45 protein-coding genes and 3 pseudogenes (1 of these 48 running past the window's edge) are annotated in these 57671 nt (G+C 71.1%); 20 read left to right on the top strand and 28 right to left on the bottom strand.

The genetic code is table 11. The features are described from left to right. From AB0M76_RS38130 to AB0M76_RS38110, 5 genes are all read right to left on the bottom strand, one after another. Window positions 1-1517 carry the 5' portion of a zinc ribbon domain-containing protein gene (locus AB0M76_RS38130; protein WP_365957322.1) on the bottom strand. Its footprint begins 439 nt before the window's first position, so only the first 1517 of its 1956 coding nucleotides appear in the window; it begins with the start codon at window positions 1515-1517; the stop codon falls past the left edge of the window. Further along, window positions 1514-2134 (bottom strand): IS607 family transposase, encoded by a 621-nt coding sequence (locus AB0M76_RS38125; protein ID WP_365957321.1) that lies wholly within the window; start codon window positions 2132-2134, stop codon window positions 1514-1516. Before AB0M76_RS38125 ends, AB0M76_RS38130 begins: the two co-directional genes overlap by 4 nt. 173 nt (window positions 2135-2307) lie before the next feature. Then, window positions 2308-2763, bottom strand: coding sequence for a hypothetical protein (locus AB0M76_RS38120; RefSeq protein WP_365957320.1), 456 nt, complete (start codon window positions 2761-2763; stop codon window positions 2308-2310). Between the two features lie 296 nt (window positions 2764-3059). Next, entirely contained in the window at window positions 3060-4532 is a 1473-nt protein-coding gene (locus AB0M76_RS38115) for a neuraminidase (sialidase) (protein WP_365957319.1), read from the bottom strand. Window positions 4533-4965: 433 nt separating this feature from the next. Continuing rightward, window positions 4966-5625 (bottom strand): TetR/AcrR family transcriptional regulator, encoded by a 660-nt coding sequence (locus AB0M76_RS38110; protein WP_365957318.1) that lies wholly within the window; start codon window positions 5623-5625, stop codon window positions 4966-4968. Between the two features lie 183 nt (window positions 5626-5808). On the opposite strand from AB0M76_RS38110, the gene AB0M76_RS38105 reads away from it, so the two are divergent. From AB0M76_RS38105 to AB0M76_RS38090, 4 genes are all read left to right on the top strand, one after another. Beyond that, a complete protein-coding gene (locus AB0M76_RS38105; RefSeq protein WP_365957317.1) occupies window positions 5809-6927 on the top strand; it encodes a serine hydrolase domain-containing protein in 1119 nt (372 codons plus the stop codon). 202 nt (window positions 6928-7129) lie between these two features. Continuing rightward, on the top strand, window positions 7130-7621 hold the full coding sequence (locus tag AB0M76_RS38100) for a DUF2975 domain-containing protein (protein ID WP_365957316.1): 492 nt from the start codon (window positions 7130-7132) through the stop codon (window positions 7619-7621). Next, on the top strand, window positions 7621-7842 hold the full coding sequence (locus AB0M76_RS38095) for a helix-turn-helix transcriptional regulator (protein ID WP_266999265.1): 222 nt from the start codon (window positions 7621-7623) through the stop codon (window positions 7840-7842). Before AB0M76_RS38100 ends, AB0M76_RS38095 begins: the two co-directional genes overlap by 1 nt. Window positions 7843-8167: 325 nt before the next feature. Then, entirely contained in the window at window positions 8168-8392 is a 225-nt protein-coding gene (locus AB0M76_RS38090) for a hypothetical protein (RefSeq protein ID WP_365957315.1), read from the top strand. 376 nt (window positions 8393-8768) lie between these two features. Here the strand turns inward: AB0M76_RS38090 and AB0M76_RS38085 are convergent, their stop codons facing one another. The 9 genes and pseudogenes from AB0M76_RS38085 to AB0M76_RS38045 all read right to left on the bottom strand — a co-directional run. Beyond that, entirely contained in the window at window positions 8769-10373 is a 1605-nt protein-coding gene (locus AB0M76_RS38085) for an FAD-dependent oxidoreductase (RefSeq protein ID WP_365957314.1), read from the bottom strand. A gap of 161 nt (window positions 10374-10534) precedes the next feature. Continuing rightward, window positions 10535-11137 carry an EF-hand domain-containing protein gene (locus tag AB0M76_RS38080; RefSeq protein WP_365957313.1) on the bottom strand — a complete coding sequence of 201 codons (603 nt, stop codon included), beginning with the start codon at window positions 11135-11137 and terminating at the stop codon, window positions 10535-10537. Window positions 11138-11338: 201 nt separating this feature from the next. Then, window positions 11339-12031: a formyltransferase family protein gene (locus AB0M76_RS38075; RefSeq protein ID WP_365957312.1), complete on the bottom strand. Its 693-nt coding sequence runs from the start codon at window positions 12029-12031 to the stop codon at window positions 11339-11341. Then, window positions 12028-15288 carry an amino acid adenylation domain-containing protein gene (locus AB0M76_RS38070; RefSeq protein ID WP_365957311.1) on the bottom strand — a complete coding sequence of 1087 codons (3261 nt, stop codon included), beginning with the start codon at window positions 15286-15288 and terminating at the stop codon, window positions 12028-12030. The genes AB0M76_RS38075 and AB0M76_RS38070 overlap by 4 nt, the downstream gene beginning before the upstream one ends. Next, window positions 15285-16358 (bottom strand): NAD-dependent epimerase/dehydratase family protein, encoded by a 1074-nt coding sequence (locus tag AB0M76_RS38065; RefSeq protein WP_365957310.1) that lies wholly within the window; start codon window positions 16356-16358, stop codon window positions 15285-15287. Before AB0M76_RS38065 ends, AB0M76_RS38070 begins: the two co-directional genes overlap by 4 nt. Further along, window positions 16355-18313, bottom strand: a complete 1959-nt coding sequence (locus AB0M76_RS38060; protein WP_365957309.1) for a fatty acid CoA ligase family protein — start codon at window positions 18311-18313, stop codon at window positions 16355-16357. The genes AB0M76_RS38065 and AB0M76_RS38060 overlap by 4 nt, the downstream gene beginning before the upstream one ends. Window positions 18314-18322: 9 nt before the next feature. Beyond that, window positions 18323-19207 carry a hypothetical protein gene (locus AB0M76_RS38055; protein WP_365957308.1) on the bottom strand — a complete coding sequence of 295 codons (885 nt, stop codon included), beginning with the start codon at window positions 19205-19207 and terminating at the stop codon, window positions 18323-18325. Between the two features lie 3 nt (window positions 19208-19210). Further along, window positions 19211-20278, bottom strand: coding sequence for a 3-oxoacyl-[acyl-carrier-protein] synthase III C-terminal domain-containing protein (locus AB0M76_RS38050; protein WP_365957307.1), 1068 nt, complete (start codon window positions 20276-20278; stop codon window positions 19211-19213). A 295-nt stretch (window positions 20279-20573) separates the two neighbouring features. Continuing rightward, window positions 20574-20674: pseudogene (locus tag AB0M76_RS38045) on the bottom strand (VOC family protein); the annotation flags it as partial. Window positions 20675-20870: 196 nt separating this feature from the next. Between AB0M76_RS38045 and AB0M76_RS38040 the strand changes: the two are divergent. Next, complete coding sequence (locus AB0M76_RS38040; protein WP_365957306.1) at window positions 20871-21965, top strand: alpha/beta hydrolase-fold protein; 1095 nt, start codon at window positions 20871-20873, stop codon at window positions 21963-21965. A 350-nt stretch (window positions 21966-22315) separates the two neighbouring features. Then, window positions 22316-22663, top strand: a complete 348-nt coding sequence (locus AB0M76_RS38035) for a lysine transporter LysE (protein WP_365957305.1) — start codon at window positions 22316-22318, stop codon at window positions 22661-22663. 51 nt (window positions 22664-22714) lie between these two features. Here AB0M76_RS38035 and AB0M76_RS38030 read toward each other — a convergent pair whose 3' ends face one another. The 3 genes and pseudogenes from AB0M76_RS38030 to AB0M76_RS38020 form a co-directional block, all read right to left on the bottom strand. Further along, entirely contained in the window at window positions 22715-23530 is an 816-nt protein-coding gene (locus AB0M76_RS38030; RefSeq protein ID WP_365957304.1) for an alpha/beta hydrolase, read from the bottom strand. Then, window positions 23527-24535 (bottom strand): annotated as a pseudogene (locus AB0M76_RS38025) (transposase). Before AB0M76_RS38025 ends, AB0M76_RS38030 begins: the two are co-directional and overlap by 4 nt. A 20-nt stretch (window positions 24536-24555) precedes the next feature. Next, window positions 24556-25179 (bottom strand): hypothetical protein, encoded by a 624-nt coding sequence (locus AB0M76_RS38020; protein ID WP_365957303.1) that lies wholly within the window; start codon window positions 25177-25179, stop codon window positions 24556-24558. A 62-nt stretch (window positions 25180-25241) separates the two neighbouring features. On the opposite strand from AB0M76_RS38020, the pseudogene AB0M76_RS38015 reads away from it, so the two are divergent. The 3 genes and pseudogenes from AB0M76_RS38015 to AB0M76_RS38005 form a co-directional block, all read left to right on the top strand. Then, window positions 25242-26044: pseudogene (locus AB0M76_RS38015) on the top strand (barstar family protein); the annotation flags it as partial. Between the two features lie 258 nt (window positions 26045-26302). Then, entirely contained in the window at window positions 26303-26839 is a 537-nt protein-coding gene (locus tag AB0M76_RS38010) for a hypothetical protein (RefSeq protein ID WP_365957302.1), read from the top strand. Between the two features lie 265 nt (window positions 26840-27104). Next, on the top strand, window positions 27105-28337 hold the full coding sequence (locus AB0M76_RS38005; RefSeq protein ID WP_365957301.1) for a GNAT family N-acetyltransferase: 1233 nt from the start codon (window positions 27105-27107) through the stop codon (window positions 28335-28337). A 116-nt stretch (window positions 28338-28453) separates the two neighbouring features. Here AB0M76_RS38005 and AB0M76_RS38000 read toward each other — a convergent pair whose 3' ends face one another. Next, on the bottom strand, window positions 28454-30097 hold the full coding sequence (locus AB0M76_RS38000; protein ID WP_365957300.1) for an FAD-binding oxidoreductase: 1644 nt from the start codon (window positions 30095-30097) through the stop codon (window positions 28454-28456). 61 nt (window positions 30098-30158) lie between these two features. Here AB0M76_RS38000 and AB0M76_RS37995 point away from each other — a divergent pair, with 61 nt between their 5' ends. After that, window positions 30159-30839 (top strand): TetR/AcrR family transcriptional regulator, encoded by a 681-nt coding sequence (locus AB0M76_RS37995; RefSeq protein WP_365957299.1) that lies wholly within the window; start codon window positions 30159-30161, stop codon window positions 30837-30839. Between the two features lie 63 nt (window positions 30840-30902). On the opposite strand, the gene AB0M76_RS37990 is transcribed toward AB0M76_RS37995, so the two are convergent. Next, entirely contained in the window at window positions 30903-31736 is an 834-nt protein-coding gene (locus AB0M76_RS37990) for a class I SAM-dependent methyltransferase (RefSeq protein ID WP_365957298.1), read from the bottom strand. Between the two features lie 301 nt (window positions 31737-32037). On the opposite strand from AB0M76_RS37990, the gene AB0M76_RS37985 reads away from it, so the two are divergent. Continuing rightward, window positions 32038-32646, top strand: a complete 609-nt coding sequence (locus AB0M76_RS37985; protein ID WP_365957297.1) for a response regulator transcription factor — start codon at window positions 32038-32040, stop codon at window positions 32644-32646. A 37-nt stretch (window positions 32647-32683) separates the two neighbouring features. Here AB0M76_RS37985 and AB0M76_RS37980 read toward each other — a convergent pair whose 3' ends face one another. The 4 genes from AB0M76_RS37980 to lanKC form a co-directional block, all read right to left on the bottom strand. Beyond that, on the bottom strand, window positions 32684-34483 hold the full coding sequence (locus tag AB0M76_RS37980) for an ABC transporter ATP-binding protein (RefSeq protein ID WP_365957296.1): 1800 nt from the start codon (window positions 34481-34483) through the stop codon (window positions 32684-32686). Next, window positions 34480-36279, bottom strand: a complete 1800-nt coding sequence (locus AB0M76_RS37975; protein WP_365957295.1) for an ABC transporter ATP-binding protein — start codon at window positions 36277-36279, stop codon at window positions 34480-34482. The genes AB0M76_RS37980 and AB0M76_RS37975 overlap by 4 nt, the downstream gene beginning before the upstream one ends. A 68-nt stretch (window positions 36280-36347) precedes the next feature. Beyond that, window positions 36348-36494: a SapB/AmfS family lanthipeptide gene (locus tag AB0M76_RS37970; protein WP_266659907.1), complete on the bottom strand. Its 147-nt coding sequence runs from the start codon at window positions 36492-36494 to the stop codon at window positions 36348-36350. After that, window positions 36491-39124, bottom strand: coding sequence for a class III lanthionine synthetase LanKC (gene lanKC, locus AB0M76_RS37965; protein ID WP_365957294.1), 2634 nt, complete (start codon window positions 39122-39124; stop codon window positions 36491-36493). The genes AB0M76_RS37970 and lanKC overlap by 4 nt, the downstream gene beginning before the upstream one ends. 404 nt (window positions 39125-39528) lie before the next feature. Here lanKC and AB0M76_RS37960 point away from each other — a divergent pair, with 404 nt between their 5' ends. Beyond that, window positions 39529-40518, top strand: a complete 990-nt coding sequence (locus AB0M76_RS37960; RefSeq protein ID WP_365957293.1) for a glycerophosphodiester phosphodiesterase family protein — start codon at window positions 39529-39531, stop codon at window positions 40516-40518. Window positions 40519-40688: 170 nt separating this feature from the next. On the opposite strand, the gene AB0M76_RS37955 is transcribed toward AB0M76_RS37960, so the two are convergent. Beyond that, window positions 40689-41555: an alpha/beta fold hydrolase gene (locus AB0M76_RS37955; RefSeq protein WP_365957292.1), complete on the bottom strand. Its 867-nt coding sequence runs from the start codon at window positions 41553-41555 to the stop codon at window positions 40689-40691. Window positions 41556-42130: 575 nt separating this feature from the next. Here AB0M76_RS37955 and AB0M76_RS37950 point away from each other — a divergent pair. The 3 genes from AB0M76_RS37950 to AB0M76_RS37940 all read left to right on the top strand — a co-directional run bounded on the left by AB0M76_RS37950 (window position 42131) and on the right by AB0M76_RS37940 (window position 44971). Next, entirely contained in the window at window positions 42131-42631 is a 501-nt protein-coding gene (locus AB0M76_RS37950; RefSeq protein WP_365957291.1) for a VOC family protein, read from the top strand. Window positions 42632-43434: 803 nt separating this feature from the next. After that, entirely contained in the window at window positions 43435-44649 is a 1215-nt protein-coding gene (locus tag AB0M76_RS37945) for a M4 family metallopeptidase (RefSeq protein WP_365957290.1), read from the top strand. 16 nt (window positions 44650-44665) lie between these two features. After that, window positions 44666-44971, top strand: a complete 306-nt coding sequence (locus tag AB0M76_RS37940; protein WP_365957289.1) for a protealysin inhibitor emfourin — start codon at window positions 44666-44668, stop codon at window positions 44969-44971. 84 nt (window positions 44972-45055) lie between these two features. On the opposite strand, the gene AB0M76_RS37935 is transcribed toward AB0M76_RS37940, so the two are convergent. Next, the gene (locus tag AB0M76_RS37935) at window positions 45056-45700 is read right to left on the bottom strand and encodes a PadR family transcriptional regulator (RefSeq protein WP_365957288.1); all 645 of its coding nucleotides are present in this window, start codon (window positions 45698-45700) and stop codon (window positions 45056-45058) included. A 59-nt stretch (window positions 45701-45759) separates the two neighbouring features. Here AB0M76_RS37935 and AB0M76_RS37930 point away from each other — a divergent pair, with 59 nt between their 5' ends. Then, window positions 45760-46611 carry a methyltransferase domain-containing protein gene (locus AB0M76_RS37930; RefSeq protein WP_365957287.1) on the top strand — a complete coding sequence of 284 codons (852 nt, stop codon included), beginning with the start codon at window positions 45760-45762 and terminating at the stop codon, window positions 46609-46611. Between the two features lie 97 nt (window positions 46612-46708). On the opposite strand, the gene AB0M76_RS37925 is transcribed toward AB0M76_RS37930, so the two are convergent. After that, complete coding sequence (locus tag AB0M76_RS37925) at window positions 46709-48058, bottom strand: lipase family protein (protein ID WP_365957286.1); 1350 nt, start codon at window positions 48056-48058, stop codon at window positions 46709-46711. Window positions 48059-48282: 224 nt separating this feature from the next. Between AB0M76_RS37925 and AB0M76_RS37920 the strand changes: the two genes are divergently transcribed. From AB0M76_RS37920 to AB0M76_RS37910, 3 genes are all read left to right on the top strand, one after another. After that, a complete protein-coding gene (locus AB0M76_RS37920; protein WP_365957285.1) occupies window positions 48283-48807 on the top strand; it encodes a CAP domain-containing protein in 525 nt (174 codons plus the stop codon). Window positions 48808-49212: 405 nt separating this feature from the next. Continuing rightward, window positions 49213-52572: a S8 family serine peptidase gene (locus AB0M76_RS37915; protein ID WP_365957284.1), complete on the top strand. Its 3360-nt coding sequence runs from the start codon at window positions 49213-49215 to the stop codon at window positions 52570-52572. A gap of 196 nt (window positions 52573-52768) precedes the next feature. Continuing rightward, window positions 52769-54244, top strand: a complete 1476-nt coding sequence (locus tag AB0M76_RS37910) for an RNB domain-containing ribonuclease (protein ID WP_365957283.1) — start codon at window positions 52769-52771, stop codon at window positions 54242-54244. Between the two features lie 508 nt (window positions 54245-54752). Here the strand turns inward: AB0M76_RS37910 and AB0M76_RS37905 are convergent. Next, window positions 54753-55298 carry a hypothetical protein gene (locus AB0M76_RS37905; protein ID WP_365957282.1) on the bottom strand — a complete coding sequence of 182 codons (546 nt, stop codon included), beginning with the start codon at window positions 55296-55298 and terminating at the stop codon, window positions 54753-54755. A 354-nt stretch (window positions 55299-55652) separates the two neighbouring features. Continuing rightward, a complete protein-coding gene (locus AB0M76_RS37900; RefSeq protein WP_365957281.1) occupies window positions 55653-56030 on the bottom strand; it encodes a hypothetical protein in 378 nt (125 codons plus the stop codon). Window positions 56031-56254: 224 nt separating this feature from the next. Here AB0M76_RS37900 and AB0M76_RS37895 point away from each other — a divergent pair, with 224 nt between their 5' ends. Then, the gene (locus tag AB0M76_RS37895) at window positions 56255-57619 is read left to right on the top strand and encodes a serine/threonine-protein kinase (protein ID WP_365957280.1); all 1365 of its coding nucleotides are present in this window, start codon (window positions 56255-56257) and stop codon (window positions 57617-57619) included. Window positions 57620-57671: the final 52 nt, after the last annotated feature.

Raw genomic sequence — 57671 nt, 5'->3', positions numbered from 1 at the left:
CCGCGGGCGGCGATTCGTCGCCAGGCTCCTTGGTCGCGGTCGCCCTGCCAGCCACAGCCGGGGCAGATGGCCCACTTCCATCCCGGCACGGTGGGCCGGTCGGGGGCCTTGCGGTGTCGCAGCGGGGTGAGGCAGCAGGGGCAGTGCCTGGAGGTGTTGCGCGGTGGGACGGTGACGACGGCGATACCGGTCTCGGCGGCGAGGTGCCGCATGCGGTCGGCGATCTGACCGCGCACGGTCTGGGACATGCGGGTGTTGTGGGTGCGGCCCATGCCGCCGGCTTCCATCGACCGGAGGTCTTCGAGGTAGATGACCGTGGCCTCGGCCGCGGCGGCCTGGTCCACGGCCCAGCGAGCGCCAGCCCAGGCGAGGGCGTCGTTGAGGTTCGAGCGGCGCTCGCAGACACGGCGGATCTCCTGCGCCAGCGTGGCGGCCTTGCCGTCCAGGGCGGAGTCGGCAAGGCGGGCGTACCGGTCGGCCTTGGCGTGCAGGCGCTCGGAGATCTTCCGTAGCCGGTGCTGCTTGGCGAGTATCCCGGCGGCACGGAACTGACCGCCGGCGCCGAGGGCGGTGATCTTCCCGTCGGGGTGGAGTCGGCCCGCGCCCGCGCCGAGGAGGGTGTTCAGGCCCCAGTCCACACCCAACGCCACCGTGTGCCCGGTGCGCCGGGTCTTCGGCACGGCGTGGGTGTAGGCGAGGTCGGCACGGACTTTCCCGCCCGTGATGCGCAGGGTGGGCAGGTGGATGACCGCGTTCGCCGGGACCGTTGGCGGCAGCGTGATCGCGCACTCCACCCAGGTCCAGTCGCGGTATACCTGCGGGTCCGGGCGGGTGGGCAGCTGCAAGCGCAGCAGGGCCTTCGTCGGCTCCGTGGCGGACCGCTCGATGCCGGCCTGCTGTCCGTCACACGCGGCGAGGAGCAGCATGTGCGGCACACGCGGCGTCGACTCCAGCTCGAACAGGTCGGCCGGAAGCCGCCCGTTGCTCCGCTCGAACGAGACGATCTGGCGGGTTCTGGACCGGATGACGGTGGACGGCAGGTGCTCGCCGCCCGGTATCGCGGCACGTACCGAGTCCCACTCTTCGGCAGTGCGCCTGGCCGGGTCCTGGGGCCAGGTGGTCAGGACTCCGGCGGACAGGTCGGCGCGCCACTTGGCCGACCTGAGCGCGCGCCCGGCCTGTTCCTGGGCCATGCGCACGATCCGGTCGTTGACCTTGGCCTCGGGGGCGGCGGTCCAGCCGAGGCGGCGCAGTGCCATCCAGGCGTTCGACGGCAGCTTCCTGCCGCCCGCATCCTCGCCGGAGGCGAGCGTGTCGAGGTCGGTGGTGTTCCAGTGCTCGCCCAGCAGGCTGGCGGTCATGCCGGCCACCAGATCGGTGCACCAGCTCACGCGTTCGGTCAGGGCCGTGGTGGTGAGGACCTCGCCGGTCCTCTCGTCCACTCCCGACCGGATCAGGGCGCGGGCGCACGCGGTGCGGGAGGTCTCGCCGCCGGCGAGCGGCAGTTTCCGGCTCACGCGGCCTTCTCCTCGTCGCCGAACTGCCCGGACTCGGCCATAAGCCGACGGCGGTTCTCCGCACTCCGCATCCCGTACAGGCGGCCTGCGAACGTCGTCACCAGGGAGACGAAGTCTTCGAGGAGTTCGTCGCGACCGCCGAGCTTCTTCGGGTGCAGCACTTCCACGGCGACCCCGTACACGGCGAACAGCCGCTTCAGCCAGCCCACCCCGAAACGCGCCAGCCGATCCTCGTGCGTCACGCGAACCACGGTCACCGAGCCGTCCGACACCATCGCCAACACCCGGTTCAGTCCCGGCCGGTTCTCCTTCAGGCCCGAGGCACGGTCGCGGAGAACCTTAACGATCTCACCGGTCGAGGTGGCCCGCAGTTCCTGCTCCTGGGCTTCAAGCAAAGACTCCTGCCCGGACGAGCCGGACACGCGCACGTACAGAAGCTCCAGCCGCGGACGGGAGGAATCACCGCCGCGCTTCATGTTCTCCACGTCAACCGAGGAGAACCGGCGCTCACGCCCGACCCACGTAAACGGGATCTTGCCGTCGAGAGCCCACTGACGAAGCGTCATCGGGTGTATCCCGAGACGCTTCGCAGCCTTGGACAAACGCAGCAACTCCATGCCCGCGATCATACATGCGCAACACTAGGGATAACTAATGAAGTTGATGAGCTGGCAGGTACGCAGCGGAAGCGGGGTCCGCGTGAGCCCTTCCGGGTCGGCATGCCGTCACAGCACTCGTTGCGCGGCCGGCCCGGAACCCCATGGGTTCCGGGCCGGCACGGCGGGCGGCGTCAGCCCACGGCGGAGAAGACCCTGTCGAAGATGTCTTCCTGCTCGTCCGCGTCGCTGCCGGGCCTCACTGCCCCGTCGCCGTGCTCGGCCTGCTCGGCCTGCTCGGCCTGCTCGGCCTGCTCGGCGCGCTCGAAGGCCACGGCGACAGCTGTGATGTCGCCGGCCTTCTCACCGGGGCCGGCAGCGACAACCGGTTCACCGTTGCACGTGGCGTTGTCGAAGAGCAGGGCGACCATGTCGGTGTCGTTGGCGATCTCCTGGACGGCGCCGTCAGTGACCTCCAGCTTGTGGCACTTGCCCTCGGTCACTTCGCTGATCTGCGCGAGCTGGCGCTCTCCGTCCTTGAGGAAGACATAGTTGAAGGCCTGCCCGTCGTCGGCGAACGCCTGAGCGCCGGCGGGGAGGGTGAGCGCGAGGGCTCCGGCGAGGGCGACGGCTGTGGTGCGAAGACGCATGGGGGATTCCATTCTTCCGCGTAGTGGGTGCCGGTCGGCTGGCACCCATGCCGAGCGTAGAAGTACGCCTCACCCGAGAACGTGACCTGGCGATGGCGCGGTCGGAGATTCACCCGAGTTGCCCTGCCACATCCAACCCGCCGCCTCGATACCGAGCCGCTCCCACGGCTTCCCGCCCCACACCGGGCGGGCCGGGGACCGGCGCAGCGCGGTACTGCGGAAAGCGGGCACGGGCACGGGCACGGGCAGCAGGCGGCCAGAGCCGTTCTCCTCACAGGGGTCATTGGCTGGGGCGGTCACCGGGTGCGGAGGCTGCCGCTGTACACGTCCGTGCGGTTCTGTGGTGCGCCGGAGTGGGTCTCGGTCAGCACCGCCCGTACTCCCTTGCCGTCTGCCACCAGGCCTTGGTAGTCGCCGAGGAAGTAGCCCCCGGCGAACGGGGCCTGCAGCCAGTCGAAGACCCGCGAGATCCGTCGCTCGGTCAGAAGCTTCGGGTCTCCGTGCGGCAGAGTGGCCAGCTGGTAGGCGGTGGGCAGGGTGGTGGTGTTGCCCGGCTTGAGGAAGCGCAGGTCGTAGTAGGTGAGCGCGACCGTGCCCCGCTCGTCGACCGCGATCGACGGGGAGAAGGCCGGCACGCTCTCCGGGCTGATCAGCTCCGGGGGCCCCCAGGTGCGTCCGCCGTCGGTGGAGCGCACCAGCTGGACGGAGTCGAACTTGCCGCCGGAGAAGTCCGAGCCCTCGTAGGCCATGTACAGCGTGCCTGTCTTCGGGTCGACGGCCGGGCTGGGCAGGGTGGCCGCGGCGCGCAGCAGCTTGGTGGGGTCGTTCGGGTCGACCTCCGGTACGGAGGTGTCCCGGGCCACGGTGACCGGGGCGCTCCAGGTCTCTCCGGCGTCGGTCGAGGTGACCATCGCGTAGTGGGCTTCGGCAACGGTGCTCAGGTCGTCGGAGTAGGTGATCCGGTCGAAGAAGTCGTACAGGGTGCCGGTGCGGCGGTCGACGACGATCAGATGGCCGATGGTCTGAGTGTTGCGCACGATGCTGGTGTCGACGAACGGCCGGGCTTCGCTCCAGGTGCGGCCGCCGTCGCGGGTGAGGGAGATGTAGCCCGGACCGTCGAGGGAGCTGCGGCCGGGTGGGTCGTTGTCGAGGCGGTTCCAGACCTGGTAGGCGGTGCCCTTGCGGATCGGGTCGGCGGTGAGTGAGGGCTTGTCGTTGAAGAACGGCTGCTCGTCGACGTGCGTGGTGGTGAGGTTCTGCCAGGTGCGGCCGCCGTCGCGGGAGGTGACGGTCAGGAGGGCGCTGCGCGTGCTCCTCGTGAAGTCGACGCCCTCCCCGCCGGCGTAGACGGTGCCGTCCGGTCCGGTGCTCACCCAGGGGTCGGAGGCCCGTTCGAAGTCCGCGCCGCCCGGGGCACACAGGCTGAACGGCAGCGTGCTCCGGTGGAAGGTGCGGCCGTCCGTGGTCCAGCCGGCCACCAGGCCTCGGGCGCCGCCGTCGTTCCAGCGGTCCTGCTGGAACACGGTGACCACGTGCTTCGAGTCGCGCGGATCGACGGACAGGTACGGCTCGACCTCAGTGCCCGGATAGACGACGCTGTCAGGAGAAATCGCGCCGATGGTGCAGTGCGCGTACGGGTCGCCGTGGGACACCTCGACCAGCGGTGCGCCGTCGGGGCTCGGGCCTGCCGCGGCGGGATTCGCGACGGTGACCGTGGTGAGCAGGAGCGCGGCGGTGGCGACAGCGGTCAAGGGCAGGACGACGCGCATGCGGGATCTCCTCCGGGCCTCGGCGGCCGGGGTGCGGGACCGCCGTCATCAGGGCAGCGTGGGGCGCGGAGGCATACCGCAACGCGAGGGTGGGACGGCTCCGCTTGATCCTTGTTCGGCGTCGTGGCCGGTGCCCTTGATGAGCCGGACGGCTGAGTCCTCCCCTGCGTCGCCGAGGAGCACGGCGGGGCCGACCGGCGCCGGGCCTTCCGGCCCGGGACCATGTCCAAAAAGCGGGCGGCCGAGCCGGCAGGGCTCGGGATCGTGCGGGACACCGCAGACGCCGCGTTCGCGGAGAACCTCGCGGCCGCGCGGGCCTACCAGGCCCTCGACGGCACCCTCGCAGCTCCGCGGGGAGCCGCGATCCTCGACGTCGCGATCGGGCAGTACCTCACCAACGTCCGCAGCCCGGGCGGACCTGGCCCGGGCGGACCTAGCTCGGGCGGACTGCGGACTCGATGTGGGCGAGCTGGGCGGCGAGGATCTCTTCGAACGCGGCGCGGCGGTCTGCCCCGAGGGGGCGGACGTCGCGCGCGAAGTGGGCCAGGGCAGGGAAGCGTTCGGGGTTGGCGCCCAGTACCGCGACACGGAACAGCTCCATGCCCTGTTCGTACTCTTCGGCGGTGATGGTGCTGACCCCGGCCTCGGAGGCGATCAGCGAGGCGATGAGGACCGCGATCCGGTGGTAGCGCGCCGGGATCTCCTCGTCAGGCAGTCCCGACGCCCGCAGGGCCTGCAGCAGCTCTTCCATGACCAGCCGGGAACCGGTGCCGCCTGACGCATGGCGTCCCCAGACCGCGGCGAGCTGGGGTTGCTGACCGAAGGCCTCTCTCACGCGCAGGGCCAGGGCAGTGATGCGCTGCTTCCAGTCGCCTTCGGGGCGGTAGCCGTCCATAGCGGCCGCGAGGATCCGGTCGGCGACCGCGCGCAGCAGTTCGGTCTTGCTGCGGAAGTGCCGGTAAAGGCTGGAGGAATCGGTTCCGAGGGCAGCTGCGAGCTTGCGCACGCTAAACGACTCGGCGTCGCTCGTGCGTAGCAGCTCCGCCGCCGCATCCAGGATCTCCTCGGTCGACCAGCGCCTTCGCCGTGTCATCTCGCTCCTCTCGCCGGGTCTCAGTCTAACCTATGCACTTGGTGTTGCACGCACTGCGTGCATAATGAGGGCATGAGCGTGCCGGCCCGGCAGCAGGCGGGCTGGCATGCCACTCGTGCCCTGTTACCCGGGCCGGGCGACCGACGTGGAGCTCAACCCGGGGAATGCGAAAGGACGCATGCTGTGAGGAACCCACTGAATCCCGAGACGCTGAACGCCGCCATTGAAAACGTCCACCGCGCCGGGATGCCGGGGCTGTTCGCCGAGGTGCGTGACGGCGAGCAGGTCTGGCGCGGCGCCGCCGGGGTCGCCGATGTCGCCACCGGTCGCCCTGTCACCGCCGACATGCGGCACCGCGTCGGCAGCATCACCAAGACCTTCACCGCCGCTGCGGTTCTGCAGCAGGTCGAGAGCGGTCAGATCGGTCTCGACTCGCCGATCGGCCGGTACCTTCCGAGGCTGGTTCCCGGAGAACGCGGTGACGCGATCACGGTCCGGATGCTGCTCAACCACACCAGCGGCCTCGCCGAGTACCTCCCGTACGCCTATCCCTCCCTCAAGGCGTTCCCCGACCTCGCGAACACCAGCCCCCAGAGCCTGGACGACCACCGGTTCGCGCGGTTCGACCCCGTCGAGCTGATCGAGCTGGGGGTCGCCGCACCGGCTTTCGGTGCCCCGGGTGGTGCGTTGGGGCTGTACTCCAACACCAACTACCTGCTCCTCGTCGAACTCCTGGAACAGGCGACCGGCACCACGGCCGAGCGGTACATCACCGAGAACGTCATCGAGCGCGCCGGACTCCAGGACACCGAGATCCCCACCGGGCCGTACATCAACGGGCCGCACTCGCAGCTCTACGAGTCGTGGTTCGGCATGATCGACCCGCCGCGCGACTACAGCGTCTACGACATGTCATGGGTAGGTCCTTCGGCCTCGCTGATATCGACCGTCACGGACCTCAACCGCTTCTACGGCATGCTGCTGGCCGGCGAGATCGTCAGCCCGTCGTCGCTGGCGCAGATGCAACGCACGGTCCAGGTCGTCTCCCAGGAGGGAAAGACGATCGAGTACGGCCTCGGGCTGCACCCGGTGGAGGAGCCGGGTCAGGACACCTTCTGGGGTCATGGCGGCACGGTCTGGGGTGGTGGAGCGTTGGCCATGACCCGTGCCGACGGCAAGCGGCAGATGGCGGTCGCGGTGAACATGCAGAGGTGGAACAGGCTCGACTCCTCGGGCAGGCCGCGGCCACATCCCATCGACGGTGCGCTCGCGACCCTGTACCGCGTGGCGATGCACGGCTGACCGGCCGGAGAGAACCGCCTTCTCCAAGCCGGTCCAGGGCGCCCAGGCGGGGAGTGTGACGGCCCCCGTCCGGGCGCCTTCCACCACGAGGCAGCGACGTGCCGCCACGGCGCGGAACCCCCGCCCACCCCTTCGCCCCAGCCCTTGTCTCGTCTATCGAATTTCGATAGATTCACATCGCAACTCGATGGAAGGATGGGCGATGGGAAAGCTGACCGTGCGTGCGCTGCGCGCCGTGCTCGCGGTGGTGCTCGTCGGCACCGTGTTCGTGCAGGTATTGATGGTGTGGGTGTTGGTCAGCGGGAGCGACCCGGAGGACGGGGCGCTCCCGCTGACCCCGCTGCGCGTGATCACGGTCTTGGGCATGCTGTCGGCCCAGGTCGCCCTCGTCAGTGTTTGGCGGCTGGTGACGATGGTGCGACGCGGAACCGTGTTCTCCCACGCCGCCTTCCGGTACGTGGACGCCGTGATCGGCGCGATCGTGGCGGCTGCCCTCCTGTGGTTCGCGGTCACGGCCATCAATGCGCCGGGCCAGCGGGACGACCCGGGCGTCACCGTCATCATGGGCGGGGTCGGCCTGGCCATCCTGGGGGTCGCGCTCATCGTGCTCGTGCTGCGGATGCTGCTCGCCCAGGCCGTCGCGCGCGACGTCGAAGCCGCCCACATGCAGGCCGAGTTGGACGAGGTGATCTGATGCCGATCACCGTCGACATCGACGTGATGCTCGCCAGGCGGAAGATGTCCGTCGGCGAGCTCGCGGAGCGCGTAGGGATCACGCCCGCCAACCTGGCGGTACTCAAGAACGGCCGGGCCAAGGCGGTGCGCTTCACGACGCTCGCCGCGCTCTGCGAAGTGCTCAGGTGCCAGCCGGGGGACCTGCTGCGCTGGGAGGCCGAGGACGCCGCGGGCGGCTGACGTGCCCGGCGCCCACGGTGTGCAAGTTGCGCCGCCCAGCTCGCCTCGCGGGCCCCCCGCGCATCGCCCATGCTGATGAGGAGGGCGTCGTCGGCCCTGAGACTTGTCCTCCCACAGGGCCGGAGCCGGGACGGTGGTGGTCCCGGCTCCATCGTCTGGTGTCTCGGGCTACGCGGCCCCGCGCCACTCGTGCGCCGGCTCGGACCCAGGCGTGGGGCTCGTCCGGGCTGGTGACAGGACGGACCCGGGACTCCTCCTGCAGGCGGACGGACACCGGGCAGTGTCGGGTCCAGTTCGATCACATGACTACGCGGTGAGGCCGGAAATGGACAAGAAGAAGCCGAAGAACCTCGTCGATCCGGAAGCACTCTCGGACGAAGAGATGATGAAACTGATCAATGAAATCCTCGACAGCGTCCCACCCGAACAAGCCGAGGCCCGCCTCCTCGCCATTGCCGATGGGAAACCGGCTCCCCGGGACGTTCCGGTAGACCTGACCCCCGCCCAAGCGAGCAGCCTTCTCCTCTTCCTCCACAGAGGCGGCGGCTGATTCCGCCCCGGAGCGATGGGGCACACCGGGGCGATCGCCGAGGGCGTCCGGCCCGACGGGTCGCCGTGCCTGGATGACGGCCCTCGTGGCGCTCGACGCCTCACTGCACCGCTACGCCGCCGTGGCGGGAGGACGGATACCCTGCCAGGGTCTCGGCGGCCCGCTCCGGCGGGAGGGGGCCGCGTCCCCGGCGAGCCGCTCTGCCGGCGGCGGGGTGGCCAAGGTCGGCAGTGGGTGGCCCGGCGGCCAAGGGCTGCCGTGGACCGACATCGCCACCGTGCCGCACGGCCACGGGGCCCGGCTCCCCACCCGAGCAAGAAGCCTCCGCCCTGCTGCCGTTACCGCCCGAGCGGTAACGGCAGCAGGGCGGTGTCCGTCAGAAGCCGCAGGCCGCTCGCGCATCCCGGAAGCGCGCGGGATGCCGCCGGCGGTACTCGACCAGGCACTGGGCGACTGCGGCTCCTTCACCCACGGCGGCGCCGACCCGCTTGACGGATCCGGAGCGCACGTCGCCCACGGCGAACACGCCGGGCACGCTGGTCTCCATCGGCAGCACGTCCGGGCCGGCTCCGCCGATTCCGGTCAGGACGTATCCGCGGCCGTCGAGCTTCAGCTTGCCTCCGAGCCAGTCGGTCGACGGGTGGCCGCCGATCAACACGTAGAGGCAGTGCGCGGGGACCGTTCGCTCGCCGCCTTCGCGATCGCGCAGAGTGAGACCGGTGAGAGTCGTCCCGCCGTGGCACTCGGCCACCTCTGTCCCCAGGAGGACCTGCAGGCCCGGCGTCCGCTCGATGCGCTGCACCAGGTAGCTCGACATGGAAGCGCCGAGGTCGGTGCCCCGCACCAGCAAGGTGACGGTGCGGGCGTAGCGCGCGAAGTAGAGGGCGGCCTGTCCGGCGGAGTTGCCCGCGCCCACCATGTACACGTCCTCCCCGGCAGCCGAGGGGGCGTCGGACAGGCATGCGCCGTAGTACACACCGGAGTTGAGCAGGCGGTCGACGCCGGGAGCCGTCAGGCGGTTCCAGTCCACGCCCGTGGCGACCACCACCGCGGCCGCTGTCACCGAGGACGTCTCATCGGTACCCGCCTTGACGAACTCGACGGTGTGGTCACCGGTGTCCGTCGGGGTCACCCGACTGGCCACCCGGGTGGGCTGCCACTCGACGCGGGCGCGAAGGGCCTGTTGCAAGGCGCGCTGGGCGAGATCACCGCCCGTGAGACCTACGGGGAAACCGAGGTAGTTCTCGATCCGCGAGGTCGATCCCGCCTGCCCGCCGGGCGCGTCGTCCTCGATCACGACCACGCTCATACCCTCGGCAGCGGCGTACACGGCCGCGGACAGACCTCCGGGGCCACCGCCGATCACCGCGACGTCGTAGTGGTCCTGTTCGGCCGGCCGGAGGAGACCGAGCCGCTCGGCCAGGTCGCTGATCGAAGGATCCACGATCTCGGTGCCGTCCCCGAGGCGGACGGTCACCGGGGCGTCCCGTACGTCCTCCTCGGGGAGCCAGCGGAAGATCACGCCACTGCGGCCGAGGAAGTCGCGCACCGCGTAGGCGGCGGGTGAGAAGCGGCTCCCGCGCACCTCGGCGGTCGGCAGACCACCGTCGCAGTCGGCGTTCCACGTGCACAGGGAATCGTCGAGCGCGCCACGCAGGTGCTCGGCCGGGTTGCCATCGTCCCGGGCCGCCCCGACGGGGGTGTCGGACTCCGCATTGCCGCGCTCGGCCGGCAGCGACAGCCAGCGCACGCCCGGGTGCTGCGCGGCACCCGGGTCCACTGCCTCGTCGGCGAGCACGGCCGCCACCGGTACCTTCCGGTCGGCCAGCGCGCGCAGCGCGCGGACCACCTCCGCCTGCCCTCCGACCTGCAGCACGCGGAAGGACGTCCGGTACCAGCTTTGCACCAGCTCAGCGGTTTCATGCCGGCGCAGCGGGTCGGAGTCGGAGAGAACAATCACCGGCAGTGCGGCATCGGCCATCAGAGGTCCTCCAGCAGGTTTTGAGTGATCGGCTTCCTCTCCCGGTCAACGAGCGGGGACGCCATACGAACCGGTCTGGAAAAACCACTGCAGGAAGGCGGGGGCAGCAGAGGGCAAAGACGGCATACCCCCTCCTTCTTCCGGGCCTCCTCGGACAGCCCTCAGAGGCGCCCGAAGAACTGATTCCCGCGGGCCGAGTAGTTGTCGCTCGTGTAGTACTCCTTCATTGCGGAGCTGATCTCGTCACGGCTCAGCTGCCCGTCACCGTCGACGTCCAACTGATTGAACGCCTCGTCGAAGGTCTCGCGGGGCAGCCGGAACATGCCGTGGAGCAGCGAGGTGTACTCTTCCCGGCTCAGCATGCCGTCGCCGTCGCGGTCGCCGAGCTCCGTCCAGGCATTGCTCATGTTCCGGATCCGTTCCCAGATCCTGTTCTGATCCGTGACGATCCGCGCCCGGAACGCCGCCCGGAACTCTTGTCGGTCGACCGCTCCGTCGTCGCTCTTGTCCATCCTCTGGAAGACGGCGTCCCAGAGGTCCTCCAACGAGCCCCGAAGGCCGGCCACGACCGCCGGAGCGACACCGAGTGACTCGGCGAGCCTGTCCGAGAGGCCGATGACGTCCGACTTCTCGAGCCGCCCGTCGCGGTCCGAGTCGAAGACATCGAACGACCGGTCCAGCTTGATGTCCAGAACGCTCACGACAACATCCCCTTCACTCCACGTAGTCGCCTCGCTACACGCGAGGCGGGCCCAGGAAACCACAGGTCACGTCCCATACGCACGGAAGGAGCGGATGCCTGACCATTCCGGGTGACGCGGCCTGAAAAGTCATCTCTTCGGCCAAGACGCTGTGGACGACACGGATGCGGCGCTACCGTCGCGGGCGGTACGGAGGATGGGGGGCGCAGGGATGCCGGCGGAGGCGTTGGCGGATCGCCCAGCAGGCCATGTGGCAGGCACCGTTCAGTCGGCGGGCACCGCCGTCCCGATCGCCGCGGCCAGTTCGGGAGCGTGCGCGGCGAAGGGGCCGAGGTCCGTGGCGGCGGCGTAGGCCGGGTGACTGCGATGGTCCGCCAGCCGGGCCAGGGCGCGGGTCCCGTAGTACGCCGACGGCCCCGCGGGGGCGGGAGGGCGCGGGAGGGCCGCGCCCGCGGCGACCGACGGCAGGGTTTCCTCGAACAGGGCCTGGCAGGCGCGCACGCCGCGGAGCATGACCTTGAAGTGGCGGGCGTCGGGGGCGATCGGGAAGCGGTACTCGGCCAGGACGCGGCCGGTGTCGATGCCCGCGTCGACCTCGTGGAGGGTGGCGCCGTATTCGTGCTCGCCGTTCAGCAGGGCGAAGAGGACGGCCACGGAGGGCAGTCCGCGGTGGCGGGGCAGCAGCCCGTTGTGGATGTTGAGGATGCGCAGGCCCCGGGAGAGGAGCGGTGCGCGGAAGATCCGGCGGTTGTTGAGGGACCAGACGACGCCGTCGGTGCAGGCGTGCGCGAGGGCGTCGGCGTGGGCGTTGATGTCGTCGGGGGCGGGGACGTGCAGGTGCCGGGCCCCTGCCGCGTCCTGCGGTTCCTCGGAGCAGACGAGGTCTACGGGGTGGCCCTGCGCGGCGGCGTGTGCGACGGCTCGGCGCAGCAGTGCGCCGTCTCCGACGAAGATCATGCGGGGAGTTCCTCTCGGGCGACCGTGAGGTGGGCGCAGACCTGTGTGAGCGTCAGGTTCCGTACCAGGCAGTCGAGGCCGGCCATGAAGCGGCGGGCCTGGGCGGGTTCCAGCAGGTCGTCGGAGACGGCGGTGAGCATTTCCACCAGGGCGAGGGAGTCTCCGCCCAGGGTCTGGAAGTCGGATTCCGCGGACAGCCGGGCGGTGTCCACGGCGAGGATCGCGGCCCAGTGGGCGGCCACCCGTGCCTGGAGGGTGGCGGGCCCCGCCGTGTCGTGGGCGACGACAGGGGCGGAGGTGAAGGGGTCGGGCAGAGCGTCGAGGTCGGCCTTGCCTCCGACCGTGCTGGGGATGGCGTCCACGGTGATGACGTGGGCCGGGACCATCGCGGCGGGCAGCAGGGCGGTGAGCGCGGCGCGCAGGGTGGCGGGGAGGTCGGGGCCGCCGTGCCGAGCGCCTTGGTCGCCCGAACCGTTCGGGCCCGGGCCGTACGAGCCGTCGGCACGCGCGACGACGTACGCGCACAGGACCGGCGTGGTGGTGTGCGGGCGGCGGCGGACGGCCACGACGGCGCGGCTCACCTCGGGCCGGGCCTCGAGCACGGCGACGATCTCCGCGGGCTCGATGCGGTGCCCGGCGATCTTGAGCTGGCCGTCGATGCGCCCGGCGAACTCGACCGCCCCGCCGGGCAGTCGCCGGCCGAGGTCGCCCGTCCGGTAGGTGCGGGTGCCGTCCTTGTCCTCGGTGAACGGGGAGGGGCGGCCGTCCGGCGGGCCGAGGTAGCCGCGGGCCACCTGGACGCCGCTGACGACGATCTCCCCTGTGCGGCCGGTGTCCTCGGCCCCGGTGCCGATGCGTTCGCCGTCCTCGGTGACGAGGTCGACCCGGGCGTAGGGGCCGGGGATGCCGATGGCGAGGGTGGCGGCGGTCGTCGGCCGCGCGTCGTCCACGACGTGGGCGAGGCAGACGACGGTCGTCTCGGTGGGGCCGTAGCCGTTGATGATGCGGCAGTCGGGACCGAAGGCGGTACGGGCGGTGCGTACGGCGGCCGGGGTCAGCGGTTCGCCGCCGAGCAGCAGGGTGCGTACGTCGCCTGCGCCGGCGTCGGACAGCAGGGGCAGGTGGGAAGGGGTGAGGGCGAGGGTGTCGGCCCGGTGGTCGGTGACCAGCCGGTGCAGGGTGGCGCGTGAGGGCGCGTCGGGCACGAGGACGACCGTGCCGCCGGCCAGGAGGGGCAGGAAGAGGGGGAAGCAGGAGATGTCGAAGCTGTAGGAGGCGGCGAAGCCGAAGCGGGTCCGGGCGTCCACGCGGCAGACCTGTGTCATCCAGTGGACGAAGCCCGCGAGGGCGCGGTGTTCGATCTGCACGCCCTTGGGGCGGCCGGTGGAGCCGGAGGTGTGGATGACGTACGCGAGGTCCTCCGGCGCGGGGGCCGGGGGTACGGGCAGGGGCGGAGGGGCGGTGACGAGGTCCTCTGCGAGGACGAGCGGGCAGGGGGCGAGTGCGGTGAGGGGCTCGGCGAGGTGACGCTGGGTCAGGCAGAGCCGGGCGCCGCAGGCGCGGAGGATCTCCGCGGTCCGCGCGGCGGGGTGGGCGGGGTCCAGCGGCACGTAGGCGGCACCCGCCTTGAGGATCCCCCACAGGGCGCATACCCCGGCCGGGGTGCGGTCGACGACCAGACCGACGAGGTCTTCGCGCCCGATGCCGTGGCTCAGCAGCGCGGCGGCCACGGCGTCGGAGCGGTGGTCCAGTTCGGCGTACGTGACCACCCCGCCGGGCCCGTCGAGCGCGGGCGCCCGGGGCGTACGGGCGGCCTGCGCGCGGAACAGTTCCACGACGGTGGCGGGGGGCGGCACGGCATCGGATGCGGGTACCGCTGACGGCCGGAGCCCGGCCGCCGAAGCGGAGTCGGGCTCCGCTGCGGACGCGGGCGGCGGCACGGCGGTGGACGACCCCGCGGGTACGGGCGTCGGCGGTGGCGCCGGGGCCGCGGAGGGCGGGAGGTGGGTCAGGACCTCGTCCAGGAGGCGGGTGGCGCGTACGGCCAGGTCGGGGCCGCCGCGGACGCCCATCGTGAGCTCTGTCGCGGTGTCCGTCTCGGTGGCGACCACCGAGACGGGGACCAGCGGGGCGTGGACGGGCAGTGCGTACAGGGTCGTCGCGGTGAAGCCCCCGCCGGAGAACTCGGCCGGGTCCAGGCGCCCCAGGTGGGAGACGACGGCCGAGGCGAGGTGGCGGTCGGCCCGTACGGCGCCGGCCTGGGCGGCCCGTAGGAGCAGGCGACTGGCCGTCGGCGGCAGTGGGAGGAGGGCCGACTCGAAGCCCTCGGCGAGCTCCTGGTTCTCGGAGAGGGCCCGGAGCAGGGTGACGTGTGCCCTCGGCCACTCCTGTCCGGGGCTCAGCTCCAGGAACAGGGGAAGGGTGAGGTTGCCGGTCGAGGCGATGCCGGGACGGTGGCGCCGCAAGTCGACCGGGATCATGACACGGGTGCCGCCGCGGCTCGCGGTGCCGGAGCGGGCACTGCCGCTGCCCGTCACCGCGCTGCCGGTCGATGTAGCGCCGGATCGGGCGCCGCCCGCCGCCGCACTGTCCGTCAAGGCCTGGGCCAGGCGCGCCGTGAGGGCCGGGTGGTGGGTGGGGAGGGTTCGGCGGAGCCAGAGGGTTTGTTCGGGGCCCCTGGGCGGGCGGCCCAGGGGGGACGGGCGGTCGGGGACGAGGGGCGGGCGCCGGGTGGTGGCGCCGAGGCGGCGCAGCAGGCCGCGGTCGGTGTCCGGGGCGAGGGCGGGGCGGCCGGGCTCCCCGCGCAGGGCGCGGAACACCTCCCGTACCCAGGTCAGGGCGCCGTGACCGTCCATCAGGGCGTGCGGGGCGCTGAACACCAGCGTGGCCGTGTCCGCAGTGGTGCCGGGGATTACCAGGACCTCGCAGCCCGGTGCGGCGTTGCGGTGTGAGTGGCCCGTGAGGAGTGCCGCCGTGGTCGGGTCCGACACGTCGATGCGCCCGGCGGCGGGAGCGGCGTACCGGATCGCGGGCAGCGGGCCCTCGGCGGTCCAGACGGGCCCGCGTCGTACCAGGCGGGAGCCCGGGCAGGTCTCGGCGGCCCGGGCGACCGCCGCGCGGAGGGCTGCCGGTTCGGGGGCGGTGTGGCCTTCGACGACGATGCGGAGGGCCATGGCGCCGCGTGCGTGCCCGGCGGCCAGGTAGAGGTGTTCCGTGGGTGATACCGGGCGCCGGTACGGGATGTGAGGGGGTGTCATCGTGGCGTGGTCCCTTGGTCGGTGCTGGTGCGGCCCGGCTGCGTCCAGGCCTCGATGCCGCCGGTGGCGTGGATCCAGCGGAGCAGCCCGCTCACGCCGTCCTCCCGGGTGCGCGGCGGGTCGTAGCCGAGGTCGCGGCGGGCGGCGCCCGTGTCGTACGTGGTGGAGCGGGTGAGGAGGGCCGTCATGTAGCGGCTCAGCGGCGGGCCCGTGGCGGCCGAGGGGCGCAGGCGCCACGCCGTCTCCACCGCGCTGGACAGGGCCCGGGTTACCGTGATCGGGACGCGGGGGTGCGGTGGGGGGCAGCCGAGGAGGGCGCCGACCTCGGTGAGGAAGGCCCAGAAGTCGGTCTCCTCGCGGTCGGCGATGAAGTACGCCTTGCCGCCGATGCGTTCGGCGGGGACGGCGGCCGCGCGCAGGCAGGCGTCGACGGCGTTGTCGACGTGGCACAGCGAGACCCGTACCCGTTTGCCACCGGACAGGTCGGGCAGCCGGCCCGCCCGCATCGAGGCGATCATGCGGGGCAGGAAGCCCGCGTGGTCGCGTGGGCCCCAGATGCCGCGCGGGCGCAGCGCGCACGTGGTGAAGTCCGGTGTGTTCGCGGCCAGTACGTACTGTTCGGCGGCGGCCTTCGTCGCGCAGTAGTGGTTGAAGAACCGGGTGGGGTACGGAGTGCTCTCGTCGATCCGGAGCCGGTCGCCCTCGCGCAGGTGCATCAGCGCGCTCGGGCTGCTGACGAAGACGAAGCGGGTGGCGCCCGCGGCGCGGGCCGCCGTCAGCAGCCGCTGCGTTCCGGTGACGTTGGCCTCCTCGAACTGGGCGCGGCTGCCGTGGTCGACGACGCGGGCGGCGCTGTGCAGCACGGTGTCGCAGCCGATGGCCGCGCGGGCCAGCGAGGCGGCGTCGGCGAGGTCCCCGGGCACGAGCTCGGGTCCCGGACCGAGGGCGCTCAGGCGGGCGGTGTCGCTGCCCGGCCGGACCAGGGCGCGGACCCGGTGGCCGTCGCGCAGGCAGGCGTCGGCGAGGTGGCCGCCGAGGAAGCCGGTGGCCCCGGTGATCAGGATGTTCACAGGGCTCGCCACCAGGTCGCGCCGTAGAGCATGGTCAGTGCGGCGGTGGCCGTGCTGCCGTGGCCCGCGGCCCTGCCCCTTGGCAGTGCGAGGGGGATCTGCGCGGCGTGCACCGGGATGCTGAGGAAGGCGTCGGCCCACCAGAGCCAGCGCAGCACGGGTACGTCCGGGGCGTCCGCGACGGCCGCCCAGATCGCGCCGCCGAGGAGGTACGCCCAGCCGGCGAGCGGTACGAGGCGGGCCGCGCGGGTCCGGGAGAACGGGGGCGGGGGCGGGGCGAGGCGCCGCTGCGCCCATCGGGCCAGCTGCTCGCGGCCGATCTTGGCGTTGTGGCGGATGTCGACCGGGAAGGCGGGGTGGTGCAGGAACTCCTCCAGCCCTCGGGTGGGGACGTGGTCGGCGGCGAGGGCGCGCAGTTCGGCGACGAGGTCCCGCCAGGCGGGACTGCCGGCCGGGACGTCGCTCTCCACGCAGACGACGGGGCGCTGGGCGCCGGCCGGGCCGATGCCGACCAGGGCGCTGCGGCGCACCAGCGGATGGGCGTTGAAGACGCCCTCGCAGCGCACGGTGTACAGGTCCCGGCCGGCGGCGCGCACCCGTTGGGAAGTGCGGCCGCAGAACCAGAGCCGGCCGCGGTCGTCGAGGTAGCCGAGGTCGCCGGTGCGGTGCCAGGTGAGCGCGGTGCCGTCGGGCCGGTTCTCGTGCACCTTGTGCAGGGCGTCGGACCCGGGCGCGTCGTGATAGCGGGGGCTGACGGACTCGCCCTCGACGAGTATCTCGCCGACGGTGTCGGCGGGCAGGGCGGTCCCCGGGTACAGGCGGGCGTGCGGGCCGTCGGTGACGGGGATGATGCGGACGCGGGTGCCGGGGACGGGCCGGCCGATGCAGGTGCCGGCTCCGCGGGCGCTGCCGGCGGAGGTCTCGCCGAGGATCTCCTCGGATTCGATCGAGGTGATCGGCAGGACCTCGGTGGCCCCGTACGTGACGTGGACGGACGCCTTCTCGTCGAGGACGGTGCGCAGGGCGGCGACGACGGAGTCGGGGACGGGCGCGCCGCCGGAGACGATGCAGCGCAGGTCCCGCGGGGGGCGGCCCAGGGCGGTGAGGTGGTCGGCGAGGTTCCGCAGCAGGGCGGGCGAGGCGAACATGGTGGTCGCGCCGAATCGTTCCAGCGCGTCCATGAGCAGGGCGGGGTCGGCCTGGGCGACCTTGGCCGGTGCAAGGGGGGCCAGGACGGTGGTGGAGCCGTAGACGAGGTCGAGGATGCCGTAGAAGGGCAGGGTCACCAGTGACGTGTCGTCGCGGGTGCGGCCGTGGGCGGCCTCGATCTGGCGGGCGATGGAAAGCGCCATGCGGTGGGTGTACTCGACTCCCTTGGCCGGGCCGGTGCTTCCGGTGGTGAACCCGATCATCAGGAGGTCGTCGCCGCCTACGTCGGCGGCGGGGGTCCTCGGCCCACCGGCGGTCCGCAGCGCGGCGAGGATGTGGCCGCCCCACAGCCGGTGGCGGCCCAGCGTGACGGGGATGCGTACGCGGCCGAAGGTGCGCCGGCCGAGGACCCGTACGAGGTGGGCGAGCGGTGGTCCGATGAACGCCTCGGCGCCGACGGCGCGGTAGCAGTGGAGCATCCGGCGCACGCCCATGCCCGGGTCGACGACGACGGGGACGGCGCCGAGCCGGAAGAGCGCGAAGGCGAGGGCGAAGAGCTCCGGGCCGGGCGGTGCCATCAGGACGGTCTTGGTCCCGCGGGTGATTCCGGCGCGGGCGAGTCCGTGGGCGGTCTGCTCGACCGTGTCCTGCAACTCCCTGTAGGTGACCTCGCGGTAGCGCGGGCGGCCGCCGGGCTCGCGGCCGTCGGGGTGGATGACGGCCGGCTTGTGCGGGAAGGCGGCGGCGTTGCGCTCCAGGCAGTCGGCCAGGCCCGCGGTGGTTGCGGAATGGGGAACGGTGCTCATGGCCTCGCGTCACCAGCCTTCGGGCCGGTAGGCGACGCAGGCGGCGCTGGGGCCGGCGCCGGCGGCGACTATGAGGAGCCGGTCGCAGTCCTTGGGGCGCGGGGCGGCCAGGGCCTGGAGGTAGCCGAGGATCGGCGCCGCGGTGTGCGGCTCGCCGGCGCCGATGTCCTGGCCGGCGCTCGGGTCCTCCCCGGGGCGCGGGTCCTCCCCGGCGTGTGGGCCGACGACGAGGGTGCGGTCCAGGTCGATGCCGTGCTCGCGGGCGTACCCGACGGCACAGGCGGCGGCGAGTGCGCTGCGCCGCTCCCCGTGCCCCTCGGTACGGCGGACCGTGATCCGGGAGCGGCCGTCGCTGCCCATGGCGGCGGTGTCGAGGTACCCCTCGGTGTCGCTGGGCCCGTCGCCCGAGTACACGGACACGGGGCCGAACCCGGCGTCGGGGTCGGCGCTGCGCTGGAGGAGGAAGGCGCCGGCCAGGTCCGCGTACGGGTAGTCGGGGTCGCGGCGGGCGTCGCCGCCGGGGTGCACGTCGGCGGCGGTGATCAGGACGCGTTCGGCGCTGCCGGTGCCGAGGAGGCTCTGGGCGAGCTGTACGGCGTTGAGGACACCGCAGGCGCCGTTCATGAGGTCGAAGGAGAAGCCGGCGGCGGGGGCCGGGTCGGCGATGTAGTCCAGGTTGATGCCGACCTCCTTCTGGACCAGGGCCGCGAGGGCCGGTTCGAAGGTGTTGGACTCCCGGTAGACGCCGACGTTGATGAGGACCCCGACGGATGACGGGGAGACCTGCGCCTGCGACAGGCAGGCGCGGGCGGCGCGGCTCGCGAGTTCGACGGCGGAGGCGGGTCCGGTGCCGTGGTGCGTGGCGGTGTGGGCTGCGGCGATGACCATTCCCATGGCTCAGACCCCCATGTTCGTGATCGTGGCCGACAGGGCGCCGGTCACCACGCCGGAGGCGGCGGGGACCATGAGGAACCGGGATCCGGGGCGGGCGGTGCCGGCCCGCAGGTGCTCACGCAGCGTCAGGAAATGGGAGGTGGTGGCGGTGTTGCCGTACTTCTCGACGACCGCGAGGGAGGTGGGCATGGGGGCCTCGAACTCGGCCTCGGCGGTCTGGTTCACGTAGTCGATGAACCGGGTGCCGACCTGGTGCTGGATGACGTAGTCGAATGCCTCGTCGGTGAATTCCCGGCCCTGCTTGGCCAGGAGGTCCCGGTGGAACCGCGGCCACAGTTTGAGCCGGTCGCGGTTGTGCATCTTCTTGTTGTCCGTGTAGAGGGCGATGCCCTGACTGCGGTCGCTCGGCATTCCCATGCACAGGTGCGAGTACTCGGAGCAGGTCATCAGTTCCACGTAGTGGATCCGGTCGGCCTCGTCGGTGGAGGCGTCCAGGACGACGGCGGCCGCCGAGTCGCCGACGGAGAGCGAGGCGAACTGCGGGTCGTAGGAGTCGGTGACCTCGCGGGCCGCCGTCTCGGCGACGGCGGTGGCCTGCTCACCGCTGACGACCAGGCCGTTGCGTACCGCACCGGAGCGGATCATGCGGTCGAGCAGGTAGACGCCGGTCATCATGCCGGCGCAGGCGTTGGACACGTCGAATTGGACGGCCGATCGTGCGCCGAGCTCGCGGGCGAGCAGCGCGGCGAAGGAAGGTTCGAAGGTGAAGCGGCCTCCGTCCGTGAACCGGGTGATCGAGGCCGATATGACGACGTCGAGGTCGGCGGCCTCGTAGCGGGAGGCGGCAAGGCAGTCCCGCGCGGCGGACAGGGCCATCGAGAAGGAGTTCTCGGCGGCTGCCGGATCCGGGTCGTACACCCGGCGCTCGGCGACTCCTGTGATCCGCTGGAGGTCCGCGTCACGGACGGCGGATATCCCCTCGGTCAGCTCCCGGGTGGTCACCACGGTCTCGGGTACGTGGGCCCCCAGGGCCTCCAACCGGCTGTGGCAATTCAGTGTGCTGGTGTTCATGCTTCGTGTTCTCCATGGGACATCCCCGTTACAGACAGCGAAGTTACCGTAGCGTAGGGATCGGCCCGCACGCCCCACAAAAGGAGTTGAAGGGTGCAGATGGGTCGATTACCAGCCAGGCATCCCAAGGACCGCATTTCGCCAACACCCGGCGCTGACACCTCCTGCCACTCCGATCGTCGGCCGGAACATCACGCACGGTGCGCAAAACCTGTCCGGAACTACTCGGTCCGCCTGACTCGGACCCCCGGGCCGGGGCGTCTGCCAACGGGCTGGTGCATGACGGGCTCACCGAACTGCGCAGGACACAGAACTCGTTGCCTTCGGGGAGGCGAGGATCGCCCAGCCGGAACCATCGGGATTCCGGGGGTCAGTGACGAAGGTGGCACCGAGGCCTGCCCTGATCTGAAGCCGAGCCTTGCGTACGTCGCAGCTGCGGCGGCCGTGGGCAGCGGCACGGACACACTCATTTGAAACCTAAACGACATTTGCTGCATATTTTTGCAACCTTGGGGTCGAGAAACACATCCAAAGAGGAGGACCCACCCGTTCTGCCCGCTCGAGGGCAGCCGCACTGTTCGGAGCGAAGTTCGTGCACGTGTACCCGCAGCCGCAGCCCCAGCAGCCCAGGCGATCCCGCAAGAAGGTGTGGATCGGCTCCGCGGTGGCCGTGGCCCTGCTCGCCGGCGCCGGCGCAGGGTTGATCTACTGGAAGACGGACTGGTTCGACGGGAACGGGGAGTCCGTCAGCTACGCGAAGCCCTCCACCGGAGCGGACAAGGACAAGCAGACCGGCGGCGGGAAGCAGGCCGCCGCGCCGAGCGCGGACCCGGACGTGTCCCTCCCCGCCGGTCCGTTCACCGACTTCAAGCAGACGGTCAAGCTGGACGACGGCACCCGCATATCCAAGGCCCGGGTGAAGGGCGCCAAGTCCGGCTTCGAGGGCAGCGTCTGGGTGTGGACGCCCAAGGAGTACGACCGCCCGGAGTACGCGAAGAGCGCCTTCCCGGTCATGATCGCGCTGCCCGGAGGCAACGGGAACGCCGACAACTACTGGGCGACCATGCCGCAGCTGGGCCTCCAGAAGGCCGTCGCCGAGGGCGCCGCGGCCGGCAAGAGCCTCCCGTTCATCCTGATCATGCCGATCCTCAACCCGGACAACAAGTACTACTACGACGGCTCCGACATCCCCGGCCAGGCCAAGATGGGCACCTGGATCGGCGAGGACGTACCCGACCTCGCCCAGGCCAACTTCCGTACGTACAAGTCCCGCGACGGCTGGGCCTTCATGGGCAACTCCTCCGGCGCCTTCGTCGGCCTCAAGCAGCTCCTGCAGAAGCCGGACCGCTTCCGGGCCGTCATAGCCAACGGCGGCGAGATCGTCCCGGACTCCCCGCTCTGGAAGGGCCACCAGGCGGAAATGGACGCGAACAACCCCGAGAAGCTCGCCCCGAAGCTGATCAGCAACAAGGGCCCCGAGGTGAACGTCTTCTTCCAGTACGGCACCAAGGAGGGCGGCCGCGAGCGGATGGAGAAGTTCCAGCAGCAGTTCGGCAAGGGCCCGGTCAAGGTCACGATCCACGAGATCCAGGGCGGCGATCACAACGGCTGGGACTACGTCCGGGGCATGAAGGAAGGCCCCCTGGAACAGCTCAGCAAGCTGATGAAGGGCCCGAAGCCGCAATAGGGACAGGTACGGACGGCCGCGGCGGGCCCGTCCGCCGGGGGCAGGTGGGCCCGGAGGTCACAGGCGCGGGAGCAGCGAGCGGCATCGTGGGTCCGTCCGCGCCAAGCTCCGCCGGGTACCACCAGGTCGCGATGCACGGCGTGAACGAAGCGGAGTGTGTCGGGTTGCCGCGCTGCGGCTTGGCCCCGGCGCCGTGACGCTCGGGGCATGTACGCCTTGTCCCCGGCCAGATGGCCGGGACGGGTTCGAGGACGGCCGCCCCCGCGGCACTTGACCCGCTCTCGGCAACCATTCCGGCTTCGCGCGGGTCCTTCACACCGGGCCCCGTATAGGGAGGGTCGTCCGCGAGGATGAAGGGCGCCGTGGGGGTCCCCAGGGCAGCGAAAGGCGTCGGCGAGTTCGTCATCGAGGCGGTTGGAGAAACCGCCGGCGAGGCACTCCTCAGCCGGCTCACCTGCGCCCTGCTCGCCGGCCTGGCTCTGATCGCCTACCTGAGCTGGTCCTTCAGCCCACGTCTGACCATCGCGGGAGCCGGACTGCTCAGCTTCTACCTCGCCCACGGCGCCTGGCAGACCTTTCGCGCCCCCGCAAAGGGCCGCCGCCGGGGCCTCACCGCCTTGACCACAGCCGGCTTCGCCCTGACCGCCTTGACGCCCCTCTTCGTGTTGGTCTACGCCACGGGCTGCAACTGCCCGTGAGGTCAGTCGACTCCATCCGCCCAACTCGCCAAATCGATTGCAGGCGTTTGGTCAGGCCAGATGCGAAAGCAACTGTTCGACGAGCCGTTCGGGACTGCGGAGTGGCAGGTAGTGGTCGGCGTCCGGGACGACCACGCCGTGGGCGTCGGGTATGTCGGCGACGAGCCGGTCGGCGATCGCTGCGATCTCGGGGTGGTCCTGGTCACCGTGGATGACCAGGACCGGCGCGGCGATATCACACAGTCGCGATTCGGCGTTGCGGTCCGGGAAGTGTGCGAAGAACGGTTCGCTGGTGATTCGGCGTTCGGCGTTGTCCGCCACCATCGCCTCGATCAGCTCTCCGCCGGCGGCCGTGCGGCCCAGCGAAGCCCAGATCGACAGTTCCAGCGCGGCCAGGGCCGCCGCGTCCCGCTGTCGGCGGGCAGTGGCGTAGGCCGAGGACTGCGGGTCCTGCGGCCAGACGTGTCCGCTGACCGACGCACCGACCAGGGCCAGCGCGCTGACCCGCCCGGGGTGGGCGAGCGCGAAGTCCAGCGCCGTCTCCCCGCCCATGCTCAGTCCGACCAGCGCGGCGTGATCCAGGCCGAAGTGGTCCAGCACGGCGCGCAGGTCCTCGACATCGTCGAAGGGCTGGTCCGGCAGGCTGGAGCGCCCCAGACCGCGGGCGTCGTAGCGGACGACGTCGTGGTTGCGGGCCAGCTCCGGAACAACCGCATCCCACAGCCGGGCATCCATGCCCGCGCCATGCAGCAGGACGACGGGGCTGCCGGTGCCGCGGCGTTCGGCCCGGAGCCAGCCGCCGCCCGGGGCGGGAATATCGACTTCGACTGCGCCAAGGGGGGCCGGCCTGTCGGCGTTCGATCTCATGACACGATCATCTCAGAACGCTCGATCAGGATCCCGCGCTCGAATCGGGCTCGGGCGCGCACGAGCGCGACCAGGTGCGGGGCGTTGACGGCGCGCCGGCGCTCCTGGGCGGACTCGATGACCTTGAACGTCATGGCCAAGGCAACCGAGCGGGATCCGGCGCCGCGGGTGACTTTGGTGCGCAGCCGGTCGGTGGCGAAGGTGGACTCGATCGAGTTGGTGGCCGCAGGTGGATCCAGTGCTCGGCGGGGTTGTCGTAGAACGTCTTGATGGCAGCCTTGGCAGCCTGGTCTGTGTCCTCGGCGTTGAAGATGTCTGCGATCACATTCTTCGCCGCGGGCTGCGCCGACTTCGGGAGCGCGTCCAGCACGTTCGCGGCTTTCCGCACCCAGCACCCTTGTTCGCGGGCGTCGGCGAAGACGTCGCGCACGCCTTCCAGAAACCCAGCGCGCCATCGCCCACGGCGAGATGCGGGGCGCGCATCCCGCTCCGTTCGCAGTCGCGCAGCAGGTCCCGGACAGGTCCCGCTTCTGGAACGCCTTGTGGTCCTCGATCCATTGGGCGGTCAGCCGCGACACCGTGGCCGGCGACGGCCCAGCCGTGCTGCCGAGGAACTGCTCTAGCGCGGGCGCAAAGTCGCCGGTGGACAGGCCCAGGGAGATCTTCGGAGTCTTGCGGGCCCAGGCGGCAGGATCGCCGAGGAGAACCGCTTGCGCTCCCGGTTCTCCGGATCGACCCGCTTGTCGTTCACCCGCGGCGCCTTGACGGCTACCGGCCCGGCCGCGGTGGCGATCGTCCGCTCGGCATGGAAGCCGTTAGGCACCACCAGACGACGACCAGCCTCATCACACACGTTCGCAAGCTGCGCCGGGTAGGCGCTGACCTCGGCCTCCAGCGCGGCGGCCAGCATCTACCGCGCTCCTCTCGCACGATCTCGTCGATCAGGGAGCCGTTGTCAGCGGAGCCGTCAGTCAGGTTCTGAGCATTGCTCGCCAAGGTGGGCACGTGCCCCTCGCTGATGACGGCTAGGGCAGACCCACCAGGCCCCAGCCTCGGCGGGCGGTCTCTGTTGTCACATCGCCCCATTCACGCAGAAGTGCGGTGAAGTCCTCAAAGGTGTCCGGGCGGCCTGCCCAGCTCTCGCACTCGGCGGCGAACGGGCCGCGCAACTCCTCAAGGCGCGGCTGCACCTGCTTCCAGGCATGGGCCTTGTGGGACGCCGCCTCTGGTGGGCACACCAGAAGGACCCGGGGGTGCCGGCGGTCGGCTGCGGGTGGGAAGAACCCCCCGCCCCCGGTCAACCCGCGATCTTCGGCCGGATCCACATCCCAGATCAGACCCTCGAGAAAGGCGTCCATCGCCTCACGCACAGACAAGTCGACGAGCAGGCGTATGTCAGCCCATGCGGCGCCCGCACAAGCGTGGGGGCGGTAGGAGCCAGTCGTCGTGAAGAAGTCGTACTCGGCGCACCATGCCGATCCCGGGTCCGGGGGCCAAAGCCAGCCGCGGGCCCGGCCGTACCTGAGGTGGCACGCGTCGTCGAGCTCCCATGGCCAGGCCATGTCGCCCAACGCTTCGATCCGGTTCTCGACGGGGATGGCGCCCAACTGCTCCCAGTCGGCCATGAACAGTGTGAGATCCAGACCCATGGCGGCAGCATAGGCAAGATGCACGCGGCAAGTCGCATCCGGCGCCGGTGCCCAACACGCGCGGGATCAGCGACTACGAGGGCCCGCCCGAGGGACACCGGGCTCCGGTCCGACTGCACGACGGGTACCGGTGGCTGGGCTCCTGCCAGGAGTTCGCCCGCGTTCCGCCAGAGGAGCAGGCTGAACCCCCGCTCGTCCTGCGGGGCCTCGCCCCGAGCGCCCGGCTACGGCGGGCACTGGCGACGGGCACCCGGCGCACGCTGGACCTGGGCGAGACAGGGCTGGAGGTACGGGACGACGACGGTGCCCCGCTCACCGACCGGCTGCTGCGGCCCACGATCCGCACGTGGAGCCCGTCCTCTCACGGGCCGGATCTGATCGATCTGGAACTCGAGGGAGAGCTCGACCGACCCGTACCGGGATACGCCCGTCCCGTGTGGGACCGCTGGCTCGTCGGCCCGCCGGACACCCCTGGCTCCTGGGTCGGCCTGGATACCCGGCGGCGCGGGGCCTGGCTCGAACTCGTCCGCGAGCGGGGCTGTCGGCTGAGGCACCAGAAGCGACCGGCCGAAGGTGTGTACGAGCTGGACGGCCGGCACATCACCGACACACCGAGCCTCTTCCTGGCACTCGGCGAGGCCGTCAACGGGCCGGGCGGCTACTTCGGCGGCTGCCTGGACGCCCTCGTGGACTGTCTGCGCGGAAACTTCGGCTACACCGCCCCGCAACCCTGCTCTGGCGGAACGCCGGAACCGCGCGCAAGCACCTGTCCCATGTCCTGACACCGCAGGGCGAACCCTACGACCTGCACGGCACAGTGCTCGAAGTCCTGACCGAGGGCGGGATGCACGTCACGTTCACGTGAATCGGCATCCGCCGCGCCGCCGTAGTGACGCAACGAGCCCGGCGCGTACCTCAGCGGACAGGTACGGCCTGGCCGCCCGGTCCCACCGTGGCCATTGCCTGCCAAGTGCGCGGCGCCGACGGGCGGCTTCTTGTGCATCCTTGGTCGATTGCATGCCGCCGAGAAGGCTCCCATCGGGATTCGGCAGACCCTCCTCTCACCAGCGGGCTACTGTACGGACACGCTGTGTTGCCCCACGGTCACCCGAGGAGGAATCCCGTGCCATCGCCCTGCGACGCCCAGTACGCTCCCGCCGGCAATGTGGGTGCAGCACTCATGCTGATCGACTCTCGGCTCAAAACCGTCTACGACGGCAAGGCCGGGACCGGCCCCGAACAGCAGCAGTTGATGGACCAATTCGCCGCCTCGCTGGGCCCCGAGGAAGCCGATGACCTGGTGGACGGCACGTGCACGATCATCTACATGTTCATCCAGTGGCTGCGGATGGCCTACGAGGACCACGACAGGGACGTCATCGAATACGTGGTGCCCAGCTTCGTGGCCTCGATGCGCATGATGCCCAAGAGCATCCGCCCCGAAGTCATCCCCACCATGGCCGGCCTGATTGTCGCGGCCGGCACCGGCCTGAGCCCCAACCTGTGGCGCAAGCAGTACGGAGACTGGACCGGGGAAGAGATGAATGCCCTGGAAGCCACGGCCCTGCTGCTCGCGGAGCACATCAACCGGCTCACCGACGACCACGACTTCGCCACCCGCATGATCGCCGAAGCTCTGTCCAGCGCCAACCAGGACTGATCGCGGAGGTATAGGGGGCGTACGCGGAGTACGGTCAAGGACGTCGTCCCGGGCGTCACTCGGCACGGCATCGGACGCTGGTTCGCCACCCAGCAGCGCGAGTGGCCCGCCTCGCCAGACGGCGACGAGGGCGGGCGCGACGCCACGTCCGAGGCGCGGCCGAGTTCCACAACGGTAATTCGCTTGCCCTGGGCACGAGTCAACGCTGCACTGTGGCCGGACACCACGCGTCGTGGTGCCGGTATTCGAGGAGGCAGCGGCCGCAATGGAGATACGACCCACGACTGACGAGGACCTTGACGTCTTCGTCGACACGCTCCATGCCGCGTTCGGGCTCTTCCCTGAGGCCCCGACCGAGGGCGGCGGGCTCTGGTGGTCTGCGCTCGAAATGGACCGCAACCTGCTCGCCCTGACGGCGGACGGGCGGCCCGTCGGCACCGCCGGTGCGTACTCCTTCGAGCTCACCCTGCCCGGTGAGACCCTCGTCCCGGCCTCCGGGGTGACCGCCGTCGGCGTCCTGCCCTCGCACCGACGCCAGGGCGTACTCAGCGCGATGATGCGGCATCAGCTCAGGGAGCTGCGGGCTCGCGGGGAGTTCCTCTCCGTACTGCTGGCCTCCGAGGCCCTGATCTACCGCAGGTTCGGCTACGGACCGGCGACCTACACAGCGCGGCTGACGGTATCGCGCCACCAGGCCGCCCTCGCCCTCCCCCGGGCGCGCGGCACGGCCGACGCCCCAGCGACCGGCCCGGACACCGGCTTTGTCGAGGTGGTGCGTCGTGCCGAGTGCGGCGCCATGCTGGAAGAGGTCTACGACCGGTACCGCCGCGCACAGCCCGGCGCGCTGTCCCGGCCGCAGCGCTGGTGGGCCCTGCGCGCGGGGCAGCCCCCGATCTCACCGGCGCCGCGCTACGTCGCCGTTCACCGGGACGCCGACGGCGTCCCGGACGGGTACGCCAGCTACTCGATCGACGAGCACAAGACCTTGACGGTCGACGAGACCATCGCAACCGACGACGCCGTCTTCACGACACTGGCCCGGTTCGTACTCGGACACGACCTGGTCTCTCAGGTCGTGTTCAAGCACTGCCCGCCCGACCACCCGCTGCGCTGGCAGCTTGCGGACTTCCGCGCCGGCCAAGTGAGCGGCGACACCGACTGGCTCTGGGTGCGGCTGCTGAACGTCCCGCGTGCTCTGACCGCGCGCGCCTGGTTCGTGGACGGCGAGCTCGTCCTCGACGTGGACGACCCGTTCCTCGGCGAGCACGGCCGCTACCTGCTGACCGTCCGGGACGGCAAGGCCGACTGCGTCCCGACGGAGCGGGAGCCAGACCTGTCCCTGGACGTGAGCGACCTGGGCTCGGTCTACCTCGGCGGCACCGCCCCGAGCACGCTCGTACGTGCCGGACACATCCGGGCCCACCGCCCGGGCGCGGTCGTCCTCGCTGACGCCCTCTTCCGCGCCGAGCGCTCCCCGCACTGCCTGCACTGGTTCTGACCGCGCGCTCGCCCAACCCCGCACACGTCTCGTTAGCCGCTACAAGGAGCAGCGAACGTCCGGCGCTTGAATCGCGGCCTGCAACGAGACGGCGCCGGCGCGGGTGCGCGGTCCGCTCAGCTCTGCTCCCCGTCGAAGAGCACTCCGGGGTTGAGGATTCCTGCCGGGTCGAGCGCGTTTTTCGCGGCCCGCAGCGCCCGGGCGAACGGCTCCGGGCGCTGCCGGTCGTATCCGGGACGGTGGTCGCGGCCGACGGCGTGGTGGTGGGTGACGGTCGCCCCGTGCGCGCCGAGCATGTCCATCGCGGCGGACTTGATCTCGTCCCACATCGCGACTTCCGAGCCGCGCCTCGTCGGGGCGATGACGGTGAAGTAGGGGGCGGGGCCGTCGGGGTAGACGTGGGTGAAACGGCAGTTGATCATCCCCTCGGCGCCGGTGACCTTGCGTACGACGGCGCCCAGGTCCCGGTGCACGGCCTCGTACAGGGCGTCGGCACGGTCCCAGGTGCAGGCCGTTTCGAAGGTCTCGCTGATCACGCTCATCCGCGCGAGTCCGTCGCGCAGGTAGGGCATGCGCAGGAACGCGGAGCGCCACGCGCCGGCCGCAGAGTCATCGGTGGGGCCACCGGTGGGGCCACCGGCCGCGGGTGGGGTCCCGGCCGGCGAACCGCCGTGGTCCTGCGCCAGGGTGACCAGTTCGGCGAGCCGGTCGGCGACGGGGAAGTGCGCGGACTCCACCCCGAGGACGAGTACGCTCCGGCCGCCGCCCCCGGCCACGCCCGCGAGCGCGGCCTCGCCCGGATCGAGCAGCCGGCAGTTGGCCGGGTGCAGGCCAGACTGCGCGATGGCGCGGACCGCGTCGGCCGCGGCCTTGAAGTCGTCGAACAGGACCGAGGCGGACGCCTTGTGGCGGGGCCGGTCCTGCAGCCGCATCCATGCCACGGTGATCACGCCGAGCGTGCCCTCCGATCCCAGGAACAGCCGGTCGGGGGACGGGCCCGCGCCCGGACCGGGCACCCGCAGCGATTCGTTGACGCCGACCGGGGTGACCACGCGCATGGACTCGGTCAGATCGTCGATGTGGGTGAGGAGCGTGGCGTAGTGGCCGCCCGCCCGGGTCGCCAGCCAGCCGCCGAGGGTGGAGAACTCGAAGCTCTGCGGAAAGTGGCGCAGGGTCAGCCCGTGCGGCCGCAGCTGGGCTTCGAGGTCGGGCCCGAGCACGCCCGCCTGGATCCGCGCCGCCCTGCTGGCGGTGTCGATGTCGAGTACGCGGTCGAGGGCGGCGAGGTCGAGTGAGACCACGCCGCGCCGCCGGTCCCCGCGGTATTCCACTCCCCCGACCACCGAACTGCCCGCTCCGTAGGGCACGACGACCACGTCCGCGCTCTCGGCCCAGTCCAGTACGTCCACGACGTCCTGCTCGCAGCGGGGGAAGGCGACCTGGTCCGGAGCCGCCCCGAGTTCGCCGCGCAGGGCCCGTACGACGTCGCGGTAGGCCTTGCCGTAGGTGTGGGAGGCCCGGTCCGGCGGGGTGTCGGACATGAAGTGGGCGAGTGAGGACGGCGGGGTGACCCGGGCCTTCGGCAGATCGACGCAGCGGACGTCGGGCACCGGCAGCGGGGTGGCGGCCGCACCGGGGACCAGCGCGCCGAGGGCGGCGCACTCGCTGTCGGGCAAGGCCTTGTCATCGGTGCCCCAGCCCCACCAGGAGCGGCGGCGTCGGGGCGAGGCGAGAGGGGCGGCGGGCACGGTCTCGGCCATGGCAATATAACCCTTCGGTAATTTACCGCATGGTAATTTACTCCACCGTATAGTTCGCCTTATGGACTCCACAAGCGCCGGCACCACACCGGGCACCCCACCCACCACCTCGCCGCCCCCGGGCAGGCGCCGAGGCAGACCGGCGGGGACGAAGGGCGTGCCGCGCGCCGAGCGCGAGGAGCAGATCCTCGCCGCCGCGCTGGAGGAGTTCGGCCGGCACGGACACGCGTCCGCGTCGATGGCCGCGATCGCCCGGCGGGTGTGCGTGACGAAGCCGATGCTCTACGCCTACTTCGACTCGAAGGACGGGCTCTACCTCGCCTGCCTCGAACACATCGCCGACCGCGTCATCGCGGCGATCGACGAGGCGATGTCCGGCGGGCCGGACGCCATTGCCGAGGAGCAGCTCCCCCACGCCGTCCTCACCGGGCTCTTCACGGCCCTCGAAGACCGGCGTCACGCCTGGTTCGTCCTCTACGACAGGACCTTGCCTCCGGGATCCGAACTGCGCCTCGCCGCCCAGCGGCACCGCGAGGCCATCGACGGGCTCGCCGCGACCGGCACCGCGGCACTGCTGAGCGGCCACGGCAACGAGGACCCCCTCGACGCCGACGCCCTCAAGCACGTGTGGACGGGCACCGTCAGCGCCCTGATGGGATGGTGGATCGCCCACCCCGAGCAGTCCGCCCAGGACATGAGCACCCGCTGCGCCCGCCTGCTCACGGCCATCCGCACCGCCTGACCCCCGACGCCGTGATCGATGCGGCTGAATCATCGGGGGTTGAGGCGGGCGAAGCCCGGCCGGCTACGGGCGGGTGGCGGTGACCAGGTAGTAGTCCAGGATCTGCTGCTCCCAGGCGGCCAGGAAGTTCCGGGGCCAGGTGCCCGGCGCCCAGAGGCGCGCGAGCCAGCGGTCCCAGCCGGGCCAGACCTGCGAACCGATCGAGGTGATCCGTACGTCGGCGAAACCGGCGTCCGCCAGGGCTTCGTCGAGCCGGGAGACGGGCCGGGCGATGTCCAGGCCGCTGGCGAACGAGTCGAGCAGCCCCGCGAGCCGCTCCGCCGGCGCGGGCGCACCCTCGACGCTGAAGAAGCTGGCGACCGCCACCCGCCCGCCGGGGCGCAGGACCCGCGCCGCCTCGCGGGCGAACGCGGGCAGGTCCGGGAAGTGCTGGGCCGCCTCGACGCTGTACAGGCAGTCGAACTCGGCGTCGCCGAGCGGCAGGCTCTCCGCCGCCCCGAGCACGAAGCGCAGCCGGGGCGGCCGGGCTTCGAGGAGGAGGGAGTTCGCTTCGCGAGCCCGCCGGAGCTGCTGGGGGTGGATGTCCACCCCGGTCATCTCCGTGGGCCCGTATTCCTCCAGGGCGAGGGCACACCCGAGGCCGAGACCGCAGCCGATCTCCACGGCCCGACCGCCCGCGGGTCCGACCGCGTCGAGTACGTGCCGGTAGAGGTCCTGCTCGCTGCGGATCCGGTCACCCTGGGACAGCGGCTGTTCGAGATCGATCGCCCGCCAGTAGCCGAAGTTGATGAACCCTCCGGCGAACACCGGCACGGCGCTGAGATCGGCCGGACCGTACGTCTCCCACACCTCGGGCCGCACGATCGGAGCGGGCTGCTCTGCAGGGGTCCCCGCCACCACGCCTCCACCTCCTCGTAATGGGGCGTTCCGCCCCGGAGTCTCCAGTGTGGCGCGTGGGCCCCCGCCGCGACAGAGGACCCGCCCGGGTCTGGGACGGGCTGCCGTGGACGGCGGGCGGGCAGGACCGGTCCGGCCCTCCCGGCTCTCAAGGGGGTTACCCGCCGAAGGGAAGCGGAATCCGTGGGTATCTCGGCCAACTTGTCCGTACGCCCCTGCACGCCCCCCGCAGTGACGTTCCATCGGCCCCGTATGGGGGCACCCGTGGTGCCGTTGGTACGTCTACAGAGGAGCGCACACCATGACGAAGGTCCTCGTCCTCCACAGCGTCAGCCTGGTCAGGTCGGCACTGGCCGCCCTCCTGAGATCCGAAGGGCCCTTCGAGGTCACGTCGGCGGGCTGGCGGGCCGCGGTACGCCAGGCCGAGTCGTTACAACCAGATGTGACGGTCGTCGACCTCGACTGTCCGGGGACGACGGCCGTCCTCGCCGATGACGGGCGCGCCGACCACCAGGTCCTCGCGCCCCCGTCCCCCGTCCTGGTGCTCGCGTCGACCGGCGCGCCCGGGCTGCTGCACCGCGCCTTCCGCGCCGAGGCGCGCGGCTACGTCGACAAGGGCGGCTCGCCGGGGCGGCTCGTACGGGCGGTCCGGAAGGTCGCCGCGGGGGAACGCTTCATCGACGCCTCGCTGGCTTCCGCGTTCATGGAGGCCGACCCCGTGCCGCTGAGCCCGCGGGAGCTGAGCGTGCTGACCCGGGCCGCGGAGGGCGATTCGATCGCCGAGATCGCCTGCACGCTGCACCTGGCGAGCGGGACGGTACGCAACTACATGGCCGCGGCGACGCGTAAGACCGGGGCGCGCAATCTGATCGACGCGATCCGGATATCCCGGCGGGCCGGCTGGGTCTGATCCTCGGGCGGCGCCGCGGACGGGCACGACGGCCGTGTCACTCGTCCGCGGCCTGGTTCCACCTCCCCACCAGATCGCGGTACAGGGGTGACCTGGCGGGGAGTTCTTCATGTGTGCCGCAGACGGCGCGGGTCCCGTCGAGGACGAGGACCCGGTCGGCGCGGGCCGCGGACGAGACGCGGTGGGCCACGACGACGAGTGTGCCGGGACGCTCCGCCAGGGCCCGTTCTGCACGCTCCTCGGCAGCCGGGTCCAGGTGGCAGGTGGCCTCGTCGAGCAGCAGCAGCGGAGCGGGCGAGAGGTAGGCGGCGGCGAGCGCGAGCTGCTGGCTCTCGCCCCGGGACAGCAGCCGGGGGGACAACTCGGCGTCCAGGCCGCCGAGCCGTGCCACCAGCTCGTCCAGCCCGAGGGCGCGGACGGCGCGCTGCACTCGGGCGTCGCCGGGCCCGGGGGTGCCCGGGGCCGCGGCGAGGTGGGTCAGGTTCTCCCGTACGGTGCCGGTGAACACGTAGGCCTGCTGCGGCAGCAGGGTCCGCCGTGGATCCGGTCCGTCGGCCCCGGGTACCCGGCGGGCGGCCGCGCCGGCGACGAGGACCGATCCCGCGTCGGGTGACAGCATTCCGGCGAGCAGGGCGGTGAGCGTGGACTTGCCGATTCCGCTCGGTCCGACCACCGCGAGGTGCTCCCCCGGGCGCACCACCAGGTCGAGGTCGTCGAGTACGGGAGCCGCGCCGGGGCCGTAGGCGAAGGTGACACCCCGGAGCTCGGCCGCGGCGTCGGTCGGCGTGCGGGCCGGCCGGGGCGGCTGCGGCTGCGGTTTCGGCTGCGGCTGCGGTTTCGGCTTCACGGGGCTGTGGCCGACCGGATCCGGCGGCACCGGACCGCTGAAGCGTTCGAGGACCACGAGCAGCCGGGTCCCGGCGGAACCCAGTGCGGTCATCAGGGAGTTGAGGGCGGGCAGCAGGGCCTGTACCAGGTACGTGAGGCCGCCGGCCAGCGTGCCGGCGGTGATCCCGCGGCCCAGCAGCCAGGGCGTCGCCGCGAGGAGTGCGATCACCGGCAGCCGGCCCGCCGTGCCCAGGGCCAGGGTGCGCAGGGCCGCCCAGCCCGCGAGGGTGCGCGCCAGCCGTTCCTGGGCGGCGATCAGGGGCTCCACCCGGGCTTCCGCAGCGGTCTGCCCCCCGCAGGCGACTATGTCGCGCAGGCCCTCGGCCAGCCTCCCCGCCCGGTCGGCCAGCGCCTCGTCGGTGTCCAGGGACCTGCGCTGTACGGAGGCCAGGGGGCGCAGCGTGGCCAGGAAGGCGGCCATGCCCAGCAGCAGGGGCGGCAGCACGACCAGCAGCAGCACGGGCGCCAGGGCGGCCATGCCGGCGAAGGCGCCCACGGCGGTGAACACGAACGAACGTGCCGTAAGGACCAGCCCCGCGAAGGAGTCCCGGGCCATTTCGGTCTGCTGGGTCAGCCGGGACACGGCGCCCGTGTCGGCAGCGCCCGCCGGGTCGGCGACCGCCCGGTCCAGTGCCTGCCGCACCGCCCGCCGGACCAGGCCGTCCCGCAGCGGCTCCACGAGGTCCGCGAGCCCGGCGAACACACCGCGCAGCGCGAACCCGCCGAGCAGCGCCCCGGCTCCGGCCGCGGCCAGCCAGCCGAGACCGGTGGCGGTGCGGCCGGCGAGGAAGCCGTCGTCGAGGGCGCGGGCCACGCCGTAGCCGCCGAGGAAGGTGTGCGCGGACTCCAGGAGCGACCATGCGGCCAGCCGGCCGACGGCCTTTCTGTGCCCGCGCAGGAACCGTCGGCCTTCGGGGGCCACCCGGCCCCGGGCCCCTCCCCCGGTCACCGCGCCGCCTCCCGCTCCGTGTCGTTCTGCATGTCCCTTTCCGTGTCGGCGGCGAACACCGCCCGGTAGGCGGGGTCGCGTTGCCACAGCTCACCGTGGGTTCCGGTCGCCCGTACCCGCCCGTCCTCCAGCCATACGACGAGGTCGGCGCGGACGGCGGACGAGAGGCGGTGCGCGACCACGATCCGGGTGCCGGGCCGGATCTCGCGGGCGAGGGCCCGCTCCACCTCGCGGGCCGTGACGGTGTCGAGGCTGGAGGTGGCGTCGTCCAGTACGAGGAGCCGGCCCGCGTGGCAGAACGCCCGGGCCAGCCCGAGGCGTTGGACCTCCCCGCCGGACATCGGGGCGTCGGCGAGGCGCGTGCCGTACGCGTGGGGCAGGCGCCGTACGAACAGGTCGGCGCCCGCAGCACGGGCCGCGGCACTCACCGCTTCCGGGCCGGGGTCCGGACCCGCGCCGAAGGCGATCGCATCGCGGACCGTGTCCCCGAGCAGCACGGGCCGGTCGAAGGCGTACCCGACTTCGCGGCGCAGTGCTGCGGCGGTCACCTCCCGCAGGGGCACCCCGTCCAGCAGTACCCGGCCCGCGTCGGGGTCGGTGAGCCGGCCGGCCACGGCGGCGAACAGCGTTTTGCCCGCGCCCGAGCGGCCCACCACGGCCACCGTGGCGCCTCCGGGGATCACCAGGCTGATGTCGTGCAGGACCGTCGCACCATCGCGCACGACCCGGACGCCCTGCAGTTCCAGGGTGCCGGGGCCGCCTTCCGGCAGTTCCGCCCGGCCGTAGCCGAGTACGGGCAGGGCCAGGAGGGCGGCGGTCCGCCGGGCCGCGGACCGGCCGCGGACCACGGCCGCGAGTCCGCCGGTCACCGCGCCGATGCCGGCCGCGAGGCCTGCGTACCGTACGGCGGCGAGGAATTCGCCGACCCCGATGGCCCCGGCCGACAGGCGGATGCCGCCGACGGCCAGGACCGCGTACAGGAGCATCGGCATGAGGGCCGCGGACCGGGCCGTGGTGCCGCCGTAGACCTGCCACATCCGCCTGCCCTCGGTGCCCAGCTCGGGCAACCGGGCCAGGATCCGCGCGCGTTCGCGCTCCGCGGTGCCGGCGGCGGCGATCGTACGCGCCCCGGCCAGCGCCTCGGTCAGGCGGCCGGCGGTCTCGAGCTGGACCTGCTGGTAGCGGGCGATGCTGGTGTGGGTGTCGCGGGCGAAGGCCCTCAGCAGGAGCACCAGGAACGGAACGCCGACGAGGAAGGCGAGTGCCGTCCACAGGTCGATGAGGAAGAGGGCGGTCACCGCGCCGAGCGGCGGCAGCAGTGCGGCGACGGCGTGCGCGACGGCGGCCGGGACCTTCCCGGCCTCGGTGGCGTGTGCGGTCAGCCGCGCGGCGGTTTCGCCGGGTGCGTGGCGGGCGCCGTGGTGCGGGGCCGTCCGCAGCAGCCGGGCGAGCGCGAGCCTGCGCAGGCTCGCGGTGGAGCGGCCGTCGACCTCGCCGGTCAGCCGGGCGGCGGCCGCGTCCAGCGCCACTTCGGCCGCGATGACCGCGGCGCACAGCAGTGTCCAGGCTGGGCCCGACGGGGCACCGCGGAGCAGCAGGACGAGGGTGTGGCCGAGGACGGCCGGTTCGGCGAGCGCCGCCGCGGCGGCGCTCAGCGTGCATCCGAAGACGGCGGCGGTGCGCCAGGCGCTGTGCCGGGCCGCTGCCACGAGAGCCCGGTCGGTGGTGCGTGCCACGGCTGCCGCCTGCGCCGTGCCAGCCGCCGTGCCGTCGGCCGCCGCGTCGGGGGGGCTCATCGGCGGATGCCTCCAGTGATGTGGTGCGGGCCCGGGCGGCGAACCGCCCGGGCCCGAGGTGACCTATGTCAGTTACAGGTCGTGATGCTCAGGCTGCTGTCGCCGCAGAGCAGCAGGCTGGCCCGGCTGCCGCCACCGCCCCCGCCCCCGTGCAGCGCGCCCTCGGTGACCTCTTCCTTGGGGGTCTCCATCGACTGCAGGTCGAGAAGCGTCATGTCAGATTCCTCTTCTGTCGAGTGGTGCGATGGGTCACGGTCCCGGGCGGGACCGGCTCTGGGGCTGCCGCGGTACGCCGCAGCGGCGGGAGGAACGGCAGGTGCGCGCGCCCGCCGGGCGCGGCGCTGCCGAGGGCGAGGAGAGCGCCGGCGGTGCCCGTGGCGAGGTCCATGGACAGGCGCATCATCTGCTCGCCGGGGAAGGCGAGATGGCCCTGGTACGGCACGGCGTGCCGGGCCAGCGCATCGATCTGGCGGGCGATGTCCGCGGGCCCCGTGCCCGGGCCCGGCGTGGTGGTCCGGGCCAGGTGGAGGATCATCCCGGCGGCGCCGCGCAGCAGCCCGGGCTGGGCGTAGAAGGTCGCCTGCGCCGCCCGTACGACCTCGCGCCGGGCCTGTTCGAACCGCTCGTCGGGAGCGTGCTCCAGCCAGTCGTCGAGGACCATGCCGATACCGACGCTGCCCTCGCCGAGGTACGGCATCGTGCGCCAGCCCTCGTTCACCTGGAGGGTGCCGTACGCGCTGGTGACGCAGCGGTCGAGGTCGCGGTGGAGCGACCGGGCGGCCTGGAGCAGCAGTTCCTTGTCGCCGGTGCGTTCGTACAGCCGCAGGAAGAGCAGGGCGGGGCCGGTGTTCCCGTACATCAGCCCGGCGCGGGCTGGCCGCTGCTCGGGGCTGGCGAGCAGTTCGGCGCAGCGCAGGGCCGCGGTGTGCAGCTCGCTCTCGCCGCTCGCGGTGCCGAGCGCGTCCAGGGCCAGGCCGATTCCGGCGAGGCCGCCGTGCAGGTCGGGGCCCGCGCTCTGCCAGGGCTGGTGCAGCAGCCGCTCGGTGAGGGCGAGGGCGCGGCCCGGGTGTCCGAGCCGGTTCAGGGTCCAGGCCGTGCCGGCGAGCCCGTCGTAGAAGCCGAGCGGAGTGCCGGACGCCGGTTCCTCGGTCCGCGCCAGCAGCCATTCCTCGGCTTCGGGCCAGGGTCCGGCGCCGGTCTCGGCGAGGGCGTGGAGCACTCCGGCGATCCCGTAGCCGAAGCCTGCGCCTGCGCCGGCGGTCGCGAACTGGGCGATGTCGCCCGGCACGAAGCGGTCTTCACGGTCCGGGGTGGCGCTCGCGCGTATCGCCGCGGTCATCGACGCGCGGGCGGCCGGCCATTCCCCGGGCTCGACGGGCAGGTACGGGCCGGGCGGTGCGGGCAGGCGGCCGCCCGGTGCACCCTGCGGGGCGCCGGACAGGATCTCTTCGACGGCCTCGTCGAGGAACTGACGTGGTACGGGGAACTGAGCGGCGGCGACGGCGGCCAGGTGGGCGGCCTTGGCCCGGTCCAGGACGAGCAGGCTGGTCAGGGGGAGGAACAGGGCGAGCCGCAGACAGGCGAGGGCGTAGCGGTCGACGGAGAACCCGCGCCGCTCGGCGGGGGCGACGAAGGCGGGGTTGGCCACGGTCTGCCGCAGTCCCTCGTCGACGTGCGCGGCGGCTTCGAAGTCCAGCAGGGCAACGGACGGTTCGCCGCTCTCGTCCTCCGCCACCATGATGTTGAAAAGGTGGAGGTCGTTGAAGACCACGCCGCGGGCGTGCACGGCTTCGACGGCCTCGGTGACGCGGCGGTGGATCGTCAGGGCCCACTCGGTGTACGAAGCGAGCTCCGCCGGGTCGGGGTCCGCCTCGATCAGCGGGTGGCGGCGGGCGAAGTAGGTGTTGAGCGGTTTGCCGGCGAGGTGCTGCAGCACCAGGAAGTGGTGGTCGCCGACCGTGAACGTGCCACGCACCGCGGGCACGCAGTCCAGGCCCGACAGCCGTTCCAGTGCGGCCTGTTCACGGTGCAGCCGGGTCACGGCGTCGGCGCCGTCGGCGGCGAGCCCGGCGTACGGGCGGGCCTCCTTGAGGACCACGCTCTCGCCGGTGCGGCTGTCCTTGCCCAGGTAGACGCCGCCGCCGTTGGAGAAGTGCAGCGCCCGCTCCACCGTGAAGGGGATGCCGGTCAGGGTGATCGCGGAGCGCGCTGCAAGGTGCGGCTCCAGGAAGGCGGGCAGCTCGAGCCACTCGGGCGGCTGGAACACCGGTCCGCGCGGGTCCGGTACGAGCCGCCCGTCGGGGGTCTCGATCGCCGGGACCAGTTCACCGTGCTCGTCGTAGCAGTGCCGCAGGGTGAAACTGCCGTAGCGCAGGTGGACCGGGCCGGCGCCCCAGCGCAGATCGCTGAGGATGTACGGGCCGGCCGCCCCGGCCAGCGCGGCGTCGAGGTCCTCCGCGATCCGGCGGCACTGCTGCTCGTCGGCCGGGTACACGGTGATGAACTTGCCGCTCGCCGCGCGGTCGGCGTACTTGGCGTTGCGCAGGTGCAGAAGGTACCGGCTCGGTATGAACTTGAAGGCGATGCGTCGGGCGGTGCAGTACTCGTACACCGTCGTCAGCAGCGATTCGGCGTTGTCGAGCGTGGCCGAGACGTGGATCTTCCAGCCCTGCGCGGGCAGTTCGGCCTCGACGGGGCGCAGAGCGAGCCAGTCGCCGCTGCGGTGCGAGCGCCACCCCGACGGGACGGGGGCGAGCGCGGCCGGGTAACTCTCACCGGCGCGCCGGTACGGCGCGTCGTAGAACCAGCGGTCGGCGTCGCAGAAGGCGGCGTACCCCTTGTTCACACCTGCTCCCTCGGTCGGCGGCAGAACCGACCGTGTCACGCCCGGCGGATGCGACGACAGTCACGCCTGTCACCGATGGGGTGTGCAGTACTCACGAGTCAGGTGTCCCGGATGACGTGCATCGGGTGCCCGGCGATTTCCACGAGACCGAAAAGCAGTGGCCCACGGTCCGAAGCGCCTCGACGGACGCCTGGTCATGGGGAGCCAATTCCACCATACCGGGATCTTCATTCCCCTTTCTCCGGTCGTTTTCCCGTCACATAGCGGAGGGAGCGGAAGCGGTTTCTCGCCACTCGAGGGCCGGCCCTAACCAAATTTCATTCATCATGCATTTATCGCATGTCAGCATGTGATGGGTGAGATCAATCGTCCGCTTCGGAAACCCGACATGACGGAGTATGTTCTTGACCACTTACCTCAGGCGTGCTGCCGGCCCACGGATGCTCTTGGCGCTGATCGCGGCCCTGTGCGGAATCATCGGTACCACCGCGCTCGGTACGGCCCCGGCGGCAGCAGCCGATCAGCGTCACCCCATCTACGCCATCGCGCACCGCGTCGACACCCTGGGCGGCGTGGACGCCGCGCTCAAGCACGGCGCCAACAGCATCGAGATAGACGTCTGTGCCTGGTGGAACCCGAACGAATGGCGGGCTTATCACGACTGTTCCTCGGCCGGTGACAACCGGCTGGGTCCCAGCTTCGACAGCATGATCGACCGCATTCTTTCCCACGCCAACTCAGGACGCCGGCTGTCGCTGGTCTGGCTGGACATCAAGGACCCGAACTACTGCGGAGAGCAGGAGAACCGCGGGTGCAGCGTCGCCGGACTGCGCGACAAGGCACAGCGGCTGACGGCTGCCGGGATCCAGGTGCTCTACGGGTTCTACGAGTACCACGGCGGCAGCACCCCGGACGTCGGCGGCAGGGGCTGGAAGAGCCTGGAAGGCAGGCTCGGCAGCCTGGAGGGCATCACGACGACCGGAACCCGCGACCAGGTCCGGGGGGCCTTCAACCGGTCCGGTTCCGGATTCCCGGCCGGTCGCCGGGTGATGGACTACGGTGACAGCGACATCACCAAGGGGTTCGGCAACTGCACGGAAGCCACTCACTACACGTGCGCGGAGCTGAAGAAGGGCGCCGGGGACCGTGACTCCGGACAGCTCGCGGCCACACTGTCCTGGACGACGACTTACAACGATCCGTGGTACGTCGACAAGCTGCTGGGCGACGGGCGTGTGGACGGCATCATCGCGGGCTACGGGGCCTTCACCGGAGTGCGCGAATACGACGACAGCTGGCAGTGCGCCAACTCCATCAGCCTCATCCGTGACTGGGTGAACCGCCACAGCGGCACCCATCGCATGGCGACCCCTGGTGACCGTCTGTTCAGGTAGAGCACAGGCATCGCCAGTTGCACCAGTGCGCGGTGTGCCCGCCTGACGTACGTCGGGTGCGCCGACACGGCGCGTTTCCGTTGACCGCGTGTGTCCTTGGCCATGGCCAAGGACACACGCGGCAGTGCGCACCGGGGTCGTCCTCGCGCACCGGGTACGACGCCCCCGGGCTATACCGCGAGTGCTGCGAGTTCACCCAGGACTCGGGCCGCTGGTGCCGGGTCGACCAGCCACTTCAGATGGCTGCCCGCAAGGGTGCGGACGTCGTACGGGTTGTCCGGCGTCAGCGCGTCGCCCTCGCGGATCAGCCGGTCCTGTATGGCGAGCGGCAGGCTCGTGTCGTCGGCCAGGCGGACGTAGGTCTTCGGGATGCGACCCCAGGTCTCGGCCTGTGCCCGGTCGGTGGAGGTGCCGACGTCCAGGTTCTCGTCGGGCTGGAAGGTGTTCAGGAACGTCAGGAACTCCTCGTCGGTGCCGTCGGCGAGGAAGGCCGCCTTGAAGGCCGCGAGCGCGTCCGGATTCGCGGTGCGGAAGTTGACGCGGAGCAGGCCGAGTTCGGCCGGGTTCCCGGCCAGCGCCAGGCCCAGGGCAGCGGCGTCGACCGTGGCCATCTCCGGCTCGGCGTAGTAGTCACTGACGTCGAGATCGACGGGGCACCAGGCCGAGACGTAGACGACGCGGTCGATCAGGTCCGGCCGTGCGTTGGCTGCGGCGGTGGCCGTGACGCCGCCACGGCTGTGGGAGACCAGGATCACCGGCCCGTTCTGCTTGGCCCTTTCGAGGATCCCGATCAGGTGCCCTGCATTGTCGGCGAGCGTGACGCCCTTGATCGAGCCGGGTGCCGTGGTGAGCTCTTCGAGATCTTGTGGCGCCTGGTAGGCGCGCGTGTAGGTCGCCTGGAAACCATGACCGGGTAGGTCGACGGCGACCGAACGGTGCCCCAGGAGACCGAGTTCGGCCTGGAGCGGCGCGAACGAGAAGGAGTTCGAAAAGGCTCCGTGAACCAGTACGAACGTCGGTTGCATCTGTCTACTCACTTTCTGACGCCCTGTGGCATCGGCGGCACGCGCGTCGCTGGTACCGGCCGGCAGCCACCTGCTCGAACCGGACCTCGCAGCAGGACCGGAGCGGGCGTCGCCACCGGACGCCGCTTGCGAGGAAGCCAAGGCCGAACGCCCCCACGGCCGGATCCGGATACGCACCCGCCGGCTCCCCCACCGCTACCCCCGACACACGGGCACCCCGTGCCACTCAAACTTCGATGGCACAAACCTAATGATCAATGGGGCCCTGTGGCAATGATCAAGGTCCGATGACACAGGACCGGACCGTCGTCGATGGTGATCGCGACGTCGTGGCCCGGGCCCTGGGCCAGCCGGGAGATCCCCGCCGGGATCGGGGTGGCGCCCTGGCCGGACCCGGACGCGGCCGAGGACCAGGCCGCCGAGCCGTCCTATAGCGATCGGCCGATACGGCGCCCGGCCCGGAAGCCGGACCTGAAGGTCGGGGCACTCATCGCGGCGGCCCGACCCGTAGGTAGTTCGAATTTGAACGTTATGCTGGAGTCACCCACATCGAGCCAGACCATTCGAGCCACCGGGAGCGCTGCCGCATGTCCGTCCGCCGCCTGAACCACGCCGTGCTCTGGATCCGCGACGTCGAGCGCTCCGTGGCGTTCTACACCGACGTCTTCGGATTCCAGGTCGACCACCTGACCGCCGGTCGCGCCGCCTTCCTGAGCGCCCCCGACAGCCTCAACGACCACGACCTCGGGCTGTTCGCGATCGGCGCCGACGCGCCCGGTCCCGAGCAGGGCCGGGTCGGCCTCTACCACCTGGCCTGGGAGGTCGGGACCCTCGGCGAGCTGGCGGAACTCGGACACAAGCTCACCGAACGCGGTGCGCTGGTCGGCGCGAGCGACCACCTGGTCTCCAAGTCCTTCTACGCCAAGGACCCGGACGGCAACGAGTTCGAGGTGATGTGGCGCGTCCCCCGCGAGGACTGGCCCGCCGAAGACTCCGACCAGCGCCCCGGCCCGCTCGACCTGCCGGCCGCGATCACGCGCTGGGGCGCGGACCTCGCGACGGGTTCGGCGGCAGGCTCCGCCACCTGAGGACACCGGAAATCCGGCCGGCTCCGGTCGCGGGTCCAGAAAGGCGTTCCCGTCGGCGGGCGGCCGGCGCCGCGACACCCGCGCGCCGGCGCCGGCAACACCGCGGCGATCAGGGCGGGCAGCTGTCCGCCGCCACCGCTGCGCCAACCGGACGCTGACCCGCAGGTCCTTGCCGACCAACGCACTCGCGAGCGAAACGCTCCGCGGCCTGTAGCCGTAACCCCTCGTGAAACTCCTGGCGCGAGGCGGTCAGCCCGCCCCCCGTGGATACCGCATGCCTCCGGTTGATACCGCAGCGGACGACAAGCCGTCGATGTGATCCGGCTGCCCGACCGCAGTCAGCCCCTACGACACCACGAGTTCAACCTAAGCACCCACCCATCCAGCCCGGTGGGAAAGGACTTAGCCTTTTTGACCTTCCGGTTCGTGCCGGCCTGTCCGGCTGCCGGCAGACCGGGTATCCGGGCCGGCATCCAGCCGATCCCGTGCCACCCGAGCGAGACAGATTGCTGCACGTCGCCCATTTCTTGGCGTCCGGCGGCCGTCCGGGGTGGATCTCCGGGCACTTTCGTTGCGTTTGCCCGTCGCTGCGGACGGCAGGAGACTGGTGATATCAGCGTGGCCCCGCCCCTGGAATCCGGGCTGCTTGGCGCCGAACGCTTCTCCCGCTGCTGTCAGATCAGCGGGCCCCTGCTGTTTCCTCGACCCTTTCCACGGCCGGGAACTCGAGCAGGGGTCTGAGAACATCCAAGCGTCAACTGATGAATTGTCAACCGTTGGTCCTCTCGCCCAGGAGGTGCCCCATGAGCAGGACCCGCCCAGTCCACTGCATCATTCCCCCGTACATTCTCGACAAGCTCCTGGAGAGCGAAGACCGTGAGGTACGCCAGGCCGCCTTGGACACTCTGCTGACCACTGCGCGCCTGCGGGGCGAGCGAGCGGTCCGGGCGTCCCTCGCCGGTGCGGCCGCCACCGCCGGTAACGGCCGGCGCACCGTCTTCGACTGCGAGCAGGGGGTTTCCCTCCCCAACGCTGTCCTGGTCAGGCCTGAAGACGGACCGGAGTCCGCGGACCCGGCCCTCAACCAGGCGTTCGACGGACTCGGCCTGACGCGCGATTTCTACAAAGAGGTGTTCCAGCGCAATTCGATCGATGACCGGGGGATGCGGCTGGACGGATACGTCCACTTCGACGTCCAATTCAACAACGCGTTCTGGGACGGACGCCAGATGGTCTTCGGCGACGGGGACGGCAAGGAGTTCAGCAACCTCACGGGATCGCTGGACGTCATCGCTCACGAGTTGACGCACGGGGTCACCGAGAACACCTCGGAGTTCGAGTACCACAATCAGTCCGGGGCCCTGAACGAGTCGATGTCGGACGTCTTCGGGTCGCTGGTCAAGCAATGGTCACAGAAGCAGAAGGCCGAGGATGCGGACTGGCTGATCGGGGCTGACGTGTGGACCCCGGGGATCGGCGGTGACGCCCTGCGGTCGATGAAGGCGCCGGGGCAGGCATACGACAATCCGCAGTTCGGAAAAGACCCCCAGCCCGACCGTATGAGCAAATTCGTGCACCTGCCCGACACCCGTAGAGGGGACTTCGGCGGGGTGCACTACAACTCCGGCATTCCGAACAAGGCGTTCTTCCTGGCTGCCGTGGGCATCGGCGGATTCGCATGGGAGGCCGCCGGGAACATCTGGTACGAATCACTCAAAGCCTCCAGCAGGGATGCCACTTTCCAGGATTTCGCGGACACCACCTTCCAGAAGGCCGGGGAACTGTTCGGCATCGGAAGCCCCGAGCAGTCGGCCATGCTGGCGGCGTGGCAGGGAGTGGAGATCCAGATCAGCGGGGTCCCGGCGGGGCTCGCCCGGGCACGGAGCTTGCCGGTCAACGGGAACGGCGGCCTGGGCCGGCAGGACGGCTTGGCGGCCCTGTCCAGACAGATCGGGGAACTGAGCGCCAAGGTGAGCGGGCTGGCCAAGGAAATGGCCGCACTGAAGGGGGCCAAGTGACCACCGGTCGCGCGCGATGAAGGTGACTCTGGAGTCATACGGCGGGCTGGCGGCGGCAATCCGCCGCCGGCCCGAGGTGCTGGACACAGCGGCGCTACCCGAGAACGCCGCAGCGGAGCTGACCCAGCTGGTGGCGGCGGCCGTCGCGATGCCCGTGGATGACCAGGCCGACCGTGCCAGGGACGCGATGACCTACACGATCACGATGGAGGACGACAGCCACGCGACGGTGCTCGAACAGTCGGACGCCGCCATGTCCCCGGCGTTCGCGACCTTGCTCACCTGGCTCAAGAAACACCTCGCGCAGCAGGACCAGCCCTAGGCAGTTTCTTCTCGTACAGCACCCCCGACGGCGATTCCTCGGAAGACCGACCTGTCCACCCGGTCGGCCGCCTGCTCCGGCACGTCAGACGGGCCCGTCGGCCTCGCTCCACGCGGCGCGCCGGACCGTCTCCGCCAGCTCGTCCCGGTCGGCGACCGCGTCGCGGGGCTCGTCGGGCCACTGCTCGACGGCCGCGGCCGCCCACTCCGCCCAGTCGGCGACCAGCCGGTAGTAGTCCGTGAGGAACCGGCCGACGAGCAGGGTCTGCGCGGCCCGCTGGGGGAAGGGCCCCTCGTCCGAGGCGTAGGCGCGGGCTGCGGCCAGGTTGTCCCGGTTGCGTTCGACCGCCCAGGCCCGGGCCGCGGCCAAGGTGGCCTGGGTATCGGGCGTCGTCCCGGACTCGGCGAAGAAGACCTTCAGGAGCTGTTCCGACTCCAGGACGGGGCCGGCACCGGGCTCGTGGAGCCATGCGGCGAGTGCATCACGGCCCTCAGGAGTGATGGCGTACACGGTGCGCGGCCGTCGGCCCACGGACCCCCGCTCGGCCCGGGCCAGACCGTGCCGGACCAGCTTCTTGGGCTCGTCGTAGATCTTGCTCTGCGCCCTGGGCCAGATCCGCCCGAGGCTGCGGTCCATTTGGCGGGCGAGTTCGTACGTGCTCCACGGACGCACCGCAAGCAGCCCGAGGACCGCGTAGGAGGTCGTGGTGAGCGCGGGTTCCCTTGACATCGCCACTCCTCGGAGTTACACCAGAATAGCCCCTTTGGGAGTATAAGGCGGTGGTCGAGATGACCCGGATGTTGCAGGTCGCACCCTCGAACGCCGAACAGGCCCGTGCCTGGGACGGCGATGAGGGCGCCTACTGGGCCGAGCACGCCGACCGGTTCGACCTCGCGATTCGCGGCTACCGGGCACGCTTCCTCGAAGCTTCGGCGATCGGTCCGGCCGACCACGTGCTCGACATCGGGTGCGGTTCGGGCGAGATGACCTGCGAAGCCGCCCGCAGAGCCACGGAGGGCCGCGCGCTCGGCGTGGACCTGTCGGCGGCGATGCTGCGAGTGGCCCGGCGGCGGGCAGCGGCCGAAGGACTCGAGCACGCCGAATTCGAGCAGGCCGACGCCCAGATCCACCCGTTCCCGGCCGAGGAGTTCGACCTCGCGGTCAGCCGTACCGGGACCATGTTCTTCGCGGACCGCGTCGCCGCGTTCCGCAACATCGCCCGGGCCGTGCGGCCGGGCGGCCGCACGGTGCAGCTCGTCTGGCAGCCGCCACCGCGCAACGAATGGTTCCTGGCCCTGACCGCGGCGATGGCGGCAGGCCGGGACCTGCCCGCGCCGCCGCCGGCCGCCCCCGGGCCGTTCTCCCTGTCCGACCCCGACCGGGTGCGCCGTCTGCTCACCGGCGCCGGGTTCGCCGAAGCCGCCTTCGAACCGCTCACCGCGCCCATGTACTTCGGAGCCGACACCGATGACGCGTACCGCTTCGTCAGCGGCTTGCTCGGCTGGATGCTGACCGACCTCGATGACACCAGCCGCGAGCGTGCCCTTGCCGACCTGCGCACGACCCTCCGCGCGCACGGGACACCGGATGGCGTGCTCTTCCCCTCGGCCACATGGCTGATCACCGCGACGCGCCCCTGAACCCGCCGTCCGGCCCCTGCCCCACCCCCGGCCCGTCATCTGGAGCAACAGTGCATCCCCGCGCACGGCGGGGCTGCACCGCTGCGGTCCGGAGCGGTCACGGCGTGGCGGTCGGCTTCTCCGGCTCCAGCGAGTTGCCCGCAGGGATCCTGCCGCAACTGGTGGGGGCGGTCTTGCCCGCGAAGCGGTCGTCCAGCCAGGCCATCGCGCGCGGCGCCCAGTACGGCATGGCGCCGACGTGGCTGAGCAGATCGTACTGCTCGTACTTGATCGAGCTGTTGCCGGTGGCGCAGTACTGCCGGGCCAGCGTCCGCACGTCCCCGGCGACCATGACACCATCCCCCGTGCCGATGCCCGGCGGCCTGTTGAACGTTCCCTCGAGCCAGCCCGCGTTCCCCTGCCCGATGAACCCCGGGACGGTCGGGGTGGCGGCCTGGCCCAGATTGATCTTGTTGACCGCTGCGACGAAGGCCGGAATGGAGTTCGGGTCCTTGTACTCCGGTTTCGCCATGTCCTTCCATGTCATCCCCGGGTGGTGGGCCAGCGCATCGACGATCGAGCCGCGTTCGAGCTCCTTGACGACCGCGAGGCCCTTCGCGCTCAGGTAGGGGGTGAGGTCGATGTCGTACGAGCGTGAGACGCCTATGAGGGCCATCGGGATCACCCCGTTCCACGCCAGTGCGCCGTCGACGTACTTGAGGTTGTGCGCAGGGGCGACGAGCAGCCCGCCCTCGGCGAAGCCGACCAGCTGCTTGTTCACCTCGGGCGCGTACGCGGGGGCCAGGACCGACGCCCAGTTGGTGGCGATGGACCCGCCGGAGTAGCCGAACAGGCCGAACCTCGTACCGGCATGCAGACCCGTCTCCCCGGTGCGGATGGCGGCGCGGATCGAGTCCAGAGTGTTCGTTCCATACTCCGGGCCGGCTGCGAAGTCGGCGTTCTGGCCCTCGGTGTCCGGGATGACCACGTCGTAGCCCTTGAGCAGCAGCGGCGCCACGATGAGGGATTCGGCGTTGGCGATGGCGCCGCCGAGAGAGACGTCACCGGCGATGGCCCGGGAGGGGCCGTCCTCCGGGCTGAGGGAGTCGTAGAACGACTGGTACGACACCGCCTTGCCGCCGTCGCCGTACTGGCTGCGGACCACGGTGGTCACGTTGGCCGAGGGCCTGCCCTGGGCATCGGTCGTGCGGTAGAGCAGCTGGATTGCCTTCAACGGCGTCGGGATGCCGAAGACGTGGTAGTTCAGCGTGCGTTTCTTCAGGACGTCGCCCGGCCGGTACGCGGACAGCGGCTTGCTGCCGCTGTAACGGTAGAACGGGTCGGGCGCCGTCGCCGTGGTCGTCCCCTGTGTAACCGCAGTGGGTGCTGCCGTCGCCGTCGGCGCCGTGCCGACGACGACGCCCGTCACGATGGCGGTGGACAACAGAGCAGAGGTTCTCCGGTTCATTACTCCCCCGTACGTCTAACCTGCAGTGGCTTTACCTGCCGGTAACTTACTGGAGGTAATGCCGTTACACATAGAAGCGTCGCCAGGGTTTTCCACGAGGCTCCGAGCCGGTCACGGGTGTTTGTGGCCGCCGGGACGGCGGCCGGCGCCAGGGTGGGCGACGCGGCCGCCCGGGGAGCGCCGGGCCCGGGGTCCGGCGGCGGATGGCCGGGATCCGGCGGCGGTTGGCCGGATCCCGCGGCGCCAAGCCGCCGAAGGGCGCCGACGCACCCGGCTCTTCCCCGGCCGGCAGGGCGTCCGGGTCCGGCCCGCTCGGCCCGGACCCGAAGGTGCCCGGGCCCAGGCTGTCCACGCAGGCCGTCAGCGATGCCGAGGCCATGTCGCTGAAGCTCCTCAACGCCGAACGGGCGACGGTGGGCCTGCCGCCCCTGGTGCTCAAGGATGATCTCAGTGGCTTCGCGCGTGAGTGGGCCAGGCACATGCGTACGTCCGGCTTCGGCCACTCAAGCGAGAAGGACAACGGATACCTGGTGACCGGATCGCGCACCTGGGTCGGCGAGAACATCGTGATGTGGAGCGACGAGTCGATGACCGCCCAGCAGGCGGCCGAGAAGTTCCAGTCCATGTGGCGCCACAGCTCCGGGCACTACAAGGCGCAGACCAGCCGGACGTTCACCGAGGTGGGAGTGGGCATTTACCACGACGAGTCCGGCTGGTGGGGGGTGCACAACTTCTCGGACGGGCGGTAGCACCGCGGAGCCGACCTCCCGTACCCGGTGGGCCCCCCGGGTACGGACACGGATACGGATACGGCCAATCGGAGGGGCACGCGCCGACCGTGGGGGCACCGGTCCGCGAAAAGTGCGCGGGCCTGCCCTTCTCCGCGATCCGGAGGACCTGCTGTGCACCGGTGTCGCACAAGCATCGCTCGGCGATCACACGGTCGTCACACCACCGTCGTCACCCCATCGAACTCGCCGGCATCTGGATGGCTTGAAGTCACGGAACTCAATGCCCCGCTGCCGTCACGCCGTTGATCACGTCTCTCTCGCCTCACATACTGCGCTGACCAGCCCGTCGGGCGCCGTTGCGCCCCTGGCCGGAATGACCCATCGACCTCATCCCAAGCTCCTGGGGGAGACTTGCGCGCACATGTGCAGAGAGCACGCGCCTTCACCGTCACAGCGGCCACTTCGGTGGCCCTCGTGGCAGGCATGACCGGCCCCGCGGCGGCCATCACCACGTCCACGACGACCACACCGAACACCACGCGCTTGGACGGCAACCGCCGGATCCAACTCATCACGGGCGACCGTGTGGTGGTCGGCGACAAGGGCCAGGTGGTGGGCTTCGAGTCCGCCAAGGGCCGTGAGCGCATACCCGTACAGGTGCAGCGCACGAAGGACCACACGCTGGTGGTGCCCAGCGACGCGCAGCGCCTGATCGCCACGGGCAAGCTGGACCAGCGGCTCTTCGACGTCGACGAGCTCACCGACCCGCTGCTGCGCAAGAGCCACCGCGACGGGCTCAAGCTGATCGTGCAGTACGACGGGGGCACCAGTGCCGCACGGGCCGAGGTGCGCGCGGCAGGTGACACCCAGTTGCGGCGCACGTTCCCGACCATCAACGCCGACGCCCTCCGTACGTCGCAGGACGACGTGGCCAAGGTGTGGGAGGCGCTGACCGACCAGAGCAAGGGAGGCCTGCGCGTCACCGCCTCCGGCATCGGCAAGGTGTGGCTGGACGGGGTGCGCAGAGCGAGCCTGGACCGCAGTGTCGAGCAGATCGGCGCCGACAAGGCGTGGGCGGCCGGGTACGACGGCAAGGGCGTCAAGATCGCCGTCCTCGACACGGGAGTCGACAAGGCCCACGACGACCTGAAGACCCAGGTCATCGGCGAGAAGAACTTCTCCACCTCCCCCGACACCGCAGACCGCGTCGGACACGGCACGCACGTCGCCTCGATCGCCGCCGGTACCGGCGCCACGTCGGGCGGCAGGTACAAGGGTGTCGCCTCCGGTGCCAAGATCATCAGCGGGAAAGTACTGAACGATGAGGGAGCCGGGGACGACTCCGGCATCATCGCGGGCATGGAGTGGGCCGCCGCCGAGGGCGCGGACGTCGTCAACCTCAGCCTCGGCGGCCCGGACTCCCCCGGCGTCGACCCGATGGAGGCAGCGGTCAACAAGCTGTCCGCCGAAAAGGGGATCCTGTTCGCCATCGCGGCGGGCAACGAAGGCAAGGGCGGCGACTCGACAGTGGGCTCGCCCGGCAGCGCGGACGCCGCGCTGACCGTCGGCGCCGTCGACAAGGACGACAAGCTGGCGCCCTTCTCCAGCATCGGTCCGCGCACCGGCGACGGAGCCGTCAAGCCGGACGTGACCGCGCCCGGCGTTGCCATCACCGCGGCCGCCGCCCCCGGCAGCGCGCTCGACACCCGCCCCGGCACACCGCACCCCGCCCCCGGCTACCTGCAGATCGACGGCACCTCCATGGCCACGCCCCACGTAGCGGGCGCGGCGGCGATCCTGAAACAGCAGCATCCGGGCTGGAAGTCCGCCGAGCTCAAGGGCGCGCTGACCGCCTCCGCCAAGGGCGGCGACTACACCCCCTTCCAGCAGGGCTCGGGCCGCATCCAGGTCGACAAGGCGCTGGCCCAGAGTGTGATCGCCGATCCGGTCTCGCTGAGCTTCGGCGTCGCACAGTGGCCGCATCCCGACGACCAGCCCTTCACCAAGAAGGTCGGCTACCGCAACCTCGGGTCCAGCGACGTCACCCTTGACCTGTCGGTGTCCGCGCTGGATCCGGCGGGCAAGCCGGCCCCGGCCGGCTTCTTCGCGCTCGGCACCACCAAGGTGACCGTGCCCGCCGGGGGCACGGCCGAAGTCGACCTGACCGCCGACACCAGGATCGGCGACGCCGACGGCACCTACTCCGGCTACGTCACCGCCACCGGCGCGGGCCAGTCCGTCCGCACGGCCGCGGTGGCCGTCCGCGAGGCGGAGTCCTACGACCTGACGCTCAGGACCATCGACCGCGACGGCGCCGACGCCGTGAACTTCTCCAGCACCCTGATCGGCGTCGCCGGCTCCGCCAAGGGCTTCCAGGCCCGCATCGACAACGAGCCGGGCACGCACAAGATCCGTGTGCCCAAGGGCTCGTACACGTTCAACGCGGCCGTGTACCAGGACCCGTCGGACCTCACCAAGGGCACCGACTGGATCGCCCAGCCGAAGCTGGACATCTCCGGCGACACCACGGTCACGGCCGACGCGCGCACCACCAAGCCGGTGGACATCACCGTGCCCGGACTCGACAAGGTGGACTACGGGGGGACGTACTACGAGGTCGCGACCGACATCGGCCGCGTCGGCAACGGCTGGGTCCTGAGGGGTTTCTCCAACTTCCGCACCGCGCACATGGGTCCGGGCGTCAGCGACGGTTCGCTCCTCCAGACCTGGGACGCGCACCTGCTCAAGGACGCCACCGCTCAGTACTCGGTGGCCTTCGGCGGCAAGACGCAGAAGGTCGCGACCGGCTACACCAAGCACGTGAAGGCGAACGAACTGGCGACGCTCAAGGTAGACGTCGGTGCCTCGGCTCCCGGGAAGACCACTCTCACCTCTCCGTTCGCCCATCTGCCGGGTGCGCCGGAAGGCAACGGGTTCTCGGCGCCGCAGGCCACGCCCGGCACGCGCACCTTCTACGTCTCCACCGCCGACGGCGTCAAGTGGCTGACCAAGTCGGAGCAGTTCGGGGAGCCCGACAAGTGGGGTTACCCGGCCTTCGACGGCGCTTACGAGATGACTGAACCGAAGCGCTACGAAGCCGGCAGGACATACCGGGAGACGTTCAACACCGGCGTCTTCGGCCCGCTCCTGGGCGAGAAAATGGGCGTCTTCCGCACCGCACCCGACGCGGCCACGGGCGAGCAGCAGGTCGTCGGCGCCCTGCCGCTGTTCGCCGACGGAAAGGGCCACGCGGGTCTGACGACGTACACCTCGGCCACGTCGACGCTGTACCGCAATGGCGTCAAGGTCGGCGAGAACGAGGACCCGCTGAGCGGCACGCAGCCCTTCAAGGTCGACGCCGCCGATGCCGAGTACCGGCTGACGACCTCCGTGGAGCGCCCGGCGAAGGTCGCCGCAGCCTCCACCCGCATCGACGCCAGCTTCACGTTCCGTTCGAAGCAGGTCGCGGCCACCACGGCGCTGCCGGTGTCCACGGTCCGCTTCGCGGCCCCCGTCGACCTCTCCTCGCGCGCCCCTGGGGGCAAGTCGGTCCAGGTCCCGGTGACCGTGCAAGGCTCGGCGGCCGGGAGGAACCTCACGTCGCTCGCCGTGTCCGTGAGCTATGACGACGGGAAGACCTGGCAGCCCGTGAAGGTTGCGAACGGCAAGATTTCCGTGAAGAACCCGGCGAAGGACAAGGCCATCTCGTTCTTCGCCGATGTCACGGACAAGCAGGGCAACAAGTCGTCGCTGACCATCCACAACGCGTACTACGGCAGGTGACGTTGCCCCGGTGACGCATACCGCGTGACGACGACGTGCTGGAAGCGTTCACAACGCTTCCGGCACGTTCCGTCGCGGAGGTGTACCTGACGGACGTGTACCTGATCGTCGGGGGAATCGAGCCCCCTCCCGGCCAGGTCCTCCGGACGGATCTCCCCGCCGTGCCGGTGCGTGTCCGCCGCCCTATGCTCGGGGCATGCCACGGCGCCCGATGCACATGTCCGACGCGGCCAAAGCCGCGCTGCGCACCGCCTTGCAGAAGCTGCGGACCGACCTGCATGCCCCCGCGGCCTTTCCCGCACCCGTGCTCGAAGCGGCCGAAGCCGCCGCGCACACGCCCCGGCTGCCCGACAAGGACGCCACCCATCTGCCGCTCTTCACGATCGACCCGCCGACGTCGAAGGACCTCGACCAGGCCATGTACCTGGAGCGGCGCCCCGGCGGCGGGTTCCGCGTGTACTACGCCATCGCCGACGTGGCCGCCTTCGTCGTGCCCGGCGGCGCGCTGGACGCCGAGGCCCAGAAGCGGATCGTGACGCTGTACTTCCCCGACGGCAAGGTGGCCCTGTACCCGCCTGCGCTCTCCGAGGGCGCGGCCAGCCTGCTGCCGGACCAGACCGTCCCCGCCCTGCTGTGGCAGCACGACCTCGACGCCCACGGCGAGGTGACCACGTCGTACGTGAGCCGCGCCCTGGTCCGCAGTCGGGCCAAACTCGACTACGCGGGCGTCCAGCACGCCATCGACTCCGGCACCGCGGAGGAGTCCGTGGCCCTGCTGCGCGACATCGGCACCCTGCGCGAGGCCGTCGAGGCCGCGCGGGGCGGCATCTCGCTCACCCTCCCGGAGCAGGAGGTCACGTTCGAGGACGGATCGTTCCGGCTGAGCTACCGGGCGCCGTTGCCCGTGGACGGCTGGAACGAGCAGATCTCCCTCATGACCGGGATGGCCGCGGCCCGGATGATGCTGGACAGCGGTCCGGGCATCCTGCGGACCCAGGACACGGCCCCGACCCACGAGGTCACACGGCTGCACCGCATCGCCCAGGGCCTGGGCATCGAGTGGCCGCACCACGTCTCGTACGCCGAGCTGATCCGCTCGCTCGATCCGCACGACCAGAAGCACGCGGCCTTCCTCCACGAGGCGGCCGGCGCCCTGCTGCTGAAATCGGTCTACAAGTCCTTCCGCGACCACGACCACATCCCCGAGCAGACGAGCCACGCGGCGATCGCGGCCCCGTACACGCACTGCACCGCCCCGCTGCGGCGTCTGGTCGACCGGTACGCCGGTGAGCTGTGCGTGGCTGCCTGCGATGGCCAGGCCCCGCCGGACTGGGTACTCGCCGCCCTGGACGACCTGCCGATCACGATGGCGAAGGCGAAGGGGAGTGCGGCGGACCGGCAGTCCGTGGACCTGGTGGAGGCGGCAGTGCTCATGGACCGGGTGGGCGGCATTTTCGACGCCACGGTGATCGACACCGACGAGGAAGAGGTCCCGCCGAACCGGCGGGAGGGACAGGTCCAGATGGCGGAGCCCGCCGTGGTGGGCAGAGTCACCTCGGCGGACGTCGACCTCAAGCTGGGCGCAAGCGTCCGGGTCAGGCTCGAGCGGGCCGACCCCGCGTTCCCTGACAGGAACAAGAAGATCCTCTTCAGCTTGGTGCAGGACGGGTGACCTGAGTCAGAGATCCGCACTTCTGCAGAGTCGGTAATGGCGTCCGTTCTCCGGCGGAGGACTTTTGGGAACGGTGACGCTGGGCAACCCTCCCCCGCCGGGTCCGCAGCAGGGCTGTGCGATCCCGGCGGTGCCGTCCAAGCCAGAACTCGACGGACCGGCCCGCCCGCCGGCCGCCACCGCTTCACTCCCGCCGCCGGCCACCTTCCCGTCGTGATCCGGGCCGTCGACCTGGCCGGCACTCCCCTGATGGCCCGGGCCCTTGCAACGGCCGTCACCGAAGCCCTCGGTCACTCTCGGCATCGGCAGTCAGCCGGCCGCCGCGGCCGGTACCCGGCTGAACGCGGGGATCTTCATGCCCCGCCACACCATGTCCAGGCACAGCCGCTTGAACCGCAGCGGATGCTGGAGGACCCCACCCCGGTAGCCCGCCCGATGCCGGTGACCAACGCCGTACGCGGGGTCCTGACCCGGCACGCCGCTCGGCCCGGCCAGACGAAACGGTGTGTCAGGAGACGCTCTTGGTCGCGCTGGAGACGACGCACTCCTTGTATTCGCTTCCGTCGCCCTTGCCGGTGTACGGCGTTGTGGCCTCGGCCTGCTGGGATCCGCCGGCCTTGACCGTCAGGTTGGTGACCCTGGCCGTGGCGGCGAGGGCGCTGGAGCCGGGCGCGCCTTCGAACTTCATGGTGATGTTGTAGGTGTAGCTCAACGAGCCGCTGTTGGTGACGGTGAGCCGGGCGACGAGGTTCTTACCCGACTCGTCCAGGCGGCACTTGTCGATCTTGATGTCACGCTCGGCCTTGTTGGCGCTGCTCGAACCGCCCGTGACGGAGGAGTTGCCGGACGAGGTGCCGCTGCTGTCGCTGCCGCTGCCGCTGCCGCCAGTGGTACTGCCGGTGGTACCGCTGCTGGAGCCGCCCGAGCTGCTGGAGTGCGAGGAGCTGGAGCCGTGGCTGCCACCACAGCTGGCGCCGTGGGAGCCACGGGCTCCCGTGAGCGCGACGACGGCGACACCGAAGACGGCTATTGCTCGGACATGACGAAGCTTCACATTCAATCCCGTTGCAAAGAGTGATGAGCAAGTAGGGCACCTTGGCAGGCGCACGTCACCTTAATACCGTCTTTATGTCGCCTGGTCGCGTCCATCCGGACGGGCCCACCTGATCGTGACACGATCACGACATACTGATCACAACCGGGAACGCAGGCCGCCAACTTCTGCGGCATCTGCGCCATGCGCACGGAGTTCGGCACCATGCCCTGCGGGCGAATGGCTTCCTTGGGCAGGAACCACAGCAGCAGCCCTTGGGTGTTCTTGGCGCGCAGGAAGTCCCCTCAGGAAGTCCCCTGTCTCGGGGGTGACTTCGCTGACACGGGCCCCAACACGTGCTGCTGGAGCAGGCCCTTACTCCCACCTCACCAGGTACGCCTCGTGCCGTATGCATCCGGCGTCGGTGAGCAGTGTCGGCTTGCCCGAGTACCGGTCGGGCCGCAGCGACAGTTCGATGTCACGGTCGTGGTCGTTCGGATTCCCGGCCAAGCCGGCTCCCGGCTCACCGGTTCCGGGGGCGGGTATGCCCTCCACCGTCAGGCCCTGCTCAGACCATGCCTCGCGGAGCGTGTCGACCGCTGCCTCGTACGCCGCGGGGCTCGCAAAGTCGCCCTGAGTGAGGCCGCGACGAGCAGCACCGCGCCGCCCACGGTCAATGCCCTGGTGCGGCGCCGGCGGAGCGGAGCGGAGCGGGTCCAGGGCGTGCGTGGTGGAGAAGGGTGTCGGCGTCATGGGCCCATCCCAGCAGGCGGATCCCGCCTCCGACCCGCTGCTCGCCCTCGCCCAGCGCGAGCTCGGCGCACTGACAGCGTACCTCCGGCGAGGGGGCCGTCCAGCGGGCGGTGCGACTCGGTGGGCTTGAGTTGGCGGCGGCCTCCAGGAGGGCCGCCTTCCAGCTGACACCGGGTGCGGGCCGGCTCTAAGTTCTCTTGTAGGCGATTGCACTCGGGGGAATTGTGGAGCAGTTGAAGGCCGGTGACCCGGCGGCCGTCGGCCCGTACCGGATTACGGCGCGGCTCGGCGCGGGCGGCATGGGGCAGGTCTACCTCGGAGAGTCGCGCAGCGGTCGGCGGGTGGCGGTGAAGATCGTCCGGCCGGAGATCGCCTCCGACCCCGGTTTCCGGGCGCGGTTTCGGCGCGAGGTGGAGGCGGCGAAGGCGGTCGGAGGCTTCTGGACGGCGACCGTGGTCGATGCGGATCCGGAGGCGGAGACGCCCTGGGTGGCCAGCGACTACATTCCGGCACCCAATCTTGCCGAATGGGTCCGGGAGAACGGGCCGTTGACGGAGGACGCGGTATGGCGGCTCGGCGCGGGCCTGGCAGAGGCGCTGCACTCCGTGCACCAGGCGGGGCTCGTCCACCGGGATCTCAAGCCCGCGAACGTCCTGCTCACGGAGAACGGGCCGCGGCTCATCGACTTCGGGATCGCCAAGGCGCTGAACGGTGCGACCATGCTCACCCGGACGGGCGTGGCGATCGGCACCGCCGGATTCATGTCGCCCGAGCAGGCCCAGGGCGGCAGTGTCGGCACGGCCAGCGACATCTTCTCGCTCGGTACGGTTCTGTGCTTCGCGGCCACTGGGCGTATGCCGTTCGGGGAGGGCAGTGCTGCGGGGCTGCTCTACCGGGTCGTGCACGAGATGCCGAACCTGGAACGCCTGCCGGAGGGACTCCGGACGGTGCTGGGAGAGTGCCTGGAAAAGCGAGCGGAGAGGCGGCCGTCTGCGGAGGAGGTGTTGTCCGCGCTGAGCGGGGGTGGTGCGGAGACTGTGACGCGTCCGGTGATGGGTGCCGACATAGGTGTGGGTTCGCCTGTGGCGCTGCCGGACCTGGCGCCTACTTCCCCGCCGCCTCCGCCGCTTGGCGCACCCAGGCCGCCGGCCTTGCCGGCGGAGGAGACGGTCATGGATGCAGTTCCAGTCCAGGCAGTCGTTGAGCCGGCCTCGGGGACGCCCATCGAGGTGCGGTACTCGATGGGGCACATGCGCGTCGCTTTCGCGGCCACGCTCGCCGGGACCGTTCCGCTCGGCGTGGCCGTGTTCTACTTCGTGGACCATCCCCTCTCCGCCGCGTTGGCGAGCATCGTCGCGCTTGCACTGTTCAGCCTGGGAGGCCTGGCAATGGCACGCGGGGACGCGGCGTGTGTACGGGTGGCGGGTGACGGGCTCTACTTCTTGCGTGAAGGTCACGAATGGAGCGCGACCTGGGAAGAGCTGGCACAGGTCACTCTGCGGTCCACGCGCTGGGGTCTGCTTCAGGAGTTCGTCGTGGTGGGCGAACTAGGGTCTGTTGCGAAAGTGCTGATCACAGCCACTCGTTGATGGCTGCGACCAGCACGGTTGCCTCGTAGCGGACGGCGAGTTTGTCGTATCT

Origin of the sequence: Streptomyces sp. NPDC051364 (assembly GCF_040682115.1) — a bacterium.
Lineage (GTDB): Bacteria > Actinomycetota > Actinomycetes > Streptomycetales > Streptomycetaceae > Streptomyces.
This window is presented reverse-complemented; position numbering and strand designations above follow the sequence as displayed.

Excerpts from the sequence above, each read along its gene's own strand:
- AB0M76_RS37995 (WP_365957299.1), top strand. The coding sequence starts at position 30,159 with ATGGACTCCACAAGCGCCGGCACCACACCGGGCACCCCACCCACCACC.
- AB0M76_RS38050 (WP_365957307.1), bottom strand. The coding sequence starts at position 20,278 with ATGAACACCAGCACACTGAATTGCCACAGCCGGTTGGAGGCCCTGGGG.
- AB0M76_RS38090 (WP_365957315.1), top strand. The coding sequence starts at position 8,168 with ATGGACAAGAAGAAGCCGAAGAACCTCGTCGATCCGGAAGCACTCTCG.
- AB0M76_RS38095 (WP_266999265.1), top strand. The coding sequence starts at position 7,621 with ATGCCGATCACCGTCGACATCGACGTGATGCTCGCCAGGCGGAAGATG.
- AB0M76_RS37930 (WP_365957287.1), top strand. The coding sequence starts at position 45,760 with ATGACCCGGATGTTGCAGGTCGCACCCTCGAACGCCGAACAGGCCCGT.
- AB0M76_RS38055 (WP_365957308.1), bottom strand. The coding sequence starts at position 19,207 with ATGGGAATGGTCATCGCCGCAGCCCACACCGCCACGCACCACGGCACC.
- AB0M76_RS38000 (WP_365957300.1), bottom strand. The coding sequence starts at position 30,097 with ATGGCCGAGACCGTGCCCGCCGCCCCTCTCGCCTCGCCCCGACGCCGC.
- AB0M76_RS38085 (WP_365957314.1), bottom strand. The coding sequence starts at position 10,373 with ATGGCCGATGCCGCACTGCCGGTGATTGTTCTCTCCGACTCCGACCCG.
- AB0M76_RS38020 (WP_365957303.1), bottom strand. The coding sequence starts at position 25,179 with ATGGGTCTGGATCTCACACTGTTCATGGCCGACTGGGAGCAGTTGGGC.
- AB0M76_RS37950 (WP_365957291.1), top strand. The coding sequence starts at position 42,131 with ATGTCCGTCCGCCGCCTGAACCACGCCGTGCTCTGGATCCGCGACGTC.
- AB0M76_RS37935 (WP_365957288.1), bottom strand. The coding sequence starts at position 45,700 with ATGTCAAGGGAACCCGCGCTCACCACGACCTCCTACGCGGTCCTCGGG.
- AB0M76_RS37940 (WP_365957289.1), top strand. The coding sequence starts at position 44,666 with ATGAAGGTGACTCTGGAGTCATACGGCGGGCTGGCGGCGGCAATCCGC.
- AB0M76_RS38035 (WP_365957305.1), top strand. The coding sequence starts at position 22,316 with ATGAAGGGCGCCGTGGGGGTCCCCAGGGCAGCGAAAGGCGTCGGCGAG.
- AB0M76_RS38125 (WP_365957321.1), bottom strand. The coding sequence starts at position 2,134 with ATGGAGTTGCTGCGTTTGTCCAAGGCTGCGAAGCGTCTCGGGATACAC.
- AB0M76_RS38030 (WP_365957304.1), bottom strand. The coding sequence starts at position 23,530 with ATGAGATCGAACGCCGACAGGCCGGCCCCCCTTGGCGCAGTCGAAGTC.
- AB0M76_RS38075 (WP_365957312.1), bottom strand. The coding sequence starts at position 12,031 with ATGATCTTCGTCGGAGACGGCGCACTGCTGCGCCGAGCCGTCGCACAC.
- AB0M76_RS38070 (WP_365957311.1), bottom strand. The coding sequence starts at position 15,288 with ATGACACCCCCTCACATCCCGTACCGGCGCCCGGTATCACCCACGGAA.
- AB0M76_RS38005 (WP_365957301.1), top strand. The coding sequence starts at position 27,105 with ATGGAGATACGACCCACGACTGACGAGGACCTTGACGTCTTCGTCGAC.
- AB0M76_RS37925 (WP_365957286.1), bottom strand. The coding sequence starts at position 48,058 with ATGAACCGGAGAACCTCTGCTCTGTTGTCCACCGCCATCGTGACGGGC.
- AB0M76_RS38110 (WP_365957318.1), bottom strand. The coding sequence starts at position 5,625 with ATGACACGGCGAAGGCGCTGGTCGACCGAGGAGATCCTGGATGCGGCG.
- AB0M76_RS37985 (WP_365957297.1), top strand. The coding sequence starts at position 32,038 with ATGACGAAGGTCCTCGTCCTCCACAGCGTCAGCCTGGTCAGGTCGGCA.
- AB0M76_RS38115 (WP_365957319.1), bottom strand. The coding sequence starts at position 4,532 with ATGCGCGTCGTCCTGCCCTTGACCGCTGTCGCCACCGCCGCGCTCCTG.
- AB0M76_RS37975 (WP_365957295.1), bottom strand. The coding sequence starts at position 36,279 with ATGAGCCCCCCCGACGCGGCGGCCGACGGCACGGCGGCTGGCACGGCG.
- AB0M76_RS37945 (WP_365957290.1), top strand. The coding sequence starts at position 43,435 with ATGAGCAGGACCCGCCCAGTCCACTGCATCATTCCCCCGTACATTCTC.
- AB0M76_RS37910 (WP_365957283.1), top strand. The coding sequence starts at position 52,769 with ATGCCACGGCGCCCGATGCACATGTCCGACGCGGCCAAAGCCGCGCTG.
- AB0M76_RS38060 (WP_365957309.1), bottom strand. The coding sequence starts at position 18,313 with ATGAGCACCGTTCCCCATTCCGCAACCACCGCGGGCCTGGCCGACTGC.
- AB0M76_RS38120 (WP_365957320.1), bottom strand. The coding sequence starts at position 2,763 with ATGCGTCTTCGCACCACAGCCGTCGCCCTCGCCGGAGCCCTCGCGCTC.
- AB0M76_RS37970 (WP_266659907.1), bottom strand. The coding sequence starts at position 36,494 with ATGACGCTTCTCGACCTGCAGTCGATGGAGACCCCCAAGGAAGAGGTC.
- AB0M76_RS38100 (WP_365957316.1), top strand. The coding sequence starts at position 7,130 with ATGGGAAAGCTGACCGTGCGTGCGCTGCGCGCCGTGCTCGCGGTGGTG.
- AB0M76_RS37900 (WP_365957281.1), bottom strand. The coding sequence starts at position 56,030 with ATGACGCCGACACCCTTCTCCACCACGCACGCCCTGGACCCGCTCCGC.